Origin of the sequence: Bifidobacterium italicum (assembly GCF_002286915.1) — a bacterium.
GTDB lineage: Bacteria > Actinomycetota > Actinomycetes > Actinomycetales > Bifidobacteriaceae > Bifidobacterium > Bifidobacterium italicum.
This window is the reverse complement of record NZ_MVOG01000005.1, coordinates 230,686-279,094: the sequence shown is the minus strand read 5'-3', so window position 1 is coordinate 279,094 and position 48,409 is coordinate 230,686. Positions and strand designations below refer to the sequence as shown.

The window sequence follows — 48,409 nt, the reverse complement described above, 5'->3', positions numbered from 1 at the left end:
ACCCGCGGCCACGACGCCGCCCCGGCATCGATCCGCGCGCCGAAACACCGGTCGAAGGCCGTGCGCACGTCACGCCCCGCGCGCAGCATGGCGGCGAACCCGGCGATTTCGGCGCCGATGCCGGCGCGGCGTCCGCCGTCGCGCCCGGCGCAGTCCGCCGCACCACGGACGTCCGGCGCAAGGCGCCCGAGACGCGCATCAGCGCCTTCGTGAAGCGACACGGCGAGGAACACGCCCATCGCCGCCAGTATCGGCCACGGCATCGCACCACCTCCTTAGGAAATCAGGCCACGCCGGACCGGTCACCGTCACGCCGGAGCCGTCCCGCGAGACGACGCACCGTCCCCGCAACGCGCCGTCGCGGCAGTCGAGCATGCCGATCTGCGCGATACGGCGGCGGCCGCCGATCCGTTCGAGATGGACGAGCACGTCGAAGGCGCCGTCGGCGAGCCGTTCGAGCGCGTCCGGGGCCACGCCGGCGAGCATGCCGAGCGAGACGAGACGGGACGGGACACGATCCACGCCATCGGCGTGCATCGTGCTCAAGGAGCCGCGATGCCCGGAATTGAGCGCCCTGAGCAGATCGACGACCTCCTCGCCGCGCACCTCGCCGACGACGATCCGGTCGGGGCGCATGCGCAGCGTCGCCTTGACGAGTTCGGGCAATCCGACCCGCCCTGCGCCTTCGACGTTCGCGTCGCGCGCGACGAGCGACACGACGTGCGGATGAGGCACCGCGGCGAGTTCGCGCACCTCCTCCACCGTCACGATCCGCTCGTTCGGCGCGCAGCTCGCAAGCAGCGCCTTGAGCAACGTCGTCTTGCCGGTGCCGGTCGCGCCCGAGACGAGCATGTTCGCCCTGGCGCGCACGAGCATGCGCAGCATCGGCGTCCATTGGGCCGGGAACATGCCTGCCGCGGCGAGCGATTCCAGATCGGCGCGAGCACGGTCGGGGAAACGGATCGAGATCGACGCGCCGCGCGGCACGATCGGCGCGATGACGGCGTGCACTCGCGTGCCGTCGTCGGCCGCCGCGTCGGCGATCGGCTGCGTCTCGTCGAGCCGCACGCCCAGCTGCGCGCACAATCGCACGGCCAGGTCGCGCAGCACCGCCGGATCGCCGAGCGGGATCGCCGTGTGCGCGAGCTGCATACCGCGGCCGCCGTCGAACCAGACGGTGCCGTCGCAGGTCACGACGACGTCGGTGACGCGCCCGTCGCCGCCAAGTGCGGCGAGCGGCCCCAGTTCGAGCGTCGTGCACGAAGCCATGTTCATCGCCGCCCCCTCACCGCGGCGTCCCGCTGAGGTCGCAGACGCGTTCCACCTGCCGGACGAGCCGGTCGATGACGAGCGCGTTGCGTTTCGGCACCGCACGCACGCCGGCGCCTTCGAGGATGTCCCCGCACAGCTTGGCGTCGTTGCGGATCGGGCCGATGACGTCCTTACACAGGTAGGATTGCGCCTCCTTCACGTCGACGACGCCGCGCAGCCGCGCCGGCCCATGCGGTTCCACGCCGACGACGGCGGCGACGTCGCCGGGCCGCTGCGCGACCGGGCGCGACGGCTGTCCGGGCCCCGGCGGCATCATGCGGCGGTCGACGCTCTCCTGACCCTGCCGTTCGAGCCAGTCGAGATGGGCGCGGCCCCGCGCGAGCCCCAGCACCGACAGCTCCACGACGACGACATGCGACGCCTCGATGAGCGTCGGCGACTCGGCGATCATCTCGCCTTGTCCGGCATCCACAACGACGACCTCGTCGCAGGCGGCGAGCGCACGGACGGCGGCGTCGAGCTCCCACGGCTTCGGCGCGTCGCCGTTCCATGGGTTGTAGGCGAGCACCTTCACGCTGCCCCATTTCGGCAGCTGCCTGTACAACGCGGAACCGCTCAGCTGCCCGAGCGGCGCATGCACGTCATGCCAACGCGATCCGCGCTCATGCTCGATGCCGAGCAGCACGTCGAGACCGCCCGCGCACATGCGCACGTCGGCGTCGACGAGCGCCGCCGGCGCATGATGGTCGACGAGCGAGCGGACCAGCAGCGCGGCGATCGTCGACGTCCCGGCGCCCCCGCTCGCCGACGACACCGTGATGACGTTGCCTCCGGACAGTTCGATCGCCTCATGATGCGCGTCGGTGCGGCGCATCGTCTCCTGCGGACGCGGCCGATACGGCCGCGCATCGGTGCCTCCCCGCGGCGGCGTGTAGTACCGCTGCGGCTCGTTCGTGCTGCGGGACGTGCCGAACGCGGCCATCGGCCGGCCCATCGCCCCTCTTCCATCTGCATACGCAGGCATCATCGCCAATGTGTTCATGGCTCGATTGAACGGCGTGCGCCCCGCGGGGCGCAATGACGCCGGGGGTATGTGTACGGACGGACCGGTTATCCACATTTCCCCGAGCGCGAACGCAGCAATCCCCCACTGGGCACATCGGCCCGGCAGTAGGGCCGACGGCGGCCGCGCACAGTCCCGGGCACGCCGAAGCCGGCCACTTTTCGCCGTCGCCGACGACGCCCCGGCGTGTCCCCGCACATGCGCGACGACCACCGTGCCGGATCCATAACCGCGCGCGGCTACGGCCGAGCCGCCGCCGACCCCAAGCGCGTCCGGTCGTCGCCGGCAGCCCCCTTCGAGGCTGCGCCCACCACGGCCGCGCCCCGCCCGCTCCGGCGCATCAGCAGGCATGCACCACCGAACATGAAGGAACATGAAAAAGGGACCCACCGAAGTGGGTCCCTCACAAGTCCAACTGCGCAGAATCTCTGCACAACCTCATCGTTGCAACGGTAAGTCTTTCCAATACCCGCCCAACGTAATAATCTTGCTGATCATATACTTTTTGTGGGTCTGCTATTCAGTTGTTCTTGTACTTGCCAATTATGCTCGATTCATCCGACTTCGCAAGTCGGAACGGCCTCCATCGGGCCGATGTTCACATTTTTTCCGTTTTGTGCGTCACACCTCCGAACGCAACACGAAAACGAGCTGTATTGTCCGCTCCGGACGACCGCATGTTCATTCGAACATCACTCTCGGCGTGTCGGGATTCCGTCCGCAGCGCGTCCCGTCCGCATGCGTTGCACCCGGGCCGTCCACAGCGACGGCACGCCCCACCGCGCCACGCCACGCCACGCTCAGGTAAAGTTTGTGCAACGAAAACGGAATTTTTCGCCGTTCCCAGTGATTTCTCGGCCATCACCCCCTAGAGTAGTGAGCATGGCACAGATTTTTGACGCACCTTCGAAGGCGATTCTGCGCAGCCAGATCGCCGAACACATCGCAGAGACGGACAAGACCGACAAACGCGAGACGCTCAGCGGCGAGCAGCCGTTGCCGCCGGACCGCTTCTTCGACCGTGAGCTCAGCTGGCTCAAGTTCAACAAGCGCGTGCTCGAACTCGCCCAGGACGAGGACATCCCGATCATCGAGCGCGCCAACTTCGCGGCGATCTTCGCGAACAACCTCGACGAGTTCTTCATGGTCCGCGTCGCCGGCCTCAAGCGCCGCATCGACACCGGCATCGCCGTGACGAGCCCCTCCGGACTGAGCCCGCGCCAGCAGATGCGCGCGATCTCCGAGCAGGCGCACAAGCTGCAGGACGAGCACGCCCACTACGTCGTGGACCACATCCTGCCGGACCTCGCGAAGGAGAACATCAAGCTGCTGGGATGGGACAAGCTCACGATCAGCGAGCAGGAACGCCTGTCGCGTTACTTCCGCCAGCAGATCTTCCCGGTGCTCACGCCGCTCGCCGTCGATCCGGCGCACCCGTTCCCGTACATCTCCGGCAACTCGCTCAACCTGGCGATCATCGTCGAGAACCCGGCTTCCGGCAAATCGCACTTCGCGCGCGTCAAGATCCCGGACAACATCAACCGGCTCGTCCCGGTCGACGACATGACCGAGGACGACTCCGACGAGGTGCGCTACGGCTTCATCACGATGGAGAACCTGATCATCGCGCATCTGGAGACGCTGTTCCCGGGCATGATCATCAAGGAGGCGCGCTCGTTCCGCGTGACGCGCAACGAGGACATCGAGGTCGAGGAGGACGACGCCGAGAACCTGCTCAACGCGATCGAGAAGGAGCTGCTGCGCCGCCGTTTCGGGCCGCCGATCCGCCTCGAGATCTCCGACGAGACGTCGCCGTTCCTCTCCCAGCTGCTCGCCGACCAGATGGGCGTGACGCCGGAGGAGGTGTACCGTCTGCCCGCGCCGCTCGACGCGACGGTGCTCTTCGAGCTCGGCGGCATCGACCGGCCGGATCTCAAGTTCCGCCCGTTCGTGCCGACGACGAACCGGCAGATCGCGCAGGTCGAATCGAGCCGCGCGCAGGACATCTTCGCCGCGATCCGCGAGCGCGACATCCTGCTGCACCATCCCTATGATTCGTTCTCGACGTCGGTGCAGGCGTTCCTCGCGCAGGCCGCCGCCGACCCGAAGGTCCTCGCGATCAAGCAGACGCTGTACCGCACGTCGAGCAACTCGCCGATCATCGACGCGCTCATCGACGCCGCACACGCCGGCAAGCAGGTGCTCGCGCTCGTCGAGCTCAAGGCGCGCTTCGACGAGGACGCGAACATCGCGTGGGCGCGCAAGCTCGAACGCGCCGGCGTGCACGTCGTCTACGGCATCGTCGGGCTCAAGACGCACTGCAAGCTCTCGCTCGTCGTGCGCCAGGAGGCGGACGGCCTCAAACGTTACTGCCATGTGGGCACCGGCAACTACAACCCGAAGACGGCGCGCCTGTACACCGACCTCGGCCTGCTCACCTGCGACCCCGTCGTCGGCCAGGACATGACGCGCCTGTTCAACCAGTTGAGCGGCTACGCGCCGAAGTCGAGCTTCCACCGTCTGCTCGTCGCGCCGCGCACCGTGCGTTCCGGTCTCATCCAGCGCATCCGCCGCGAGGAGGACGCCGCGCGCGCAGGCAAGGAGGCGTGGATCAAGATCAAGGTGAACTCAATCGTCGACGAGAAGACGATCGACGCCCTCTACCGCGCAAGCCAGGCGGGCGTGAAGATCGACATCGTCGAGCGCGGCATCTGCTCGCTCAAGCCGGGCGTGCCCGGGCTGAGTGAGAACATCCGCGTGCGTTCGATCCTCGGCCGTTTCCTCGAGCACAGCCGCATCTACGCGTTCGCGAACTCCGACGGCCCGCAGATCGGCGAAGGCCCGATCTCCGGTCCCGAGGTGTGGATCGGCTCCGCCGACCTGATGCACCGCAACCTCGACCGCCGCGTCGAGGCGCTCGTGCGCATCACCGTGCCGGAGCAGATCGACGAGCTCATCAAGTACATCGATCTGCAGATGGCCGATTCCACGTCGAGCTGGCATATGCAGCCGGACGGCACCTACGTGCGCCACGCGAAGGACGCCGACGGCCGCCCGCTCGTCGACAGCCAGGAATACCTGATCCGCAAGCATCAGCGTCGCCCGAACGCGCACAACTGATACGCGGCCGTCGGCATCGGCGACCGCAGGCGGGGCCGGCGCACGTCATGCACGTGCGCCGGCCCCGGTCTATATGCCCGACGTCCGCCGCCCCGTCACGCAGATCGTGAAAGCGGACGTTCCCCCTACAATGGGTGCCATGAGTAGCAAATGCAAGCATGTGGTCGAAGCGGCCGGCGGCATCCTCTACCGGCGTCGCGGCGGCGCTCCGGGCGGCCCGATCGAGGTCTGCCTCGTGCACCGTCCGAAATACGACGACTGGAGCTGGCCGAAAGGCAAGCTCGAGAACAACGAATCGCACCGGCATGCGGCGGTGCGCGAGATCGGCGAGGAGACCGGGCAGTCCGTGGCTCTCGGGCCGTATCTGGGCGAAGTCGAGTATCCGCTCTCCGCGGAGGGTCGCAAGTCGCGCAACAAGCACAACGGCTCGGACAGCGGGCAGCGCAAGCATGTGCTGTACTGGATGGCCACCGTCATCGACCGTCCGCTCGCGCATCAGATGGCGCCCGCCTTCGGCCCCGTGCACCGCGCGGACGTCGGCGAGATCAACGACGTCGTCTGGCTGACCGTCCCCGAGGCACGCAAGACGCTGACGCACTCCACCGACAAGGACATCCTCGCGCTGTTCGCCGACCGTCTCGAGGAGCACGCCGACGCCGCGCGCGCCGTGCTGCTCGTGCGCCACGCGAAGGCCGAGGCGCGCAAACAGTGGAAGGGCACCGACGCGGCACGGCCGATCACGCCGCTCGGCGCGGCCGCCGCATACGCGCTCGACCGCGAACTCGCCTGCTACGCGCCGGCACGGCTCACGTCGTCGCCGTGGATGCGCTGCCAGCAAACGATGCAGATGCTGTCGTGGCAGACGGGCATGCCGGTCGAGTTCATCCCCGAACTCACCGAGGACGCGTTCGCGCGCGACGCGGACGGCGCATGGAAGGCGTTCCTCGCGCAGCTCGAACGAACGGTCCACGGCGGCCAGCCGATGGCGATCTGCATGCATCGGCCGGTCATCGGCGGCATGTTCGAGCATCTGCGGCCGATGTGCGCCAGCAAATCGCTGACGAAGAAACTCATCGCGAAGACCCCGTACATGCCCACCGGCAGCGCGCTCGCCCTGTTCGTCGTACCGACCGACGACGGGCTGCGCATCATCGACATCCAGAAAGTGGCCCCGATTGTCTACTAACGCGCAACGCAGCGGCTCCGGCTCGATCATCGCGAGCCGCTCCGCCTTCACGCACACCGGTTCCCCTCGCCCCGCACGCCCCGGACAGCTTGATCAGGCGCTCGCCGAGAACATCGCCGGCGGCGTCGACCCCGAACAGCTGAGCGCCGTCAGCCACGCGACGGCATGGGCGCTGCTCAGCCATGTGCACAAGACCGACGATCCGCAGGTCGTCGAGCGCGTGCTCACGCTCGTCGACCATGAGGGGGTCGACGTCATCGCCGAACTGTGGAGCCACGCGGAGCCGGATTCGCTGCCCGGCGTGCTGTGGCGGCTGTATCTGCTGCGCACATGGATGCGCAAACGCCGTGATTCGATCGCGCGGCTGTGGCGTCTCGGCGAGCCGATCGTCACGTCGGCGTCGGCGATCGCAGGTGTGGACGCGGCGCCGACCGAGGAGGACATCGCGCGCACCGCCGACTCGATCCTCGCCGGCGCGTTCCGCGGTGACTTCGCCGTCGCGCTCGACCGTGCCGCGACCTTCGTCGACGTCGTCGTCGCCGGCCTGCGCGTACAGGCGCAACGGTTCAACGCGCATGCGAAGGCGATGGCCGACCTGGACAGGTCCGCCGTCGGCACGACCGAGGACATCCGCGCCGCGCATACGAAGGCCGCGCAGCTGCTGCACACAGCCGCTAACCTGCACACGACGGCCGACGATCTGCGCACCGGCGCCCACCTGTGGCGCCGTGGCCGTCTCGAGTAGCCACCCGTCCCTCCCCTGTGCGTCCGAGTTCATCGACCAGTTCGACGACCCCACCCGCAAACCGACCCGTTTGCGTCCCAACCCATCGACCCCATCGACAAACCCGGACACTCCATCCCGACCCATCGACCAGTTCGACGAAACCGGAAGCACAAGGACCGATTTCCGTCCCAACCCGTCGACCCCCGTCGACGAGCCTGGACGCCTCCGCAAACCGATCTGCGACTACGCAACGGGCGGGCGTCCCCGCATAGAGGAACACCCGCCCGTACGAATTCCGGCGCGCGCCGTATTCAGCCATCCGCCGTCTCCGGCGCACCCCATCCGGATCCGAACCGTCCGGATCCGGCCTGATCAGTCGACGACGCCGTAGAGGCGGTCGCCCGCGTCGCCGAGCCCCGGCACGATGTAGCTGCGGTCGTTGAGGCCCTCATCCACGCCGCAGACGACGACGCGGAAGTCGATGCTCGGATCGATGTTTTCCTCGACGAATTTGATGCCTTCCGGCGCCGCGATGATGCAAATCGCCGTCACGTCCTTCGCGCCCTTCTCGGCGAGGTAGTGCGTCGCGGCGACGAGCGTGCCGCCGGTCGCGAGCATCGGGTCGATGAGGAAGCACTGGCGTCCCGAAAGATCGTCGGGCAGCCGGTTCGCGTAGGTGATCTGCTGCGTCGGATGCTCCTCGTCGCGCTTCATGCCGAGGAAGCCGACTTCGGCGGACGGCATCATGCGCGTCATGCCGTCGAGCATGCCGAGTCCCGCGCGCAGCACCGGCACGATGATCGGCCGCGGCTTGGCGATCTCCTTGCCGACCATCGGCGCGACCGGCGTCTCGATCGGCTTGTCCACGACGGCGAGGTTGCGCGTGGCTTCGTATGCCTCGAGTGAGACGAGCTCGGAGACGAGCTCGCGGAACGTCGAGGAAGGGGTGTTCTTGTCACGCAGCACGGTGAGCTTGTGCTCGACGAGCGGATGATTCAGTACATGCAATTCCATACCCCCAGCATAACCCCCGACCCCTGCCGAAAGACCGCGTCACGCCGTCCATCCGCGCCTCTCCCCCATATTATGCTCACAGAGTATGCACGCCGCGTCATCACGGACACCCCTGCGCCCGTCTCAGCAGGCGGATACGCCGCCGTCCCGCATGCCGCCGGCCGCTACACTGGTGGGCAGTGTGCCCCCGCGGGGTGGGACGCGGCGCTCACAGGACGACTACAACATGAAGAGAGGGGTCGGAGGCATGACACGCAGCATCCTCGTCACGGGTGGGACGATTTTCGTGAGCCGTTTCATCGCCAAGCATTTCGTGGAACAGGGTGACGACGTCACCGTGCTCAACCGCGGCTCGCACCCGCCTGTCGCCGGTGTGCGCACGCTCGTCGCGGACCGCCACGATCTGGGGCATCTGCTCGACGGGGAACGCTTCGACGCCGTCATCGACGTGACCGCCTATGACGCGCGCGACGTGCTCGACCTTGCGCACGCGCTCGAACATGCGCATGTCGGCTCGACGATCATGATCAGTTCGAGCGCCGTCTACCCCGAGACGAATCTGCAACCCTTCGCCGAAGGCGTGCGGCTCGGCCGCAACATGTTCTGGGGCGATTACGGCACCGGCAAGATCGAGGCGGAACGCGCGCTGCTGCAATGCATGGACGGCGCCTACATCGTCCGGCCGCCGTACCTGTACGGACCGATGAACAACCTGTACCGCGAGGCCTTCGTCTTCGACTGCGCGCGCGAAGACCGCCGGTTCTATCTGCCGCACGACGGCGATATGCGGTTGCAGTTCTTCCATGTGCGCGACCTGTGCCGTTTCCTCGAGCAGATCATCGACGAGCAGCCCACGCAGCATGTGTTCAACGTCGGCAATCCGGACAGCGTCACCGTGCGCGAATGGGTCGACCTGTGCTACGCCGCCGTCGGCAAGACGCCGACCTATGCGAGCGTCGACGATGTGGAGCCGCGCAACTTCTTCCCGTTCCACGATTACGAATACAGCCTCGACGTGCACGCCCAGCAGGAGATCATGCCCGACGTCACGCCGTTGGACAAGGGCCTGTGCGAGTCCTACGACTGGTACCGCGCCCACGTCGATCAGGTGAACACGCATCCGTACACGCAGTACATCGACCTGCATCTGGCGCAGACGGCCCAGAAGCCGCAGCCGGTCCACTGATTGGGCAGGCGGCGTTCCGGGGGCTCGTTCCTCCGGATCAGCAGATTTCAACGGGTCCCAGCACACCAATCGCAGGACCGGGGCACCGTATCTGCGTTGAGGGAGTGCCTCTTTGGCGAATATGCCGAGTATGCCATGCCGAAAACCGCACCGTTATGCGCCTCGCCGAGTCCTGTACTTGGCCGTTTCGCACAAGTTGCTCTCCCCCAACGCAGATGGCGTCGGCAAAGCGCGCCCGAAGGGCGCCGAAGGCGTCTTGGAGGTTCCCGCAAGCGGCGGATAGACCGACAACCACATGGCATACAGGGGCCGATGGGAGGAAAACGAAGAAAAGAAGGAATGCGCCGGACCGCGAAAGCGCCATGTCGGCGCAAAGGCCGCTCGCAGCGGCAAAAAATGGAGCCCGGGGCTATGCACGGCCCGACGCGGATACCATTGTACATGTTTTCGCCGGATCCGCATCCGGCGCGTCGCCATGTCCCCGCAGATGCAAGTCGATCACCGATCTCCGGCCTCAGGCCGCCCAAAAACGGCGGTTCATGACCAATCCGCCCATGAACCGCCGCACGTCAGACATACACATCAGGCACCGTACCGCGCAATCCGGCTGAGATTCACTGCTGTGGCAGCCCGTCCACCACCTCCTCGCCCAACGTCGGCACCGACACGCCCTGCATCACAATCCTGCGGACGATACGAGGCTGATTGATATCAATCACCGCTGTATTATCATGGGCTTCGCCATAGATATATCCCGGGCATGATATTTCAATATCATAAGTCCCGTAGGACAAATCGTACTTCACGGCACCTTGCGCATTAGTGGTTACAGCCATGGGGGTAACAGGGCCGTCATATCCTCGGCGCGCAGTAGACGTGAAGCAGTCCGGCAGAGGCCGCCCATCCTGATTCACGACATAGAGCTGCACCCCGGAGCTCGGTCGCTCCCGATGCATAATCCAATAGGTCACAGCCAATATGCACACTGCCACAACAAGCAGCAACAGTCCTATAAGAGCTCTTTTGCGCTTCATCGGCTGCGCTCCAGACTGAATCGCATCTGTATATGAGCTATCTATTGTCTATTCAAACAAGAACCACACAGCATGGTGTATGCGCGCGACAGATTCCGCGCGCATACACTCGGCCATTCCCTCACAGAGCGCCGCACACTAAGCGCCACACCGCGGCCTACAGCTGCAGCGCGCTCGCCGGAGTCTCGCCCGGGACGAAGGCCTCGAAGATGAAGCGGTCGAAGTACGGCAGGCACGCATTGAGCTCCTGCTCGCTGCGCACCGTCCATGCGACCGCCTGCGCGCCCATGCGCCGTGCGAACGCGAGCGCCTTGCTGCTGCCGTTGCGGTAATCGTAGGCGATGAAGTCGGGGCGGCTCATCCAGTTGAACGCGAGCTTGCCGGCGGCCCACACGACCGGGTCGGCGCCGCCGAAGGGCGCATCCTCGGCGAGCTGTCCGCGCGACGTGTTCGGATGGTTCTCCTTGTACCAGTGCATCGCCGCCGGGTTGAACGACTCCACGGCGTAGACGCCCTTGTACGCGTCGAGCAGATCGGCAGCCTGCTGCATCAACGCGTCGTCGCGGCTGCCCCAGTCGCGCACGTTCTCGAACTTGAACTCGACGATGATCGGCACGCGACCGTCCACGACGCGCAGCACGTCGGCGAGCAGCGGCACATGCTGGTAGTACCCCGTCGGCGCCTCGTCCGGCGTCCGGACGAGCGTCGGGTCCTCGGCCGTCGCGCCCGGCAGCAGCGGCGACGTCTCGGCGCCCGGCGCGGCCGTCGGGAACAGCGGGATCCTCATCAGCTCGTCATAGGTCAGGTCGGCGATCCTGCGCGGGTCGCCGGCGACGCGCAGCAGATCGGGGTCGTGCGCGACGACGACCTTGTTGTCGAGCGTGAGCTGCACGTCGAGTTCGATGCCGTATCCGGCCTCGGCGGCGGCCGCGAAGGCTGCGAGCGAGTTCTCCGGCGCGATCGGGCCGACCTCGCTCGGCGTGCCGTAGCCAGCCTGCATCGCCATGCGACGGGCGAGCGCCACGTACTCGCCGCTCTCGCCCGCGTACTGCTGGCTGAGCCCCGAGCCGGCGTCGTGCAGACCGCGATGCGCGTACATGACCTCCGGCAGCGACGACACGTAGTTCTTCCTGCGGTTGCCGAAGCTGCGCGGCGCCGTCGCCCACACCGCGGCGCCCGCGGTGAGCGCCGCGCCGATGACGATGTTCCTCAACGTCTTTGCCATGGTTCCTCCTTGGTTCCTTCCTTCGAGCCTAGTGCACGCCGGGGCGCCGCCACGCGCTGTCAGCGAACTGACGCCGCGGGCGCCCTACTTGCGTTTCCGGTGCCGCCGCTCGCGCCCTTTGAGATAGATGTCGATGACGATCCAGCACGACAATACGAACGCGGCCACGTATCCAAGGAAGCCGACGAGCGGTATGCCGAAGATGATCGGCTTCATGCCGGCATAGTAGACGATTGACGATCCGATGAACAGTCCGACGACGATGAGCGCCATCGTGAGCCTGTTGACCATGTCCGACAGCTGCCGCAGCGGCTCCTCGGAGCCGACGAGTTCGAAGTTCGTCCGCAGTTCGCCGCGCGTGAGCATGTGGAGCGCGACGTTCGCCTCGCTCATCGATCTGAGCGCGCCGTGCAGCGCCTCGTGGCCTTCGAGCGCGAGTTTGCTGACCTCGTCCTTGGCGGCCTGCGTCTTTGTCTTCGAGTGCTCGATGTGCTCGGAGATGATCTCGATCATGTTGACGTCGGGGATGAACTTGTCGAGCAGCCCTTCGAGCGTCACGAGCGCGCGCCCGACCGTCGTGATCGAACTGGGGATCTCGATGCCGTGGCGACGCGCCATCTGCGTGAGCGACGTGAGGAATTGCGCGAGGTCGAGGTCCTGCAGGTTCACGGTGCCGAATTCCTCGATGATGCCGTCGAGGTCGGCGAGCAGCGACGGATAGTCGGCGTGGTCGGCCTCGGTGCCGGCGAAGCGCAGCAGCGCGTCGGCGAGCTGCGCCGAATCCTGCTTGGCGACGGCGAAGAGCATCTGCTTGAGCGCGGCGCGCGTCGACGCGTTGAGCCGTCCGGTCATGCCGAGGTCGAGCAGCACGATCTGTCCGCCGCGGATCTCGATGTTGCCGGGGTGGGGGTCGGCGTGGAAGAAGCCGGCGTCGAGGATCTGGCACGCGTAGTTGTCGACGAGCTTCGTGCCGATCTCCTTGAGCGAATAGCCGTCGTCGATCAGCTCACGCGTGTGCGAGATCGGGATGCCGTCGATGTATTCCATGACGAGCACATGCTCGGTGCACAGTTCGACGTACGGCGTCGGGCAGTCCATGTACGCGAAGTCGTCGCAGAAGCGTTTGAAGGCGCTCAGGTTGCGCGCCTCGTTGAGGAAGTTCGTCTCCTCGTCGAAGGTGTCCCACAGTTCCTCGACGACGCCCTGGAAGTCGACGACCTGCGCGTTGTGCATGACCTTCGTCGCGCCGCGCGCGAGCGAACGCATGATCGAGACGTCCTCGGCCATCGTCACGCGCACGCCGGGGCGCTGCACCTTGACGGCGACGTCCTCGCCGCTGAGCAGTGTCGCGCGGTGCACCTGCGCGAGCGACGCCGAACCGAGCGGCGTCGGGTCGATCGTGCGGAACACTTCGCCGAGCGGGCGGCGGTATTCGGATTCGAGCGTTTCGAGCACGATCGAATACGGCATCGGGTCGGCGTCGGCGCGCAGCTTCGACAGTTCGTCGCAGAACGACTGCGGCAGGATCTCGGAACGCATCGACAGGATCTGGCCGACCTTGACGAAGGTCGGTCCGAGCGCCTCGAACATCAGGCGCATCTTGACCGGCGTCAGCCCCTTGAGCGCGTCGAACTGCATCGCGATCTTGCCGATCTGGCGCAGTCGTTTGAGTTTGCTGCGGCGCGTCAGATGGTACTGGTCGGCGAAGGAGCGGCGGTGCGCGCCGAACAGGCCGATCGTCTCGGGGTCCTTCGACACCTTCGGCAGCTTGTCGCGCAGTTCGATGATGTGCGCGGCCTCCTGCGTCTCCTCCGCGTCGAGAAGACGTTCCTGCTGCGGCCGGTGCGCCGCGGGACCGTCGGCGTGCGCCTCCTGGTCCTGCAGCTTCGCGTCGAGGTCGACGATCTTCGACGTGTCGACGCGTGCCTCATGCCGCCGTTCGCGCGCGGCGCGCGCCTGTTCGCGCTCCTCGTGGCGCGCCTCGCGCGCCTCGTCGCGCAGTTCATGGCGCTCCTGCCGCGCGAAGCGGCGCAGCTCGTCGGGCGGCACGGCGCCGTCCGACGGCGTGCCGTCCTGCTGGTCTGGATGCTGGTTCACGGGCATGCCGATGCACCGCCTTCGGTTCGGCGCCTCGGGCGGCGCATTGCGTCATGGCGCGCGTCGGCGCGCCGGGGATCGATGTTCCGGGGACTCACTTATCCGAGTCGTCGGTGTCGACGGTGACGTCGGCCTTCGCCTCGGCCGCGTCATCGCCCTTGTCGGTCAGGTCGTCGACGGCCTTCGCGGCCTGGTTGCGCAGTCCGGCGGCGGCGTCCTGCACCGTCTGCGACGCCTGCGCGGCCTTCTCCTTGAGCGAGTCCTTCTTGTCGTCGGCCTTGTGCGCGAGCTCGCTGTTGAGCTGCTTGCCCTGCTCGACGGTCAGTTCGCCGCGTTCGACGAGGCGGTTGACGAGCTCCTGGCCCTTTTCGGCGGTCGTGGCGATCGCGCCGACGCCCGCGAGGAAGATCTTGCGCAGGCCTTCGCCGAAGTCCGGGATGTTGTTGTTCGAATCGGTCATGATGCCTCCCAGCTCATACCCTGTTGGAGTAAGTATTGGTCAGTGCCAACTCTACACGTTCCGCCGCGCCGGACGCGTTCAGCGTGGGCGTAGCCGCGCGGCCTCGCGGGCCCGCCCCGCGACGCGGTCGATGCGCGCGAGCTCCTCGCCCTGCGCCGGCGCGGACTCCGGCCGGAAACCGCCGTAGCGGCGTTCGACGGCCGCGCGGATCAGGAAATCGCTGATGGCCGGGTTCTTCGGCAGCAACGAACCGTGCATATAGGTGCCGATGACGTTGTGCACGCGCGCGCCTTCGGTGTGGTCCTCGCCGTTGTTGCCCATGCCGTCGTGGGCGACGGTGCCGAGCGGGCGCACGCCGGCGTCGAGGAAGGTCTGCCCCGAATGGTTCTCGTAGCCGATGACGTCGCCGAAGTCGTCGCTGTGCTCGACGAGGTTGCCGATCATGCGCACGTCGCGGCCGACGGTGTGCGCGCCGATGATCGAGATGCCTTCGAGCCGCGCGCCGTCGACCGTCTCGAAGTAGTCGCCGAACAGCTGGTACAGGCCGCAGATCATCAGCATCGGCGTGCCGTCGTCGGCGAGCGCGCGCAACGTGTCGGCGCGCGCGTAGAGGTCGTCGATGATCTTTTTCTGGCCGGTGTCCTGGCCGCCGCCGCCGAGGATGACGTCAGCGTGGTCGGGCCACGGGTCGCGCTGGTTGACGGCGTGGACGCGCGGCTCATAGCCGTAGAGCGCGAGCCGGCGTTCGATCGTCAGGACGTTGCCGGAATCGCCGTAGATGTTCATGTCCTTCGGGTACAGCGAGACGATGTCGATCGGTCTGGCCATGCGTCGCTCCTTCACTTGCCCACGCCGGCGTCGGCGACGTCGGCGATCTTCGCCAGATACGCGCGCACGGCGAGCATCGCCGTGTACGTGCAGTAGATGTGTTTGCGGCGGCCGGGATTGCGCGCCGTGAAGGCCGCGACGGCCTGTTCGAGGTCGGTCTCGACGACGCCGACCTCGACGTCGTCGTAGGCGAGGCGCAGCGCCATGTCCCAGGCGCGCACGCCGGAGACGGTGTCGACGCCGCCGGCCTTGAGGCTCGTGAAGTCGACGTCCCACAGCCAGCTCATGTCGCGGCCGTCCGCGTATTCGTCGTTGATGCAGATCATCGTGTCGGCGTCGTCCGGCGGGAACGACGCGAGCGCGAGGCGGAATCCCATCGGGTTCTTGACGAGCAGCAGCTCCGTCGGCGAGCCGTGCACGTCGATGACCTCGCCACGGCCGAAGGCGGGCGTCACCTGTGCGAGCGCGTCGAGCAGCTGCGCCGTGTCCGCGCCGGCGAAACGCTGCGCGCGCATGACGAATCCGTCGCGGCGCGGCTGCGGCAGCGTCAACGCGGCCTTTGCGATCATGTCGGGACTGCGCAGGTCCTGCTGGACGGCGCGCACGGCGGCGAGCGCGGCCGCCGCGTTGTAGAGGTTGTAGACGCCTTCGAGCTTGACCTCCGACTCGTATTCCTGGCCGTCGATGACCATCTGCGCGCGGTGGTCGCCGACCGCCGTGAGCATGACGTCGGCGGGCGTGACGTGCGCGGTGGTCGTGGGCGGCTCCCCCGGCGCGGCGGCGGTGAGCGCGACCGTCGTCGCCATGTCGTCGTCGGTCGGGAAGTAGCGGCGCAGCGCGCGCGACAGGCCGAAGTACGACGCGCGCGTGTCGACCGGCGCGAGGCCGGCGAGTGCGGCGATGCGCGGGTCCTCGCGGTTGAGGACGACGGCGCGCGTCGTCGCCTCGGCCACGCGCGCGAGCAGCCGCGCCGTGTTGTCGATCTCGCCGAAGCGGTCGAGCTGGTCGCGCATGACGTTGAGCAGCAGCGCGTACTGCGGCCTGACCTGCGCGACGAACTGCACGGCGTAGGCTTCGTCGAGTTCGAGGACGGCGATGTCGGCGTCGATGCGGCCGCCCATCGTGACCTCGTTGAGCAGCGCGGAGACGACGCCACGCGTGAAGTTGGATCCGGTCGGGTTCGTGAAGACGCGCAGTCCCAATGATTCGAGCATCATCGCGACCATGCGGGTCGTCGTCGTCTTGCCGTTCGTGCCGGAGACGAGGACGACGCCGAGCGGCAGCTGCGCGAGCGTGCGGCGCAGGAACGTCGGGTCGACCCGTTCGACGACCTTGCCGGGGAACGCGCTGCCGCCGTGATGGGTGACGCGCGACGCCCAGCGCACCGTCTTGCCGAGCAGCGGCGTCGCGAACGCGCACCATGGTCTGCGTGGCGGCGTGTTCGGCGCCGCGCCTGTTGCCGTTGTCGTCATGTCACACTCCCTGATGATAGTCCTGGGGCATGTCCTGGAACTTCGAATACTGTCCGCGGAACGCGAGGTTGAAGGTCGCCGTCGGTCCGTTGCGGTGCTTCGCCATGATGATGTCGGCCTCGCCCGGACGGTCCTCCTTATCGTAGGCGTCGGGGCGGTGCACGAGGAAAACGACGTCGGCGTCCTGCTCGATCGAGCCGGATTCGCGCAGGTCGGACAGCTGCGGCTTCTTGTCGTTGCGCATCTCGGGGCCTCGGTTGAGCTGCGAGAGCGCGACGACCGGCACTTCGAGCTCCTTCGCGAGCAGTTTGAGCGCGCGCGAGAACTCGGAGACCTCCTGTTGGCGGCTTTCGACCTGCTTGCCGGAGCTCATCAGCTGCAGGTAGTCGATGACGACGAGTCTGAGGTCGTCGCTCTGCTTGAGCTGTCGGCATTTCGCGCGGATCTCCATCAGGCTCATGTTCGGCGAATCGTCGATGAACAGCGGCGCGTCCTTGAGCTTGATGAAGAAGTTGTTGAGCACGTTCCAGCGGCCGGGGTCGATGTCGTCGGCGTTGCGCATCGCCGAGAGCGGGATGTTCGTCTCGGCGGAGATGATGCGCTGGGACAGTTCGATCTGGCTCATCTCGAGGCTGAAGATGACGGTCGTCAGATGCTGGTGGAGCGCGGCGGCGCGCGCGAAGTCGACGCCGAGCGTCGACTTGCCCATCGCCGGGCGTCCCGCGACGACGACCATCTGGCCCGGCTGCAGGCCCTTCGTCACCGAGTCGATGTCGCGGAAGCCGGTGAGGATGCCGGATTCGATCTCGCCTTTCTGGATGCGGTCGATCTGCTTGAGCGTCGCCTCGACGGCGGTGGAGATCGGCGTGTAGTCCTGATGCACCTTGCCCATGCTCATCTCGTAGATCTCGGCCTGGGCGAGGTTGACAACCTCCTGCGCCTGCGAGCCTTCGGCGTTGTAGCCGAGCTGCGTGATCTTCGTGCCCGCGGCGATGACGTTGCGCAGGATCGCGCGCTGGTGCACGATCGTCGCGTAGTACACGGCGTTCGCGGCCGTCGGCACCGAGCCGATGAGGTCGTGCAGGTAGTCGACGCCGCCCACCTTCTCGAGATCGCCGGCGTCGTCGAGGCGGTTCGCGACGGTCACGACGTCGGCCGGATCGCCGGCGGAGAACAGGTCGATGATCGCCTTGTAGATCGTCTGGTGCTTCGGCTGGTAGAAGTCGGCCTCCTCGAGCGTCTGCGTCACCTCGCCGATCGCGTCCTTCGCCATCAGCATGCCGCCGAGCGTCGCCATCTCCGCGTCGTCGTCGTGCGGCGGCACGCGATCGAACAACGCCATGTCGTTCTTGTCGTTCCTGTTGAATCCTTCAGCCATAACAGTCGATTATATGGAAGGCCGACGCACCGCAGAAGGCCCCCTCACGGCGACACTCCGCGCGAGGGCCGCGCATGAACGCGTGTCGGGCCTTCGCACGGAGTGTCGCGTCCGGACGGGTCTTCGGGCGCCGGGCTCAGCAGGCCTCGCCGATCGTTCCGGGCAGTTCGAGCTCCCGTTCGAGCCGTGGCAGCACGGCTCGCGAGAAGGCGAGCGTCGACGGCCCGAACAGTTCGAGCGTGGCCTCGCGCAGCGTCGGATCGTCCTTCCACGGCATACGCGCGAGCCATATGGCCACGGCCGCGTCGCGGATCGAACAGTAGTGGCGCAGCATCTGCGTCTGCTCCTGGCGCGACGCGTCGTGCAACCGCTCATAGTCGATCTCATGCTCGTCGATGAGCAGCATCGGCATCGCGAGCGTGCCGATGTCCCGCATCATCGCGCAGATCGAGTCGAGGCTCCTGAACGAGGTCCGCAGCAGCTCCCCGTCATGCGTCGCGAGCGCGCCCATCAGCTGGTTGCGCATCATCGCGCCGAGGAGAGACCCGGCGACGTCGTTGAGGTAGATCATGTTGCGCCACAGCGGTTTGCGCATCTCCTCCTCGCGCGCCTGCGGCGACGCGAAGAGCGCCTCGACGAGCGCGGGCCTGCACCCCCACAGTTCCTCGACGGCCTGCCGCAGCTGCTGCACGTCGTACAGGAACCGCCGGTCGATGCGCTGTTCGAGCGCGGAGACGCACGGCTTGGCCTGCACGTACCGTTCGATGTCCTCCTCGCGCCACGCCTCGCCGGCCCGGGCGCGGGCGAGCGCCTCGGCGATGCCGACATGGTAGGCGAAATACTGGTAGGACGTGCACATGATGTCCTCGTCGTCGCTCGTGCGGTCCGGCATCGCGACATGCACGTCGCCGCGGGCGAGCGCCTGCTCGTATTCGGCGTCGGCCTGCAGCCGCAGCCCTTCGATCGTGTGGAGGATGTCCATCGCGTCCTCGTGCGCGCGCCGTTGCGCCTCGTTGCGGAAGCGGTGGTCCGGCGCCGTGTCCTGCAGCAGCAGTTCGCCGCCGAGCGTGCCGTCGGTGAGCAACGTGTAGGCGACGCGCGCCGCGGGCATCCCCGCCCCGCCCCAGCGGATGACGCTGCGCGACGCCATCGAACGCGTCATGCGGTAGTACTCGAAGCTGTCCTCGCCACGCTGCCTCCTCGTGCCGAAGCGGCGCTTGTCGCGGCCGCCGAAGCGTTTGGCCAGGCCTTTGGCGTCGGTCGCGCGGATGTGCAGCGGCAGTTCGTCGACCGGCCGGTCCGTGGCGAAGGCCATGCGCGCCTGCTCCATGCGCTCGTACAGCCAGTAGCCGAGGCCGTGGCGGCGCACGACGTACTCGCAATGCGTCAGGAAGGCCCTGCAGTGGTCGATGAAGGCGCCGTCGCCCATCTCGGCTGCCGAGCACAGTTCTACGGGCCAGCAGGACGCGCCGAAGAGGTCCTCGCCGAGCTCCAGCAGGCGTTCCGGCGCCGGCGGCATGATCGTGCCCAGCATACGCCCCTGCGGCGTGTCCTTCTCGTCGACGACGATGCGTTCGGCGTTGACGATGTGGTCGTCGAACAATGCGCGCAGTTCGACGAGCTCCTCGAGGAACCCCTGTGAGTCGAGTGCGAGCGTCGCGCCGTGGGCGCCCGGGTCAGCTGTTGTGGACATCTGTCCTCCTTGTCCGTGGAATCTCGTTGGTCCGCACCGGTGTTCCAGCCACTGTGCCGCATCGGGCCTCCGGGCGCCAGCGCCCGGCGCAAGGGTGTGGAAATGTGGAAAGTCCGCGCGTGTTCCACGGGGTCCCCCGCCGATGTGGACGGACGGCGGCGCATCGGCCTGCGCGTCCGGCATGCCCGTCAGCGGCCGTCCCCTCCGTCCCTGCGGCGCCGCGGACGCCGGCGACCGCCCGGTCGTTGCCGCCGGACCCTGCACCGATGCCGAATCGGCATCGGCCATGTCCGTAATCGTCGCTGTCGACGTTCAGCGTTCAGTGGAACGACTCGCGCGGGGCGGCATTGTGGACAACTTCTTCGCGGTGCACCCCCACTTATCCACATTTTGGGGATAACCATGTGGATTATGGTGGATTACCGTTTCGGTTATCCACATTCGGTGGATAAGTCTGTGGATAACTTGGGGATACACACGCGACCACCGCCCGATCCACGCTCTTTCGATTTGCAGGCGCCAACGATCTGTGCTATAGGTCACAGCTTTCCACGCAGGCAGCGCCATGCCCCGGTCCGTTCAGCCGCGCCCGTTGATCGCCGCGCGCGCGTTCGCCGCCATCGCCGTGACGAGCTGCGCACTCCATCGGCTCCATCCGACCTGCCCGGAGATCTGCTCGCCGGAGGTCGCCCCGAGCGACGACATGTCCGCCTTCGTCAGGTCGAACAGCATGTCGAGCAGCGTCGAATCGTCCTCCACTCGCGCCGCGAGCTCCTCGCCGACCTTCGGATCGTTGGGGTTGCGGGAGGTCGCGAACTCGGACAGGATCAGATGCTCGCGCACGAGCAGCGTCGACATATGCACGATCCGCGCATCGAAGCCCATCCGTTCGAGCACGGCGCGCGCGTGCCGCTCGCCTTCGCGCGCATGGTCGGTGACGCGCGGCCGCTTGCCGATGTCGTGCAGCAGCCCGGCGAGCAGCAGCGCCGCGTAGTGTTCGTCGTCGTACGAGCCGCGCACGAGCTGCGACGTCACGGCGATCATATGACGGTCGATCGTGTACCGGTGCGCCGCCGACGCGCTCGGCCGGTTGCGGATCGCCGCCCATTCGGGCATCCAGCGGTTCGGGATGCCGACGAAGTCGAGCTCCTCCCAGACGTCGAGCAGCCGGTCGCCGCTCGCGAGCAGGCGGATGAAGGCGGCGCGCGCGCCGTCGTCCCAGTCGGTGTAGCGGATCGGCGACTTCGCGAGGTTCGCGAGCGTCGACGTGTTGATCGACAGTCCCCGTTCGGCGGCGGCCGCGGCCACACGCAGCGGCAGGCCGCCGTCCTTCGACGCGTTGACGCCGGGCGCGAGCACGACCTCCTGCTCGTGCACCGCGACGCCGGGCGCGAGCAGCTCGAACTTCGGCGCCTCGCGTTTGCCGCCGGCGCGCGGATGCATGATCTGGAAGAACGAGAACCGCGGCTGCTCATGGACGAGCGTGTGCTCGGCGCGCGCGGCCGTCGCGTCGAGCGAGAACGCGATCGCGCGGCCGAGCCGGGCGAGCAATGTGAGCAGGTCGTCGATCGACGTCGCCGCGCGTTCGTCCTCGGGCAGCGTCGGGTCGGCGAGGCCGAGCATCGCCGCGACCGGCGCCTGATACGGCGCGAGCAGCAGATTCGTGTCCCGGCGCGCGGCCAGATGGATGCAGTCGCGCACATCGAGCAGCCGTTCGACGGCGGCGTCGTAGCGGCCGTGCGGACGGTCGGCAAGCCACGACGCGGACAGCGCGGCCGTGAGAACGACGTCGCGCAGGCCGCCGCGCGACTCTTTGATATCGGGCTGGTTGACGTAGGGCATGCGGCCGAAACGCTCGAGGCGCGTCCTCGCCGAGTCGAGCAGCTCCGGCAGCCGTTTGCGCGCGGCCTTGCGCCACCTCTCGAGGATCGAGACGGCGGTGTCTCCGACAAGTGCGGCGTCGCCGGCGACCGGCCGCACATCAAGCCAGCCCATCGCCGCCGGCAGGTCGGCGTCGGTCACCGATTCGCATTGCGCGCGCGTGCGCACCGAATGGTCGAGGTCGAGGCCGGCGTCCCACAGCGGATACCACAACCTGTTCGCGAATTCGTTGAGCCGCGCGCCGGTGAGCGCCCGGCCGTCGTGGATGAGCACGAGGTCGAGGTCGGAGCACGGTCCGAGCTGTCCGCGTGCAAGCGAGCCGACCGCCGCGAGTCCGATGCCGCGGGACGGCACGTCGAACGGCACGGCCGCGCGCGCCTCGTCCCACAGCCGGGCCAGGGCGTCCATCGCGAGCGCCGTGCGCGCCGTGCGTTTCCCGGCGCCGGCGCGCAGCACGCCGTCCGCGTCCGGCGCGCTCAGCGCGAGCATCCGTTCCTTGAGATCGTCGACTGCCGTCGTCATCGTCGATTCCTCCTGATTGCGCCGTGCAGCCGCCGCCGGACTGCGGATGGCGCGATATGGGGACGGCCCCCGCGCACGTCGTGCAGCGGAGGCCGTCCGTTGGGTGTCACATGGTTCGTCGTCGGGCTCAGATGGCCGCGGATCCCGTTTCGCCGGTGCGCACGCGGGCGACCATGTCGAGCGGGGCGACCCAGACCTTGCCGTCGCCGATCGTGCCGGATCCGGCGGATTTGATGATGACGTCGACGAGCGTTTCGGCGTCGGCGTCGTCGCACAGGACCTCGACGCGGACCTTCGGGATCAGGTCGACCGTGTATTCGGCGCCGCGGTAGATCTCGGTGTGTCCGCGCTGACGGCCGTAGCCGTTCGCCTCGGAGACGGTGAGGCCGTGGACGCCGGCGGCCGCGAGGGCCTCCTTGACGTCGTCGAGCTTGAACGGCTGGATGATTGCGGTGATGAGCTTCATGACTCACATCTCCTTGATGACGGAGCTGGCGGTGCCAGCGAAATCGTATGCGCGTTCGCCCTGATCGGCCAGATCGATGCCGCCGATCTCCTGGGCCTGGGTCACGCGCCAGCCGACGGTCTTCTCGAGGCCGAAGGCGATGATCGTGGTGATGACGGCGGAGAAGGCCATCGCGACGAGGGCGATGACGATCTGCACGACGAGCTGACGCCAGTCGCCGCCGCAGAACAGGCCGGTGTCCTGCATGAAGAAGCCGAGCGCGACGGTGCCGATGAGGCCGCCGACGCCGTGGACGCCGACGACGTCGAGCGAATCGTCATAGCCGAGCTTGTACTTGAGCGAGCAGGCGAGGCAGGTCACGATGCCGGCGATCGCGCCGAGCACGATGGACCAGATCGGGGAGACGACGTCGGCGGCCGGCGTGATCGCGACGAGGCCTGCGACGATGCCCGAGGCGGCGCCGATCGCCGTGTAGTGGCCGGTGCGGATCTTCTCGGTGAAGCCCCACGCCAGCATCGCGGCGCCCGCGGCGAGCGACGTGGAGACCCAGGCGTAGCCGGCGGTGCCGTTCGCGGCGAAGGCGGAGCCGGCGTTGAAGCCGAACCAGCCGAACCACAGCAGGAACGCGCCGAGCATGACGAACGGGACGTTGTGCGGACGCATCGGCTCGGTGCCGAAGCCCTTGCGCTTGCCGATGATCAATACGATGATCAGCGCCGCGACGGCGGCGTTGATGTGGACGACGGTGCCGCCCGCGAAGTCGTGCGCGGCCGCGCCGATCGCCTGCGAGATCGGGCCGTCGGCGGACAGCAGGCCGCCGTTCCAGACCATGTGCGCCATCGGCGCGTAGTCGAAGGTGATCCACAGCGCGACGAAGATCATCCATGTGCTGTACTTGACGCGTTCGGCGATCGCGCCGCAGATGAGCGCGACGGTGATCATCGCGAACGCCGCCTGGAAGCCGACGTCGACCGAAGCCGGATAGTTGTTGCCGTTCATGCTCGCCGACGTGAAGACGCCGTCCTGCGCGACCATCGTGTCACGCAGCAGGAATCCGGTCGCCGGATCGCCGAAGACGCCGCCGATCGAATGGCCGGCGTAGGCGATCGACCAGCCCCACAGACCCCAGATGATGATCGTGACGGACAGCGCCGCGGCCTCCATCATCATCATGTTCAGCACGGCCTTGGCGCGGACCATGCCGCCGTAGAAGAATGCAACACCAGGTGTCATAAGGAACACCAGGCATGCGCTCGTCAATATCCACGCGGCATTACCGGAATCAAGCTGTCCCATACGGCCACCTCCCTCTCATATGTTTCTTGTCTTGCCTTGTCCGCCGAAGGAAACGGCGGGCGACTCTCTTGCGTTGCAGCCCCGGGCGGGGCTCACAAGCCATATGGAACGCCCCATCGATGTTGAGTATGTTTCGCCGCGTTACGAAAGTGTAAAACGCCGTGGAACGACGGAACGGGGCATGAACCGTGCGGTTCATGCCCCGTTCCGTCGTCGAAGGCGCGCAGATTATTCGCCGAGGATGCCGTCGACGAACGATTCCGGGTCGAAAGGCGCGAGGTCGTCCGGCCCCTCGCCGACGCCGACGAGCTTGACCGGCACGCCGAGCTCCTTCTGCACCGAGATGACGATGCCGCCCTTCGCCGAGCCGTCGAGCTTCGTGAGCACGACGCCGGTGATGCCGATCGCCTCGGCGAACACCTTCGCCTGCGTCATGCCGTTCTGCCCGGTCGTCGCGTCGAGCACGAGCAGCACCTCGGCCACCGGCAGGTTCTTCTCGGTGACGCGGCGGATCTTGCCGAGCTCGTCCATCAGGTTCGCCTTGTTCTGCAGACGGCCGGCCGTGTCGATGATGAGCACATCCATGCCGGTCTCCTTCGCCTTCGCCGAAGCCTCGAAGGCGACCGACGCCGGGTCTGCGCCGTCCTTGTCCGAACGCACGACCGGCACGCCGACCTTCGCGCCCCAGGTCTCGAGCTGGTCCGCGGCGGCCGCCCGGAACGTGTCCGCGGCGCCGAGCATGACCTTCTTGTCCTCGGAGACGAACAGGCGGGCGAGCTTGCCGGTCGTCGTCGTCTTGCCGGTGCCGTTGACGCCGACCATGATGATGACGCTCGGCGTGCTCGCGATCGGCTTCTCCGCCTCGAGACGGCGGTCGACGTCGGTGCCGACGAGGTTGAGCAGTTCGGCGCGCAACGCCTCACGCAGCTGCGTCGGATCGGTCTCGCCGGTCACGCGCGCGTCGCGGCGCAGCTGCTCGACGAGCTCCTCGCTCGCCTCGGCGCCGACGTCGGCGAGCAGCAGCGTGTCCTCGACGTCCTCCCAATCGGCTTCGGACAGATGGTCCTTCGCGAGGATGTTGAACAGCGCCTTGCCGAAGGGGTTGCTCGACTTGGAGAGCCGTTCGCGCAGCCGCTGCAGGCGCCCCTTCTTGCCGACCGGTTTCTCGGTCCGCTCCTCGGACGTCGCGGGCGTCTCCTCGACGACGGCGCCGACGGCAGCCTCCTCCTCGACGTTCTCGGCTTCGGTCTCGGCGACCGCTTCCTCAGTGGCCGGCGCCGATTCGACCGTCTCCTCCTCGACGACCGCCGCTTCGGAGACGGTCGACTCGTGCGATTCCTCGGCGGCCTCTTCCCCCGCCTCCTCAGGCTCGGGGACCTTCTTCGGCTGCGGATGCTCGGGCTTCGCGACCTGTTCGGCCGGCGTCTTGGCGGCCTTGGCCTGCGCCCGTTCGCGTTCGGCGGCGAGGCGTGCGTCGGCCTTCGCCTTGGCTTCCTCCTGCGCCTTGTTGATTCTCTTCTTGCGTGACCGATCGGCCCAGATGCCGCCCACGATGAACAGCACGGCGATGACCACGACGGCGATGATGCCGTACACGGTGTTCGTATCCATAGCCTCAGCCTAAGAAACTCAACGGACACGGCCAATCAAGAGGACGTGAAAGAATACGCGGTATGGCAAACGCTTCCAGAATGTCGTCGTATCAGCGCCGCGAACAGCTCATCCGCATCGGCCGTTCGCTGTTCGCGTCCAAGGGCTTCGAGGCGGTCAGCGTCGAGGAGATCGCCGCGACCGCCAAGGTCAGCAAACCGATCGTCTATGAGCATTTCGGCGGCAAGGAGGGACTGTACGCCGTCGTCGTCGACCGCGAGATGCGCGCGCTCAACGACGCGCTGTTCCAGGCGTTGTCCGGCGAGAACATCCATCCGCGCCAGATCGTCGAGCGCACGACGCTCGCACTACTCACCTACATCGAGGAGAACGCCGAGGGCTTCCAGGTGCTCGTGCGCGATTCGCCGACGACCGATCCGACGAGTTCGTTCTCATCGCTGCTCGGCGACGTCTCCACGCGCGTCGGCGAGATCCTCGAGGAATGGTTCAAACGCCAGAAGCTGCCGGCGAAGCATGCGCCGTACTATGCGCAGATGCTCGTGGGCATGACCGTGTACACCGGCCAGTACTGGGCCGATCAGCGCAAGCTCAGCAAGGAGCAGCTCGCCGCGCTCATCGTGAACCTCGCATGGAACGGCTTGTCGCGCATGGAGGCGAAGCCGGGGCTGCGCTTCGAAGGCGGGAAGGCGCACAGGGAGCGCGAGCGCGCGGCGAAGGACGCGCCGCAGTCGGCGCCGACGTCCGAGGAATCCGGGGAATCTGACGACGGCGCCGACGACGCGGTCACTGCATCCAGTGATCCGACATCCTGAACGCGTTGTGCATCAGGTTGCTTGACGTGTACAGCACCTGGTCGAGCAGCGTCTGCGTGCGCCCGCGCAGCCACGTCGCCATCGTCCCGTTCGCGTCGGCGAGCGCGAGCCGCACGGCCGCGCGGCGTTCGCCGGCGGCGTCGTCGGCGAGCGCGTCCGCGTCCTCGGCGAGCGAGGCGTCGGTGTGCTCGACGAGGTTGAGGCCGTAGGACAGCACGTCCTCGATGTACTGCTCGATCTCGCCGTTCGTGTCGAACCAGTGGGCGTCGGCGATGACGGCGATGAGGCGGTTCATCCAGTACAGCGAGTCGGTCGACGCGTGCACCGGCTCGGTGTCGCGCAGGAACGGGGGCGTGTCGGTCACGTTCGCGTAGAACGGCGCCGGCGCCGTGAACGTGCCGCAGCCGTAGGAGATCCACATGAGCGCACGGTTCGCCTCGGGCACGTACGGGCGGATCTGCATGCACACCATGTGGCCGGTGCGGTTGACGCCGATCGGGCGGTAGCGGTGGCGGCTTTCCGCCGTGCCGGTCGTGCCGTAGGGGTCGTAGGGCGTGCCGTCGAAATGCGAGCCCATCAGGAAGGCCACGTCCTCGACGCTCACCTTGCGTTCCGGCACACGACACCACGGCAGGTCCTGCGAGTCCGGCCGGTATGCGGCGTCCGGGCCGTCCCAATCATGCGACGGGTTGAGGTGTCGCTGCATGCACCACGCGCGCGGAGTGTTGTAGATCGCATCCTTCGACGTGGCCGTGCCGAAGGCGCCCCGCGTGTCGAAGTGCGCGGGGCTGTTGTTCTCGGACGCCATCGCGCGGTTGAGATGGTGGGCGTCGATGAACTCGCGCAGATCGGCGCTGCACATGTTGTTGCGCCGTTCGCTCAACGCGTCGTCGAAGTCGAGGACGTCGATGCCGAGCTGGTTCGGCACCGCCGCGTAGCAGTCGTCGGGCACGCGGCGCGCGATCCAATGGTGGCCGCCGATCGTCTCGACGTACCAGATCTCGTCCACGTCGCTGATGATGATGCCGTTCGACTCGTAGGTGCCGTATGCCTCGAGCAGCGCGCCGAGCCGTTCGACGCCCTCGCGCGCCGTCGCGACGTACGGCAATACGAGCGTGATGACGTCCTCCTCGCCGAATCCGCTGACCTGTTCGCCGACGCCGTCCTTGTCCGCCTTGACGTAGGGGTCGGCGGCGAGGACGCGCGGGTTGACGCTGATCGTCTCCGTCGCGCTCATCGCCACGTTGTGCTCGTTGACGCCGGCCTCGGCGAGGATGCCGCGGTTGTCGCGCACGTTCGGCACGATGCTGTAACGGCACGGGTCGTCGGGCAGTTCGATGCGGAAGGTGCCCGCCACATTGGCGTAAGCGCGTGGCTGGTCCTCCGGGGCCACGACGACGAAACGCTTCGGGTCGTAGGCGCCGCTGCCCGAGTCGTCATTGCGCGCGATGATCGTGGAACCGTCGATGCTGGCTGATTTTCCGACTAACAATGTGGTGCAAGACATGATGACCATGCTAGTCGAAGTCCCGCGCCGGCGATTTGCGAAATCAATCCGGCAATGTATAATTGCAGGTTGTTGCCCCTCTAGCTCAACGGTTAGAGCAGCGTCCTTTTAAGTCGTGGGTTGTGGGTTCGAATCCCACGGGGGGTACCGAGCAAGGCTCTGAACCGTTGGAATCCCAACGATTCAGAGCCTTCACCATATCCGGGCGCCGGCAGTCCGCACCCTTGTTTGAGTGCACTTTGGGTGCACATTCAGCGATAAAACCCCTACAGCCCAGCCAACCCGCCCCAAACATCCATCGCGTCTCACCCATCGACGGCGCCAGCGCCCCATCGGCCCCGCTCATGCTCACCCATCATCATCCCGCCACCTGTCCCAGCCCCCGGCGCCGCATAGCTCGAGGTTTCCCTCAAACTATCGAGTTATGCGCCCAAGCTGCAATCCGACGCCGGCAGCCCCATGACGCCTATCGGCGCAACTGCACAACATCAACCATGACCCCAGTCCAACAGCACGCTTTTGCACACGAACCGCACACCAACGCACATCTTGCCCCCATTCGAAGCCGGACGTCCGCGCATATCTCGACACTTCCCGGAAACTATCGAGATATGCGCACAGCAGGCGGCCGCACGCGCACACGCGCACACCCGTGCGCTCACCACACCTCGTCAATGTCGCGAATCAGCCGCAGAATCAACGCCTTGATTTCGGGGATCTCCACGCGTTCCGGCGTCATCAGCCAGAAACGCACGCCCGAGATGAACGCACTCGCGATCATCTCAAGCACAAGCGCGCGGTTGACGGTCGACGGACGCAGCCGCTGCTCGCGGGCGCCGTCGGTGAACAGCCGCTCCCAGAAGTGGTAGCCGAGCATGCGCTTCCATCGATCGGCAAAACGCGCCGACGGCAACTCGACGAGCAGCAGTCGAAATTCATCCTCATGCCGGTGCAGCACACGCACGAAGGCGTCATAGGATTCGGTCGCCGACGCGCCGCCGCGCGCGAGCGCCCGCATCGCGTCGCCGGCGTCGCACAGCTCGGCGAGGATGCGCTGTTCGATGACGTCGAGCACGGCATCGGCGTGCGCGTAGTTCTTGTAGAACGTGCTGCGCGCGACGAACGCGCGTTTCGCGAGCGCGCAGACGGTGATTTCGGCGGCACCTTTGCCGGTGTCGTGCATCCAGTCGACGAGCGCGCGTTCGATCTGCCGCCGCGCCGGCGTCTGCGTCGGCGGATGGGTCAGCTCGAGCACATCCGCATACGGATTCGTTTCCGTCATCGCCGTCAGCATAGACGACGACGGTGGACACTTTCGTCGTTTTTGCAGCCCTCCTCTCGCCTGAACGCGCCGTCGACGCATTTGAATGGGTAGTCACTTGGGTCGTATGCGGCCCGCAGTTCGTCGAAAGGGTGCCCATGTCGAGTTCGTCGTCCGCCGCCATCACCGCCGCGCGTCCGAAAATCGGCGTCATCGACGTCGGCGGCGGCCTGCGCAGCGCGTACGGCGCCGGCGTGCTCGACTGGTGCCTCGACCACGATGTGCGTTTCGACTACGGGCTCGGCGTCTCCGCCGGCGCCGCCAACGTCACGTCGTATCTCGCCGGGCAGCGCGGGCGCGCCTTCCGTTTCTACGCGGACTACTCGTCGCGCCCCGCATACATGGGCGTCGGCAATCTGCTGCGCACCGGCTCGTTTCTCGGCCTCGACTACATCTACGGCACGTTGATGAACGCCAGCGGCGAGGATCCGCTCGATTATGACGCGTTGACGTGCGGCGGCGTGCCGTATCGCATCACCGCGACGAACGCGCTCAGCGGCACCCCCGAGTATTTCGGCCCGGAGCATATGCGGCAGGACGGCTACGATGCGCTCAAGGCCACCGCGTGCCTGCCCGTCATCGACCGCCCGTACGTCATCGACGGCGCCCCGTATTTCGATGGCACGATCAGCGATCCGATTCCGGTGCGACAGGCTTTCGCCGACGGCTGCGACAAAGTCGTCGTCATCCTCACGCGGCCACGCGACTTCCGGCGCAAGGCCTCGCACGACTCCGGCAGCTCGACGCTGCTGCGGCTGCGCTACCCGAAGGCGGCGCGCGCACTCGCCCACCGCGCGCCGTCCTACAACGAGGAGCTCGACCTCGTCGAGCGGCTCGCGCGCGCCGGCAAAGCCTGCATCGTCGCGCCGCAGTCGATCGACGGCATGAGCACACTCACCCGCGACGCCGACGCGATCGGGCGTCTCTACCGGATGGGACTTGCGGACGGTGCGACAATCGCCGATTTTCTCGCCGCCTGAGGTGGGCATCCGCGCGCATGCACAGCGCAGAAAAATGTGAAGAATCCGTGTTTTCAGTGGGCTTTCAGCGATTCCGAAGCCGTTTGCAATCCGGCGTCAAGCGATGTCCAATAATTATCGACTGAGATGGTTCCGTCAGCAAACGCGCGTTGCATGTGCACGCGCATCGAATCACATGAAGGACCATCATGACGAATCACGATCACGACATCCAGAACACCGCGACGAACGCGGACGAGACGCCGACGGTCGCGCAGCAGCCGGTCGATTCGACGAAGGCATACAACTACGATTTCACGCAGCGTCCGGCCACACCGATGTACACGGCGAGTCCGACGCCGCCGCAGAACGGCGCGACCACGCGCATCCATGACAAGCTGAGTGGCAAGATGACGGCGTTCATCGTCGGCATCAGCCTCGCCTGCGGTCTCGGCGCCGGCGTCGCTGGCAGCGCGATCACGAACGCGCTGCACGATTCCGGCCAGTCCGGGCGCCATATGGCACCGTTCGCGCACAGCACCGACGAGCAGCTCGAGCAACTGATGCCCGAAGACGGCGAAGGCGGCGACATGGGTGGCAGCGGCGACATGGGCGACATGGGCGGCATGGATATGCGGGGCTTTGAAGGCGGCCGCGGCATGCGCGGCAACCGTCAACGTCTCGAGGGCCGTGACGGATCGGATTCGCGCGATTCCGACAAGTCCGACCGCAACGGCTCGGACGACTCCAGCGATTCCGATTCCAACTCCGAAAAGGAGAGCAGCTACGTGTGGTACGGTGACCTCCTCAACCTGTAAATCGCACCGCACTGCAAAAACTCACCACACTGCAAACCGCCCCAACGCCGCGCCCCGCCCGCGCGGCGTTCCCATCCCCNCCCCCACCGCCCCCAATCCGCCCAATACGGCAGTACGCGATTGAGCTCAACCACTTACTGCCGCTATGAGCAGCTCAGACGGCAGTCGGTGATTGAAGTCAACCACTGACTGCCGCGGCCGCCACACACCCCACCGTTCAGCCTCCCCTCCCCGTGTTCTTCTTCAGCAAAAGCGTCCGCCGAAGCGGCGTCGCACAATGGTAGGAAGCAGCCGCAGCCACGGCATCGACACGCAAACGCTACAGCATCCGTATCGCTACGTACACCGTAGCGTATAGGGTTGCTGTCCGTATGACGGCCGCCGACGCGCTGCCGTCGCGACCCGCACCATCAGAGCACCGAGGAACACGAGGAGCAGAGGCACCATGCGCAACATATGGTTCATTCTCGGCAGAGACCTCAAGCGTCTGCTGCGCGTGCCCACCGCCTGGGTCATCCTCTTCGGACTGACCTTCATCCCGCCGCTGTACGCGTGGTTCAACATCGCCGGCTTCTGGAACCCCTACGGCAACACGAGCGGCATCCGCGTCGCCGTCGCGAACGAGGACAAAGGCTCGCACAGCGACCTGATGGGCAAGCTCGAACTCGGCGACCAGATCGAGGACACGCTCAAGAAGAACCACCAGCTCGGATGGGACTTCATGGACCGCGCGAAGGCGCTCGAATGCGTCGAGGCCGCGCGATGCTACGCGGCGATCGTCATCCCGTCCGATTTCAGCGACCGGATCGCCAACGTGCTCACCGACGCGACGAACCGCCCGCAGATCGACTACTACGTCAACGAGAAGGCGAACCCGGTCGCGCCGAAGATCACCGGCGTCGGCGCCACGACCGTCGACCGCCAGATCAACAGCACCTTCGTCTCCACGGTCAGCGGCGTCATCGGCGACGTCGTCAACAAGACGAACACGACGATCAAGCACGACTCCACCACGACGGTCGCGAAGACGACCGCGCAGCTGAACAAGACGAAATCCAACCTCGAGGACGCGCGCACGACGATCGCGCAGCTGCGCGCGACGCTCGGCACGACGAAATCGAAGACGGCGGCGGCCCGCGAGGCGCTCGGCGACGTCACGGCGGCGTCGACGAGCGCGAGCGACGGCCTGACGACGGCGAACGGCCTGCTGACGAAATCGCAGGGGTCGATCAACACCTTCGCGACGAACGCGTCGAACCAGCTGGACAAGGGCGGCAACCTGATGCTGCAGGCGACCGGGCGCGCGTCGAGCGACGCGACGCGCATCGCCAACGGCGTCCTCACGGCGAGCGGGGCGACCGGCGCCGCCCTCAACAACATGACGTCGGTGAACGAGGACACGGCGAAGATCCTCGACGACCTGAAGAATCTGCCCGACAACCCGCTGTCCGAGCAGATCAACGAGATCGTGACGCTGCTCGAACAGGAGAACCGCAAATCCGCGCAGACGCTCGCCTCGCTCACCGAACTGAACAAATCGACGCAGCAGGCCGCGACGGACTCGCTGGACACGATCAACCAGTTCTCGACGACGTCGACGTCGACGATCGACTCGCTCGCCGGCGCACGCTCGACGATCAACTCGTCGGCGCTGCCGCAGCTCAACGCCGGCCTGAGCTCGCTCGCCGGCACGAGCGGCGCGCTCGCCGGATCGCTCAACGGCCAGGCGTCGCTGTCCGCGCAGGCGAAGCTCGTGCTCGACCAGATCGACTCGATCAGCGAGGACGCCGACTCGTCGCTCGCGAGCACGGACAGCCTGCTCAAGACCTTCATCGACCGCCTCGACACGACGTCGACCGATCTGGGCACGCTCGCGAACACCGACCTGCTCGCGCAGCTCACCGGCGCCGACGGCGACGTCGACGTCTCGCGCATCGCGGGCTTCATGCTGTCGCCGACCGTGCTCAAGACGCACACGCTCTACCCGGTCGACACCTACGGCTCGGCGATGGCGCCGCTGTTCACGAGCCTGGCGCTGTGGGTCGGCGCGTTCATGCTGATGGTGCTCATCCGCCTCGAAGTGGATCACGAAGGGCTCGAGGAACGCGATCCGAAGATGTGGCAGACCTATCTCGCGCGCTTCCTGCTGCTTGCGCTCATCGCCGGCATGCAGGGCATCGTCGTCGCGATCGGCGACATCGTCATCGGCGTGCAGATGAAGAACGCCGCGCTGTTCGTCTTCACCGCATGGTTCACGTCGATCGTCTACGTCTCGATCGCATACGCGTTGTCCGCGACCTTCATGCACGTCGGCAAGGCGCTCGTCGTCGCGCTCATCATGGTGCAGATCCCGGGCGCCTCCGGCCTGTACCCGATCGAGATGATGCCGGCCTTCTACCGCGCGCTGTACCCGCTGTTCCCCTTCACCTATTCGATTGGCGCGTTCCGCGAGACGATCGGCGGCTTCTACGACGGCCACTGGGCGAAGGACATGCTGACGCTGCTGCTGTTCATGGCGCTCGCCTTCGCGATCGGACTGGGACTGCGTCCGCTCATGTCGAGCTTCAACCATCTGTTCTCCCGTGAACTCAACGAGGCGGACATGGTCAACAGCGAACGCGTCTACACGCCGACGCATAGGTTCAGCCTGCGTCAGGCGGTGGCCGTCCTCGCGAACCAGGAGGACTACCGCAAACGCGTGGAGGCGCGCGCCACGAAGTTCGCGCGCCTCTACCCGAAGCTGATGCGCGGCGCGCTCATCGCCGGATTCGTCGTACCGGTCGTGCTGTTCATCACGTTCTCGTTCACGAACGGCACGAAGCTCGTGGCTCTCGCGACATGGATCGTCTGGATCCTGTGCATCATCACCTTCCTGATGGTCGTCGAATCGATCCGCAACAGCCTGCGCCGCGAAGCCGAACTCGGCACGCTCGACAAGGACGCGCTGCGCGACCTCGTGCTCAACCGCGGCATCATCACGATGCCGTCGGCGCCGAAGTTCGCGAAGACCTACGCGAAGGCCGCGAAGACGATCGCCGACGCCGACGACGACGATGATGACGAGGAAGAAGAGGAGGACGACATGGGCGACCTCGAGGACACGCTCGACCTCGATCTGCACGAGCTGCGCGAACGGCTGACGAAGGGCGTGCAGGGCCTGCGCCCGCACCATGGACGGCATGAGGGGAGGCGTTCGGCATGAAGATGGTGGGCAGGATCTTCATCGACGACGTGAAACGGCTGACGAGCAACATCGCGTCGATCATCATCGTCATCGGACTGACCGTCATCCCGGGTCTGTTCACATGGTTCAACGTGGCCGCCTGCTGGGACCCCTTCGCGAACACGAAGAACCTGCAGTTCGCGATCGCGAACGAGGACGAGGGGTACAAGGGCGACCTGCTGCCGATGCGCATCAACATCGGCGACGAGGTCGTCAACACGCTGCGCGCGAACACGCAGCTCGACTGGAACTTCACGAAGACGAAGCAGGAGGCGATCGACGGCACGAAGTCCGGCGAATACTACGCCGCCGTCATCATCCCGAAGGACTTCAGCAAGACGATGCTGACGTTCTTCTCGACCAATGCGGACCATGCGGTGCTCGACTACTACGACAACGAGAAGCTCAACGCGCTCGCACCGAAGGTCACCGGGCAGGGCGCGGACACGATCGCGGCGTCGATCAACGAGATGTTCGCGAAGACGATCACCGACACGGCGCTCAACGTCGCGTCGTCGATGGTCGACATGCTCGACAAGCCGGAGGCGAAGGACCGGCTGAGCAATTTCAACGCGACCGTCGACGACCTGTCCACGACGCTTGCCGACAGCGCGACGACGCTGCGTTCGTACAGCCAGCTCACCGGCTCCGCGCAGACATTGATGGCGAGTTCGAAGGATCTCGTCGCACAGACGAAGTCGGGCGTCGACGGCGCCGTCGGCGAGCTGTCCGACGCGAAGCGGTCGGTCGCCGACCTCTCCGGCGCGCTCGGCACGTCGACGGACGCGCTGCAGCAGGCGCTCAATGCGAGCTCGACGAGCATGGAATCGCTCGCCGGCAGCGTCGACACGTTGTTCGACGGCGTCGACGGCCAGGCGAACGCGGCGGCGGCCGCCATCACGAACATCTCGGGGAACGTCGCCGGCGAGGCGAAGGACTACGCGACGACGCGCGACAGGCTGCAGGAGCTGCTCGACAAGTCGTCGCTGCCGCAGGACGGCGCCGTGCGCGCGCGCATCCAGTCGCTCATCGACCGTCTCGACGCCGCCTCCACGACGCTCTCGCAACTGGCCACACGACTCGACGCGGCTGCCGCCGACATCAGCGACCATGTGAAGGTCAACGGCGAGACGCGGCAGTCGATCAAGGATCTGGCGTCGCAGGCGAAGTCGGCGGTCGGCGGCATCTCCACCGATTTCGACGCGTCGATCAAGCCGGACCTCGAGCGGATGGACGCATCGTTCACGAACGCCTCGGGGCAGCTGGCGACAAGCGTGACGACGCTCAAGGACGCGCTCGGCGATCTCGACAGCTCGACGGCGACGGCCGACGAGCAGATCGCCAAAGTGCGCGCGCTGCTCGACGACGCCGCCGACGACCTCGACGCGGCGGCCACGAAGCTCGCCGACTTCAGCGGGCAGCTGACGAAGGCGCTCAACACCGGGGACATGGGCACCGTCAAGCAGGTGCTCGCCGGCAACTCGTCGACGCTCGCGAGCACATTGTCGGCACCGGTCGAGCTCAAGACGAAGGCTCTGTTCCCGGTGGCGAACTTCGGCACGTCGTTGACGCCGTTCTACACCTTCCTGCCGTTGTGGGTGGGCGCGATCCTGACGGCGGTGACGCTCAAGGTGAACCTGTCGAGGAAACGGCAGCTCGAACTGGGCGATCCGAAGCCGTGGCAGCAGTTCCTCGGCCATTATCTCGTGTTCGGCGCGATCGTGCTGTTGCAGGCGACGTTCTCACTCGCCGGCACGCTGTTGTTCCTGCGCGTGCAGGCCGTGCACCCGTGGCTGTTCATGCTCGACGGCTGGTTCAGCGCGATCGTCTATTCGTTCTTCACGTACACGCTCATCGCGAGCTTCGGCAACGTCGGCAAGGCGATCGCCGTGCTGTTCCTCGTCATGCAGATCTCCGGATCGGACGCCGCGTATCCGCTCGCGATCCTGCCGCACTTCCTCAGCGACGTCAGCCCGTGGCTGCCGGTCACCTATTCGACGGCCGCGCTGCGCAGCGCGATCGCCGGCATCTACCAGAACGACTATTGGATCGCGATGGGCAAGCTCGCGCTCTTCCTCGTGCCGCTGCTCATCATCGGCTTCGGACTGCGTCGCGGCCTGATCCGCTTCAATCTGTGGTATGAGCGCAAGGTCGAAAGCACGAAGCTCATCAGCTGACGGCCGCATCCGATTTCGTCCCCGAGCATCCGACCATCTGAGAGGAAGACCATGAGCGCAACAGCACAGCCGACCGACGGCGTCCACGCGACCGTCCGGACACGGCATACCGAACGGCATGAGCAGCGCCGCGAGCGCACCGACGGCAAGATCATGCGCGCGACGCTGGAGATCCTCATCGCGAAGGGCATCGGCGCGGTCACGATCGAGGCGGTCGCACGCAAGTCCGGCGTCGCGAAGACGACGATCTACCGGCGCTTCGCGAACAGCGACGACCTCATCCGGCAGCTGACGCATACGCTCGTGCTGCCGGTCGACCTCGACGGCATCGAGCCGGGCCATGACGGGCTCACGGCGGCGCTGCGACGCATCGTCGACCGCTTCGACGAGAAGGTCGGCCTCACTGCCGTCGGCATCGTATTGTCATCGAACAACGACCGGCTGCGCGAGGTCGCCGACAACGTCATCCGTCCGGTCTGCGAGCGCTTCGCCGAGTTCCTCGCGCGCGGCGCCGAACGCGGCGTCTACCGCCAAGGGCTGGACGCGCCGTTCCTGTTCCGCACGGCACTCGGTTCGATGCTCGCCTGCAAGGCGCTCGGCGCCCCCGGCGACGGCTCCCATGACGCCTGGGCCTCGCATATGGCCGCGCTGCTGTGGCCGTCGATCCGCGCCTGACGACGGACGATCACCGATTTTCAGCAACTTCACAGCATGTTCCAGCGTTACTTCAAGATACCGGTGGTTATATTGAAGTCATCAGCCGCGAGGTTGACATAATCGAAAACCCTTCTTTCTTCTCTTTCCTCTCTCTCGGAGGCCCGGCTTCTTCCCTTCGGCCGGGCCTCTTTCTTTTGTCCGACTGCCGCCTACCGTCGCCGACGGCGGCCGAAGCGCTGCGCGAGCCAGTAGCCGCCCAATGCGCCGCCGACGAACAGCAGCACCGGTGCCATCGACGCGAGCGTCGCGAGCGCGCCGCCGGCCTCGCTTGTGATCCCTCCGGTCACGCTGCCGATGAGACCGCCGATAGTCCCGTCGTTGACGATGTTGTGGAAATACCCGTACAGCATCGGCGCCGTCGTCCCCGCGACCATCGCGAGCGCGTACCACCACATCGCGCGCCGCGAGCGCTGCCGGTACAGCAGCGCGCCACCGGCCGCCGGCGAGAGGATGAAGGAACTCACGCCGCTCAATGGCGTGTACAACGCGTCCGCGTCGGGCATCAGCGGCACACGCCCGACGAGCGCCATCGCCGCCGCGAACACGGCCGCCGACGTGACCGCCGTTCGATGCCGTCGGTAGAATCTCCTCACGCTGCGCCACGCACTCACGCCCGTTCCTCGCTTTCACTCATCCGAACATCTGTTCGACATCCTCCTCATTATGGCCATCGCGTCACCGGAGCGCAAATCCTCGTCCGCGCCTGCGCCGTACCCTTGTGGCATGCACAGTTCCGATTCCGCAACCCTTGAGCCCCGAGCGTCCTTCCTGCGCCGTCACGGATGGCTGATCGTCGGCGTCCTCGCCATATGCGGCGCGACGGCCTTCGCCATCGCCGTGCTGCTCGCACACGGCGGCCCGCTGCAGATGGATGCGGCGGTCTATGCGTGGCTGTCCACGCATGTCATCTCGCCGTCATTGACGCCCGCCGTCGTCATGTTCACGCAGATGTCCGGCGTCGCAACGCTCATCGGGCTCACCGTCGTCATCCTCGGCGCCGCATGCGCGTTGCGGCGTTGGCGCATCGGCGTCGCCGTCGCCGTCAATCTCGCCGTCGAGGCGACGCTCAACGAGATCCTCAAACGCATCGTCGCGCGCCCGCGGCCGCCGCTCGAGCACCGTCTGATCGCCGAACAGGGCTTCAGCTTCCCCTCCGGCCACGCGATGGCGTCGACGGCGTTCTACGGCTTCCTCATCTACCTCGCCTACCGTTATTGGCGACGCGCGATCAAATGGGTCGCGATCGTGCTGCTCGCGCTCATCCCGCCGATCGTCATGGCCACGCGCGTCTATCTGGGCGTCCACTACGCGAGCGACGTTCTCGCCGGATGCCTGTACTCGATCGCCTATCTGACGCTGCTGTCGATCCCGATCATGAAGCTCATGCTGCTGTCCATGGATTCCGGGGATCGCTGATGGGCGCGCGCTTTCACAGGCCGCCCGAATGGATTTCGTGGGTGCTCGGCCTCGTCGCGGTGCTCGACATCCTTCCGCTGCTCGTCACCGCGTTTTTCGTGGTCATCGCCGCCGAGAACCATGTCTCCGACCTGCCGTCCGACTGTGACCCCGACCATTGCTCGGCGACGCCCGAGCAGAACAGCCGCGATCTGACGATCATGTGCTGGTCGGTCGTGTTCTGGCTCGCGGCCGTCTATCTGATCTACCGACTGCTGCTCGCGTGCCTTGACGCGCACCGCACATGCAACGAACGTCTGATAGCGGCCGCGCTGTGCGTCGCGGGCTTGGCGGCAATCTTGACGATTACCTACCGCACCCTCGGCCCCTGGGTGCAGCACAACGACGTCATCACCGCCTACGTCGCCGCCGCGCTCGTGCTCGCCTGTTTCCCCGCCTACCTCGCCGTACGCCACCAGTATTTCGAGTCCCTGCCGCCGCAGTCGGCCGAACGTGCATGACGTGCATCGGCTTCGCGACGCATCCACGCGAATCGGCAGCCGACTGTCTGCGCCACACATATGCCCCTCGCCGCCTCAGCCGCCGCAGCCGCCGCAGCCGCCGCAGCCGCCGCATTACCCGATAGTTCGCAGTGACTATCGAGTAATGCGACGGCGACCATAGCCACGCACTCCTCCCATGTGCAATTGCGATCATCCATGATTGATTATGTGCCCAATTCCTGATTCTCTGTGTGCTTTTGTATCATCTCCGCCCCATACCACCCGGCGTCATCCCACCCGGCCAACACAGCGCGCGCATCACTCGACAATTCGCCCGAGCAACCGAGTTATGTGCAGGAGAGACTAGCCACAATACCGCCACACCAACTATCCACATCTGCTGTTTATATCATCCGAAGCCTTGCATCGATTTCGCGCACAATGGGTTTATACTGGTACCCAACAATGCAATCGCAACAATGGGGTACTGAGGGGGCACTATGAGCGACGATTCTTCCGACCACCGCAACGACCAACTCGACCAGCCCGATTTCCTCGACATGGCAGTCGAAACGACCGCCGATCCATCGCCGCACCGGCGTCGCAACACGATCCTCGCGCTCGTCGCGGCGTTCGTCGTCGTCGCCGGCGTGCTCGCGGCGATCATCATCCCGATCATCGGCGCCTCCCACCGCCGTCAGCAGCAGGCGCACATGACCGCCCTCACCGACTGCACAGCCGCGCAACGCGAGTTCGCCACACTCAACACCACCTACACGACGACGATCTCGTCCGCAGGCAAGCTCGCGCGCGGCGACGAGGCGAAGACGGTCAGCGAGGAGCATGCCACAGCGCTCACGAGCAAGATCGACCACATCGACGACACCCACACCGTCTCCTCGCTGACCGCGGCGAACTGCACCGCGGATATGGACACCGCCGCGCTCACCGACCTCTCCGGCAGGTTCACGATCGCGAACACGAGCATGGTGAACCGTATGCGCGACGTGCAGACCGACGCCGACACGCTGCAGCAGCTCGTCGAAGGCGCGCGCAACGCCGACCGCCGCGGCGAGCTGCAGAAGGAGCTCACGTTCGCGAACACCGTCTATGCGCGCTCCGAGCACAACGCGGCCGCCGATCTGCGCGCGGCGCTGCAGGTGCAGATCGAGCAGGCGAAGGCGGCGCTCGAGCCAACCTCCACGGCGACGAACGAGCAGATCAACGACGTGCTTGCCGCGTTGACGAAGGCGACCGACGCCGTCGTCAACGCGATGCCGCTCGACTGCGAGCTGACCGCATGCGTCGCGCTCACCTTCGACGACGGCCCGAACAAGCAGGTGACGCCGCGGCTGCTCGACGCGTTGCACGCAGCGGACGCCCCGGCCACGTTCTTCGTGCAGGGGCAGTTCGTTTCGGGCAGCAACAAGCAGCTGCTCGCGACGATGGGCGCGCAGGGCCACGAGATCGGCTCGATGAGCTGGAGGCATAGGCAGCTGCACACGTTGTCCGCCGACGAGCTCGGCAAATGGTTCCACGACACCGACGAGGTCATCGAAGACGCCGGCGTGGCCAAGCCGACGTTGTTCCGGGCGCCGGACGGCGCGTGGAGCGAGGACGTCGTCGAAACCGCCCGCGCCGACGGACAATCGGTCATCCTGTGGAACGTCGACGCGCGCGACTGGGACGCGAAGGCGAGCGCCGCCGACATCGCGGACAATGTGCTCAACGGCGCGACCGCCGGGGCGATCATCGCATTGCATGACGGCAACGAGCGCACCGTCGAGGCGATCCCGCAGATCGTCAGCGGACTGCGCGAGCGCGGCTTCCATCTGGTCACCGTCTCCCAACTGCTCACCGATGAACTCGACCCCGGCACCGTGTTCTACGCACGAGGCGACACGGCGCAGGACAGCCTGCCGCCGAACGGCAACGAGCCCACCCGCTGACGGCCCGTCTGCCCGGCGCACTCCTTCAGCACAGTGCGCGGCGGCCGCCGAATCCAGGCGGCCACCGCGCACTCGGTTTTACTGCGCGAGCGAGAACTGCGCGTTGTAGATGTCGGCGTAGAAGCCGCCGCGTGCAAGCAGCTCGTCGTGCGTACCGCGTTCGACGATGTCGCCGTCCTTCATGACGAGGATCATGTCGGCGTCGCGGATCGTGGACAGACGATGCGCGATGACGAAGCTCGTGCGTCCTTCGGTGAGTTTGTCCATCGCCGTCTGGATGAGCTCCTCGGTGCGCGTGTCGACCGAGCTCGTCGCCTCATCAAGGATCAGGATCGGCGAATCCTGCACCATCGCGCGCGCGATCGTCAGCAGCTGCTTCTGGCCCTGCGACAGTGTCGCCGATTCGTCGAGCACGGTGTCGTAGCCGTCCGGCAGCGAACGGATGTAGCGGTCGAGGCCCACGGCGCGGCAGGCGGCGGCCACCTGCTCGTCGGTCACATCCTCCTTCGCATACGCCACGTTCTCGCGGACGGTGCCCTGGAACACCCATGTGTCCTGCAGCACCATCGAGAACTGGTCGTGCACGTTCCAACGCGGCACGTCCTTCGTGTCGATGCCGTCTATCGAGATCCTGCCGCCGGCGATTTCGTAGAATCGCATGAGCAGATTCACCATCGTCGTCTTGCCCGCGCCGGTGGGACCCACGATCGCCACCTTCTGCCCCGGCTCCACGTCCGCTGAGAAATCGTGGATGACGAGCTTGTTCGGTTCGTATCCGAATCGCACATGCTCGAAGCTCACGCGGCCTTCGCCGGGCGTGATCTCGCCGTCGCTGCCGTAACCGAGCAGCGGCTGCTTGTCGGACTCGTCGGCGAGCTCGGGCTCGTTGAGGAAGGTGAACACCCGTTCGGAACCCGCGGCGCAGCGCTGCAGGTTCTGGAACGCCTGCGCGAACTGCGAGAGCGGCTGCGTGAACAGGCGGATGTAGAGCATGAACGCCACGATCACGCCGAATTCGATCGTGCCGTTCATCGCGAGCGCCGCGCCGACGACGCACACGACGACGTAGCCGAGATTGCCCACGAGGTTCATCATCGGCATCATGAGGCCCGAGATGAACTGGCTCTTCCAGCCCGAGTCGTACAGGTCGTTGTTGTAGCGCTCGAAACTGCGGATCGCATCGGCCTCGCCGCCGAAGGCCTTGACGACGGTGTGCCCGCTGTACATCTCCTCGACATGGCCGTTCACGTCACCGAGCGCCATCTGCTGCTTGACGAAGTACCGCTGCGAGAACTTCATCACGACGACCATGAGCACCATGCCGAGCAGGCTTGCGCCCACCGCGCACAACGCCAGGATCCAGTTGTTCGCGAACATCATGACGAGCGAGCCCACGAACAGCGTGACCGACGAGATGAGCGAGCCGAGCGACTGCCCGAGCGTCTGCCCCACGGCGTCCACGTCGTTCGTGATGCGGCTCATCACGTCGCCGGTGCTGTGCTCGTCGAAGTATTTGAGCGGCAGCTTGTTCATCTTCACGTCGATGGCCGCGCGCAGGCGCTGCGCCGTGCGCTGCGTGACGGTGGCCATCATCCAGCTCTGCACGTACGAGAGCAGGGCGTAGCCCACGTAGAGCGCCACAAGGGTCCACCCGATGCGCGTCACCGCGGCCATGTCGATCGACCGCAGCACCGGTTTGCCGTGCACGAGCGCCGGCAGCCCCTTGGTGATCTCGTCGGTCATGTCGCCGAGGTAGTCGGGCCCTATGATCTGGCAGATCGCGCCGCCCACGCCGAGGACCAGCGCGATGACGATCGCCGGGATGTACCGCTTGCTGAAGCGCATCAGCTCTTTGAGCGCGCCGCCGAAGTCGTCGGCTTTCTCGACGGGCGCCCCTGCGCGCCCATGTCCCATTGGTCCTGGCATATTCTCACATCCTTATCGATAATCCGTATATCCGCATCCGCCCATCCGGCGGTGACGCGCGCTCACGCGCCGAGCTCCTCCTCGCTCAGCTGCGATTTCGCGATCTCCTGATACACTTTGCAGCTCTCGAGCAGTTCGCGGTGTGTGCCCTGGCCCACCACCTTGCCGTCCTCGAGCACGAGGATGCAGTCGGCGTCCATGATCGTGCCGACGCGCTGCGCCACGATGAGTTTCGTCGCGTCCTTCGCATATGCCTTGAGCGCGTCGCGCACCTCGCGGTCGGTCTTGAAATCAAGCGCCGAGAACGAATCGTCGAAGATCAGGATCTCCGGGTCGCGGTAGACGGCGCGCGCGATCGACAGACGCTGCTTCTGGCCTCCCGACACGTTCGTGCCGCCTTGCGCGATCGGCGAGAGGAAGCCCTGCGGCATCTTGTCCACGAATTCGGTGGCCTGCGCGACGCCGCTCGCCTCGCGTACGCGGTTCGCCTCCTGCGCGGTGAGACCACGCGCCTCGTCCGCCTTGAGGAACTCGCGCTCCGCGTTGCGCCCGCTCATGCGCGAGACGTCGATCATCGGCACGTCCTCGGGCTCGTCGGGCCGATCGCCGTAGCTCACGTTCGATTCGACGGTGCCTTTGAACAGGAAGGAGCGCTGCGGCACATAGCCGATCTTGTCGCGCAGCGTCTTGAGATCGTATTCGCGCACATCCACACCATCGACGAGCACTTGCCCGTCGGTCGCATCGTAGAAGCGCGGCACGAGGTTGATGAGCGACGACTTGCCCGAGCCGGTCGAACCGATGATCGCGACCGTGTCGCCCCGGTTCACCGTGAAACTGATGTGTTCGAGCATCGCCTCGCGCGAATCAGGGTAGGTGAAGCTCACGTCGCGGAATTCGATCTCGCCGGCGAGCTCGAGGTCGTCGGAGTACCGCGCGCGTTCCGCCGGCGCGACGACGCCGCGCCGCTCGGCCTCCTGTACGGTGAGCCCGCGCCTGACGGCACCGGACTTGACGAGCGGATCGGTGTCGAGGACTTCGAGCACACGGTGCGCGGAGACGTCGGCGCGCGGCCACAGCACGAACACCATGCTCATGAGCAGGAAGCTCATCACCACCTGCATGGCGTAGCTGGAGAACACGACCATGTTCGAGAACAGCGTGAGCTTGTCGGTCAGACCGGCGTCCTGAATCAGATAGGCGCCGATCCAGTAGATCGCGAGCGACAGCCCGTTCATGATCGTGCCCATGAGCGGCATCATCACCGACATCGCGCGGTTCGTGAACAGCTGCGTGTCCGTCAGGTTGCCGTTCGCCCGCTCGAATTTGCCTTCCTGATAATCCTGGGCGTTGTAGGCGCGCACGACGCGCATGCCGGTCAGGTTCTCGCGCGTCACCAGATTGATGTCGTCGGTGAGCTGCTGCATCGCCTTGAACTTCGGCATGACGAGCACCATGAGCACGGCGATCGAGGCGATGAGGACCGCCACGGCGATGCCGGTGGCGAGCGTCCATTCGAAGCCCTCGCCCGCGATCTTGCACACGGCCCACACGGCCATGATCGGCGATTTGATGAGCATCTGCAGCCCCATCGTGATGAACATCTGGATCTGCGTGACGTCGTTCGTCGAACGCGTGATGAGGCTCGCGGTGGAGAAGCGGTGCATCTCGGAGGGGCCGAAGGACTCCACTTTGCGGAACTCGAGCGAGCGCAGCCGCTGCCCGAAGGACGCGGCGACGCGGGCGGCGAAGTACCCGGTGATGACGGCGCAGACGAGCGACCCGAGGGAGACGAGCAGCATCTTGCCGCCGGAGATCCAGATGTCGCGCATCTGGCTGCCCGGCGTCTCGACGAGGCGCGTGATCTCCGACATGTAGCTCGGCAGCTCGAGGTCGAAGTACACCTGACCGACGATTGTGACGAGCGACAGCAGCAGCTGGCCGATCTCCGTCTTGGAGAGGTATTTCATGATTCGTAACATTGTTTTTCCTTATAGTGTAAGGTTTTTCATGTTCTCGGGCATTGACGCAGCCGTGGGGCGTCGGCGTCAGACGCGATCCTCCCGGCCGGCCTCGGCGGCCACCTCCGGCGTGAACCAGGGATGGGGCGGATCGCCCATCGCGCAACCCTGACGGCCATCGCGAGCCATCTCGATCATCCGCTCATGCAGCCTGCGGTTGCGGTCGAAGGCCTCCCGCACCCGTTCGGCCGCGGGAGGCTCGCCCTCCGGATCGCAGATCGACAGGTAGGTCATGAATTCGCCCAGCAGCCCCACAAAATCGCGCGTACGCCGTTCACCCATCTGCGAGAACACCCATTCAAGCCTCGCGATGAGCTCGTCGCCATGGTCTTTGACGGCACGGCGCCCGTCATCGGACAGTTCGATGACGACGCTGCGACGGTCCGCGGGGTCGGCGGTGCGCACGATCCAGCCCTTCCTGCCCAGGCTGGACAGGATCGACGAGATGCGCCCCGACGTCGCCCCCATCGCATCGGCGAGCTGCTTCGGCGTACGCGGCCCTTGGAACGAGAGCTCGCGCAACACGAACATCTCGCCCTGCGCCCCACGTTCGAACGCGCGCGTCGCCCGCGAGCGCGATGCCCACATCGCGAACATCACCTCGTGGACCGCCTCCAATCGGTAATCCATCATCACCCCCTGTGATACGAGCATAATTTGTCTTGCACTGTAAATTACTTACAGTGCAAGACAAATTGCCGTCGAACCGGATGCCCTCGTCGGCACGCATGATGGTGCAGATTTTTATACCAAATCGTCATGCTTGTCAAAATTCGCCCAAACACGACAACGGGCGGCATGCAAAACACGGCCGCTATCCTTCTGACCCAAGTCCGCAGTTATGACATGTCCATGTTGTTTCAAGGAGGGCTTATATGGGAAACCACACGACATCGAAAAGAAGGAAGGGACCCGGTTGTTGCGCGCGCGACCGACCTGTGCAAACGTTACGGCGAAGGGGACAACGACGTCGTCGCCCTCGACCATGTGACCGTGGAGTTCCGACGCAATGCGCTCACGGCGATCATGGGGCCGTCAGGCTCGGGCAAATCGACGCTCATGCATTGCATGGCCGGTCTCGACACACCCACGAGCGGCAAGGCGTTCATCGAGGGTCTCGAGGTCTCCTCGATGAAGCAGAAGGCGCTCACCGAATTGCGCCGCAAGGAGATCGGCTTCATCTTCCAGTCCTTCAACCCCGTGCCGACGCTGACGGCCGAGGAGAACATCCTGCTGCCGCTGCAGATCGCGCACCGTCCGATCGACCGCGCATGGTTCAGGAAAGTCGTGGGCGTCGGCGGCCTTGAGAACCGGCTCGACCACCGTCCCAGCCAGCTGTCGGGCGGCCAGCAGCAGCGCGTCGCCTGCGCCCGCGCGATGATGGAGCGTTCGAGCGTCATCTTCGCCAACGAGCCCACCGGCAACCTCGATTCGCGCTCGAGCCATGGGGTGCTCGAGTTCCTGCGCCGCTGCGTGCGCGAATACGATCAGACGATCGTCATGGTGACCCATGACCCGCGGGCGGCCTTGTTCGCCAATCGCGTGCTCGTGCTTTCCGACGGACGGATCGTCCAGGATCTCGACCGCCCCTCGTACGACGACATCCTCGCGGTGTTCGCACAGGACGACGATCCGCAGAACGGGCCCGTCGAGGTCGAGCCGAGGAAGGATGCGGACCAATGATTCGCATCGGATCACGCGATGCGAAGGCGCATTTCGGCCGTTTCGTCATGTCCATCATCACCATCGAATCGGTGATCCTGTCGGTGTTCGGCACATTGTTGGGCATCCTGGTGGGGCTCGCCGCCGCCGCCGCCGTGGTCCGTCAGGCGTACCGCGACGACGGTCTGCCCACGATGAGCATCCCCTGGGCGCAGCTGGCCGGGTTCCTCGTGCCGGCCATCCTCGTGGGCCTCGTTGCGAGCGTCTCGCCTGCAAGCCGCGCACTCAGGAAACCGGTGCTGCAGGCGGTGGCAGGTGATTGACATGACTGGCTGATGGGGGGGCGCGCTGTGCGCGCGGCGCCCCCCCATCAGATATGGTCGTCTTGACGCGAATCCGCCTTACGCCCGGCCCGCACCGTCGTCACGGGCGGCATCCGATGACGCCATGGCCCGCTTGAGGTCACGGTTCTGGAATCGCTCATGCAGCAGGCAGTAACCACCGAAGACGACGAGCCATACGAGGCCGGCGATCGCCGGGCCGCGCGTGTCGGAGCCGATGAACAGCGTCGCGTAGATGAACACGAAGAAGACGATCGTCAGCGGATTGAGCACACGGTACGCCGGCATGACGAAGCCGTCCTGCATGAACTGCGGCGAATTGCGGTAGCGGTAATGCGCGACCATCGTCAGGATGTAGATGAAGATGAACACGGCGGAAGCCGCCGACGAGAACAGCACGAAAGCGCCGGACGCGCCCGGCAGCGCCGCGATCGCCGGCGACAGCAGGATCAACGCACCCGAGACGACGATCGCACGCGCCGGCACCTTCGTCTTCGAGACGACGCCCAATCGGCCCAGCACGGCTGAATTCGCCTCCTCGCCGATCTGGAACAGATGGCGCCCCGCCGAGTACAGCAGCGAGTTGAGCGACGACGCCGCGGCGGTCAGCACGACGAAGAAGACGACGGCCGCCGCCCAGTGCAGGCCGGCGAATTCGAACACCATGATGAACGGCGATGAGAACTGGTTGCCGTTGTCGTTCGTCATGAAGTTGCGCCACGGCACGATCGCCATGATCGCCAGCAGCGCACCCACATAGAAGACGAGCACGCGCAGGATGATGCCGTTGATCGCCTTCGGCAGGACCTTGCGCGGATTCTTCGTCTCGGATACCGTCACGCCGACGAATTCGATCATCGTGTAGGAGAAGAAGACCATCTGGAAGCTCATCAGCATCTGCGTCCAGCCGTTCGGCGCGAACGAGAAGCCGTCGGCGATGTTCGCGAGCGACGCCTGCCCGGCCGGATACGTCTGGTCGGAGCCCGGCAGCTTCGTCGCGCCGTATCGGTATCCGGCGACGACCATGATGATCGACGTGACGATGAGCGCGAGGATCAGGAAGATCTTGATCATCGAGAACCAGAACTCCGTCTCGCCGAACAGTTTGACGGCGATCAGGTTCACGCCCACGAGCGCGACGAGGAACAGCAGTTCGATGAGCCACTGCCATGACTTGAGCTCGAAGCCGAGCGTATGGAAGAACGTCACGCAGTACTGCCCGACCGCCGACAGCTCGGTCATGCCGGTCAGGATCAGCACGAGCCAGTACGTCCACAGCGCGAATTTGCCGGTGCCGTTGCCCAGATACATGCGGATGAAGTTGATGAAGGTGTGCTGGCTCGGATCCCTGTACATCAGTTCGCCGATCGCACGCATCATCAGGAACATGACGCCGCCGACGAGGATGTAGACGAGCACGATGCTCGGCCCGTCGAGCGCGATCGACTTGCCCGACCCGAGGAACAGGCCGGTGCCGATCGCGCCGCCGATCGCGATGAACTGCACATGGCGGTTCGTCAGCCCGCGTTCCATCTCGTTGTCTTTAT

General features: G+C 66.1%; 37 protein-coding genes, 1 tRNA gene and 2 pseudogenes (1 of these 40 cut by a window edge). 16 read left to right on the top strand and 24 right to left on the bottom strand.

From position 1 onward, the window contains the following. The 3 genes from B1400_RS02630 to B1400_RS02620 form a co-directional block, all read right to left on the bottom strand. The coding region (locus B1400_RS02630; RefSeq protein ID WP_133064592.1) for a hypothetical protein at positions 1-239 on the bottom strand (239 nt) is incomplete at its 3' end. Further along, entirely contained in the window at positions 199-1,275 is a 1,077-nt protein-coding gene (locus B1400_RS02625; protein ID WP_407641057.1) for a CpaF family protein, read from the bottom strand. The genes B1400_RS02625 and B1400_RS02630, both read right to left, overlap by 41 nt. 10 nt (positions 1,276-1,285) lie before the next feature. Further along, on the bottom strand, positions 1,286-2,266 hold the full coding sequence (locus tag B1400_RS02620; protein WP_235607276.1) for a septum formation initiator: 981 nt from the start codon (positions 2,264-2,266) through the stop codon (positions 1,286-1,288). 951 nt (positions 2,267-3,217) lie between these two features. On the opposite strand from B1400_RS02620, the gene B1400_RS02615 reads away from it, so the two are divergent. The 3 genes from B1400_RS02615 to B1400_RS02605 all read left to right on the top strand — a co-directional run bounded on the left by B1400_RS02615 (position 3,218) and on the right by B1400_RS02605 (position 7,386). Continuing rightward, positions 3,218-5,455: an RNA degradosome polyphosphate kinase gene (locus B1400_RS02615; RefSeq protein ID WP_095612895.1), complete on the top strand. Its 2,238-nt coding sequence runs from the start codon at positions 3,218-3,220 to the stop codon at positions 5,453-5,455. Positions 5,456-5,585: 130 nt separating this feature from the next. Further along, complete coding sequence (locus B1400_RS02610; RefSeq protein WP_407641056.1) at positions 5,586-6,641, top strand: NUDIX hydrolase; 1,056 nt, start codon at positions 5,586-5,588, stop codon at positions 6,639-6,641. After that, complete coding sequence (locus tag B1400_RS02605) at positions 6,631-7,386, top strand: hypothetical protein (RefSeq protein ID WP_095612893.1); 756 nt, start codon at positions 6,631-6,633, stop codon at positions 7,384-7,386. Before B1400_RS02610 ends, B1400_RS02605 begins: the two co-directional genes overlap by 11 nt. 354 nt (positions 7,387-7,740) lie before the next feature. On the opposite strand, the gene upp is transcribed toward B1400_RS02605, so the two are convergent. Continuing rightward, a complete protein-coding gene (gene upp, locus B1400_RS02600; RefSeq protein WP_095612892.1) occupies positions 7,741-8,382 on the bottom strand; it encodes a uracil phosphoribosyltransferase in 642 nt (213 codons plus the stop codon). A gap of 247 nt (positions 8,383-8,629) precedes the next feature. Here upp and B1400_RS02595 point away from each other — a divergent pair, with 247 nt between their 5' ends. Next, complete coding sequence (locus tag B1400_RS02595) at positions 8,630-9,568, top strand: NAD-dependent epimerase/dehydratase family protein (RefSeq protein ID WP_095612891.1); 939 nt, start codon at positions 8,630-8,632, stop codon at positions 9,566-9,568. Positions 9,569-10,182: 614 nt separating this feature from the next. Here the strand turns inward: B1400_RS02595 and B1400_RS09465 are convergent. From B1400_RS09465 to ftsY, 12 genes are all read right to left on the bottom strand, one after another. Beyond that, on the bottom strand, positions 10,183-10,374 hold the full coding sequence (locus B1400_RS09465; protein WP_133064591.1) for a hypothetical protein: 192 nt from the start codon (positions 10,372-10,374) through the stop codon (positions 10,183-10,185). Positions 10,375-10,759: 385 nt separating this feature from the next. Then, positions 10,760-11,827 carry a glycerophosphodiester phosphodiesterase family protein gene (locus B1400_RS02585; protein ID WP_095612889.1) on the bottom strand — a complete coding sequence of 356 codons (1,068 nt, stop codon included), beginning with the start codon at positions 11,825-11,827 and terminating at the stop codon, positions 10,760-10,762. An 84-nt stretch (positions 11,828-11,911) separates the two neighbouring features. Further along, entirely contained in the window at positions 11,912-13,930 is a 2,019-nt protein-coding gene (locus tag B1400_RS02580; RefSeq protein WP_095612888.1) for an ABC1 kinase family protein, read from the bottom strand. Between the two features lie 88 nt (positions 13,931-14,018). After that, complete coding sequence (locus tag B1400_RS02575; protein WP_095612887.1) at positions 14,019-14,384, bottom strand: phasin family protein; 366 nt, start codon at positions 14,382-14,384, stop codon at positions 14,019-14,021. Positions 14,385-14,462: 78 nt separating this feature from the next. Next, a complete protein-coding gene (locus B1400_RS02570; protein WP_095612886.1) occupies positions 14,463-15,212 on the bottom strand; it encodes a type 1 glutamine amidotransferase in 750 nt (249 codons plus the stop codon). Between the two features lie 11 nt (positions 15,213-15,223). Then, complete coding sequence (locus B1400_RS02565; RefSeq protein ID WP_095612885.1) at positions 15,224-16,684, bottom strand: Mur ligase family protein; 1,461 nt, start codon at positions 16,682-16,684, stop codon at positions 15,224-15,226. A 1-nt stretch (position 16,685) separates the two neighbouring features. Next, a complete protein-coding gene (dnaB, locus tag B1400_RS02560; RefSeq protein WP_095612884.1) occupies positions 16,686-18,062 on the bottom strand; it encodes a replicative DNA helicase in 1,377 nt (458 codons plus the stop codon). 136 nt (positions 18,063-18,198) lie between these two features. Next, positions 18,199-19,755 (bottom strand): hypothetical protein, encoded by a 1,557-nt coding sequence (locus B1400_RS02555; RefSeq protein WP_095612883.1) that lies wholly within the window; start codon positions 19,753-19,755, stop codon positions 18,199-18,201. Positions 19,756-20,334: 579 nt separating this feature from the next. Next, positions 20,335-22,158: a [protein-PII] uridylyltransferase family protein gene (locus tag B1400_RS02550; protein WP_095612882.1), complete on the bottom strand. Its 1,824-nt coding sequence runs from the start codon at positions 22,156-22,158 to the stop codon at positions 20,335-20,337. A gap of 127 nt (positions 22,159-22,285) precedes the next feature. Then, a complete protein-coding gene (locus B1400_RS02545) occupies positions 22,286-22,624 on the bottom strand; it encodes a P-II family nitrogen regulator (RefSeq protein ID WP_024541425.1) in 339 nt (112 codons plus the stop codon). A gap of 3 nt (positions 22,625-22,627) precedes the next feature. Continuing rightward, a complete protein-coding gene (locus B1400_RS02540) occupies positions 22,628-23,920 on the bottom strand; it encodes an ammonium transporter (RefSeq protein WP_095612881.1) in 1,293 nt (430 codons plus the stop codon). A 228-nt stretch (positions 23,921-24,148) separates the two neighbouring features. Continuing rightward, a complete protein-coding gene (gene ftsY / locus B1400_RS02535; RefSeq protein WP_095612880.1) occupies positions 24,149-25,531 on the bottom strand; it encodes a signal recognition particle-docking protein FtsY in 1,383 nt (460 codons plus the stop codon). Between the two features lie 62 nt (positions 25,532-25,593). Here ftsY and B1400_RS02530 point away from each other — a divergent pair, with 62 nt between their 5' ends. After that, entirely contained in the window at positions 25,594-26,343 is a 750-nt protein-coding gene (locus B1400_RS02530) for a TetR/AcrR family transcriptional regulator (protein WP_095612879.1), read from the top strand. Here B1400_RS02530 and B1400_RS02525 read toward each other — a convergent pair. Next, positions 26,315-27,850, bottom strand: coding sequence for a C69 family dipeptidase (locus B1400_RS02525; RefSeq protein ID WP_095612921.1), 1,536 nt, complete (start codon positions 27,848-27,850; stop codon positions 26,315-26,317). The genes B1400_RS02530 and B1400_RS02525 overlap by 29 nt on opposite strands. Positions 27,851-27,924: 74 nt before the next feature. Between B1400_RS02525 and B1400_RS02520 the strand changes: the two genes are divergently transcribed. After that, positions 27,925-27,997, top strand: a tRNA-Lys gene (locus tag B1400_RS02520). A 511-nt stretch (positions 27,998-28,508) separates the two neighbouring features. Here the strand turns inward: B1400_RS02520 and B1400_RS02515 are convergent. Further along, positions 28,509-29,132, bottom strand: coding sequence for a TetR/AcrR family transcriptional regulator (locus B1400_RS02515; RefSeq protein ID WP_235607275.1), 624 nt, complete (start codon positions 29,130-29,132; stop codon positions 28,509-28,511). Positions 29,133-29,269: 137 nt separating this feature from the next. Between B1400_RS02515 and B1400_RS02510 the strand changes: the two genes are divergently transcribed. From B1400_RS02510 to B1400_RS02490, 5 genes are all read left to right on the top strand, one after another. Next, complete coding sequence (locus B1400_RS02510) at positions 29,270-30,151, top strand: patatin-like phospholipase family protein (RefSeq protein WP_095612877.1); 882 nt, start codon at positions 29,270-29,272, stop codon at positions 30,149-30,151. 188 nt (positions 30,152-30,339) lie between these two features. Next, positions 30,340-30,948 carry a hypothetical protein gene (locus B1400_RS02505; RefSeq protein WP_095612876.1) on the top strand — a complete coding sequence of 203 codons (609 nt, stop codon included), beginning with the start codon at positions 30,340-30,342 and terminating at the stop codon, positions 30,946-30,948. Between the two features lie 445 nt (positions 30,949-31,393). After that, positions 31,394-34,150 (top strand): YhgE/Pip domain-containing protein, encoded by a 2,757-nt coding sequence (locus tag B1400_RS02500; RefSeq protein ID WP_095612875.1) that lies wholly within the window; start codon positions 31,394-31,396, stop codon positions 34,148-34,150. Continuing rightward, the gene (locus B1400_RS02495; protein WP_095612874.1) at positions 34,147-36,348 is read left to right on the top strand and encodes a YhgE/Pip domain-containing protein; all 2,202 of its coding nucleotides are present in this window, start codon (positions 34,147-34,149) and stop codon (positions 36,346-36,348) included. Before B1400_RS02500 ends, B1400_RS02495 begins: the two co-directional genes overlap by 4 nt. A 51-nt stretch (positions 36,349-36,399) precedes the next feature. Then, entirely contained in the window at positions 36,400-37,023 is a 624-nt protein-coding gene (locus B1400_RS02490; protein ID WP_095612873.1) for a TetR/AcrR family transcriptional regulator, read from the top strand. A gap of 191 nt (positions 37,024-37,214) precedes the next feature. Here the strand turns inward: B1400_RS02490 and B1400_RS02485 are convergent, their stop codons facing one another. Further along, positions 37,215-37,676 carry a hypothetical protein gene (locus B1400_RS02485; RefSeq protein ID WP_095612872.1) on the bottom strand — a complete coding sequence of 154 codons (462 nt, stop codon included), beginning with the start codon at positions 37,674-37,676 and terminating at the stop codon, positions 37,215-37,217. A gap of 112 nt (positions 37,677-37,788) precedes the next feature. Here B1400_RS02485 and B1400_RS02480 point away from each other — a divergent pair, with 112 nt between their 5' ends. The 3 genes from B1400_RS02480 to B1400_RS02470 all read left to right on the top strand — a co-directional run bounded on the left by B1400_RS02480 (position 37,789) and on the right by B1400_RS02470 (position 40,912). After that, positions 37,789-38,481 carry a phosphatase PAP2 family protein gene (locus B1400_RS02480; protein ID WP_095612871.1) on the top strand — a complete coding sequence of 231 codons (693 nt, stop codon included), beginning with the start codon at positions 37,789-37,791 and terminating at the stop codon, positions 38,479-38,481. After that, positions 38,481-38,981 carry a hypothetical protein gene (locus B1400_RS02475; protein WP_133064590.1) on the top strand — a complete coding sequence of 167 codons (501 nt, stop codon included), beginning with the start codon at positions 38,481-38,483 and terminating at the stop codon, positions 38,979-38,981. Before B1400_RS02480 ends, B1400_RS02475 begins: the two co-directional genes overlap by 1 nt. Before the next feature lie 482 nt (positions 38,982-39,463). Then, a complete protein-coding gene (locus tag B1400_RS02470; RefSeq protein ID WP_095612869.1) occupies positions 39,464-40,912 on the top strand; it encodes a polysaccharide deacetylase family protein in 1,449 nt (482 codons plus the stop codon). Between the two features lie 78 nt (positions 40,913-40,990). Here B1400_RS02470 and B1400_RS02465 read toward each other — a convergent pair whose 3' ends face one another. From B1400_RS02465 to B1400_RS02455, 4 genes and pseudogenes are all read right to left on the bottom strand, one after another. Next, on the bottom strand, positions 40,991-42,826 hold the full coding sequence (locus B1400_RS02465; RefSeq protein ID WP_201260181.1) for an ABC transporter ATP-binding protein: 1,836 nt from the start codon (positions 42,824-42,826) through the stop codon (positions 40,991-40,993). A 74-nt stretch (positions 42,827-42,900) separates the two neighbouring features. Then, positions 42,901-43,746 (bottom strand): annotated as a pseudogene (locus B1400_RS10115) (ABC transporter ATP-binding protein); the annotation flags it as partial. 95 nt (positions 43,747-43,841) lie between these two features. After that, a pseudogene (locus B1400_RS10110) lies at positions 43,842-44,820 on the bottom strand (ABC transporter permease); the annotation flags it as partial. A gap of 66 nt (positions 44,821-44,886) precedes the next feature. Further along, positions 44,887-45,489, bottom strand: a complete 603-nt coding sequence (locus B1400_RS02455) for a MarR family winged helix-turn-helix transcriptional regulator (RefSeq protein WP_095612920.1) — start codon at positions 45,487-45,489, stop codon at positions 44,887-44,889. A 222-nt stretch (positions 45,490-45,711) separates the two neighbouring features. Between B1400_RS02455 and B1400_RS02450 the strand changes: the two genes are divergently transcribed. Both B1400_RS02450 and B1400_RS02445 read left to right on the top strand, forming a co-directional pair. Further along, a complete protein-coding gene (locus B1400_RS02450; protein ID WP_095612866.1) occupies positions 45,712-46,542 on the top strand; it encodes an ABC transporter ATP-binding protein in 831 nt (276 codons plus the stop codon). Beyond that, entirely contained in the window at positions 46,539-46,844 is a 306-nt protein-coding gene (locus B1400_RS02445) for an FtsX-like permease family protein (protein WP_235607274.1), read from the top strand. The genes B1400_RS02450 and B1400_RS02445 overlap by 4 nt, the downstream gene beginning before the upstream one ends. Positions 46,845-46,922: 78 nt before the next feature. On the opposite strand, the gene B1400_RS02440 is transcribed toward B1400_RS02445, so the two are convergent. Beyond that, positions 46,923-48,409, bottom strand: partial view of an amino acid permease gene (locus B1400_RS02440; RefSeq protein WP_095612918.1) — the 3' portion only. It continues 70 nt past the right edge of the window; only the last 1,487 of its 1,557 coding nucleotides appear in the window; the start codon falls outside the window, past its right edge; the stop codon is at positions 46,923-46,925.

Coding starts and splice junctions, on each gene's coding strand:
- B1400_RS02465 (WP_201260181.1), bottom strand. CDS start 42,826: ATGGGACATGGGCGCGCAGGGGCGCCCGTCGAGAAAGCCGACGACTTC.
- B1400_RS02500 (WP_095612875.1), top strand. CDS start 31,394: ATGCGCAACATATGGTTCATTCTCGGCAGAGACCTCAAGCGTCTGCTG.
- B1400_RS02580 (WP_095612888.1), bottom strand. CDS start 13,930: ATGCCCGTGAACCAGCATCCAGACCAGCAGGACGGCACGCCGTCGGAC.
- B1400_RS02505 (WP_095612876.1), top strand. CDS start 30,340: ATGACGAATCACGATCACGACATCCAGAACACCGCGACGAACGCGGAC.
- B1400_RS02595 (WP_095612891.1), top strand. CDS start 8,630: ATGACACGCAGCATCCTCGTCACGGGTGGGACGATTTTCGTGAGCCGT.
- B1400_RS02565 (WP_095612885.1), bottom strand. CDS start 16,684: ATGACGACAACGGCAACAGGCGCGGCGCCGAACACGCCGCCACGCAGA.
- B1400_RS02615 (WP_095612895.1), top strand. CDS start 3,218: ATGGCACAGATTTTTGACGCACCTTCGAAGGCGATTCTGCGCAGCCAG.
- B1400_RS02585 (WP_095612889.1), bottom strand. CDS start 11,827: ATGGCAAAGACGTTGAGGAACATCGTCATCGGCGCGGCGCTCACCGCG.
- B1400_RS02610 (WP_407641056.1), top strand. CDS start 5,586: ATGGGTGCCATGAGTAGCAAATGCAAGCATGTGGTCGAAGCGGCCGGC.
- B1400_RS02480 (WP_095612871.1), top strand. CDS start 37,789: ATGCACAGTTCCGATTCCGCAACCCTTGAGCCCCGAGCGTCCTTCCTG.
- B1400_RS02620 (WP_235607276.1), bottom strand. CDS start 2,266: ATGGGCCGGCCGATGGCCGCGTTCGGCACGTCCCGCAGCACGAACGAG.
- B1400_RS02550 (WP_095612882.1), bottom strand. CDS start 22,158: ATGACGACGGCAGTCGACGATCTCAAGGAACGGATGCTCGCGCTGAGC.
- upp (WP_095612892.1), bottom strand. CDS start 8,382: ATGGAATTGCATGTACTGAATCATCCGCTCGTCGAGCACAAGCTCACC.
- B1400_RS02515 (WP_235607275.1), bottom strand. CDS start 29,132: ATGACGGAAACGAATCCGTATGCGGATGTGCTCGAGCTGACCCATCCG.
- B1400_RS02540 (WP_095612881.1), bottom strand. CDS start 23,920: ATGGGACAGCTTGATTCCGGTAATGCCGCGTGGATATTGACGAGCGCA.
- B1400_RS02545 (WP_024541425.1), bottom strand. CDS start 22,624: ATGAAGCTCATCACCGCAATCATCCAGCCGTTCAAGCTCGACGACGTC.
- B1400_RS02470 (WP_095612869.1), top strand. CDS start 39,464: ATGAGCGACGATTCTTCCGACCACCGCAACGACCAACTCGACCAGCCC.
- B1400_RS02555 (WP_095612883.1), bottom strand. CDS start 19,755: ATGTCCACAACAGCTGACCCGGGCGCCCACGGCGCGACGCTCGCACTC.
- B1400_RS02510 (WP_095612877.1), top strand. CDS start 29,270: ATGTCGAGTTCGTCGTCCGCCGCCATCACCGCCGCGCGTCCGAAAATC.
- B1400_RS02495 (WP_095612874.1), top strand. CDS start 34,147: ATGAAGATGGTGGGCAGGATCTTCATCGACGACGTGAAACGGCTGACG.
- B1400_RS02455 (WP_095612920.1), bottom strand. CDS start 45,489: ATGGATTACCGATTGGAGGCGGTCCACGAGGTGATGTTCGCGATGTGG.
- B1400_RS02490 (WP_095612873.1), top strand. CDS start 36,400: ATGAGCGCAACAGCACAGCCGACCGACGGCGTCCACGCGACCGTCCGG.
- dnaB (WP_095612884.1), bottom strand. CDS start 18,062: ATGGCTGAAGGATTCAACAGGAACGACAAGAACGACATGGCGTTGTTC.
- B1400_RS02445 (WP_235607274.1), top strand. CDS start 46,539: ATGATTCGCATCGGATCACGCGATGCGAAGGCGCATTTCGGCCGTTTC.
- B1400_RS02475 (WP_133064590.1), top strand. CDS start 38,481: ATGGGCGCGCGCTTTCACAGGCCGCCCGAATGGATTTCGTGGGTGCTC.
- B1400_RS02625 (WP_407641057.1), bottom strand. CDS start 1,275: ATGAACATGGCTTCGTGCACGACGCTCGAACTGGGGCCGCTCGCCGCA.
- ftsY (WP_095612880.1), bottom strand. CDS start 25,531: ATGGATACGAACACCGTGTACGGCATCATCGCCGTCGTGGTCATCGCC.
- B1400_RS02570 (WP_095612886.1), bottom strand. CDS start 15,212: ATGGCCAGACCGATCGACATCGTCTCGCTGTACCCGAAGGACATGAAC.
- B1400_RS02525 (WP_095612921.1), bottom strand. CDS start 27,850: ATGTCTTGCACCACATTGTTAGTCGGAAAATCAGCCAGCATCGACGGT.
- B1400_RS02450 (WP_095612866.1), top strand. CDS start 45,712: ATGTTGTTTCAAGGAGGGCTTATATGGGAAACCACACGACATCGAAAA.
- B1400_RS02575 (WP_095612887.1), bottom strand. CDS start 14,384: ATGACCGATTCGAACAACAACATCCCGGACTTCGGCGAAGGCCTGCGC.
- B1400_RS02530 (WP_095612879.1), top strand. CDS start 25,594: ATGGCAAACGCTTCCAGAATGTCGTCGTATCAGCGCCGCGAACAGCTC.